This is a genomic window from Staphylococcus saccharolyticus (genome assembly GCF_900458815.1).
GTDB classification, from domain to species: Bacteria; Bacillota; Bacilli; order Staphylococcales; family Staphylococcaceae; genus Staphylococcus; species Staphylococcus saccharolyticus.
Genome location: NZ_UHDZ01000001.1, coordinates 922,741 through 980,411 on the forward strand (window position 1 = coordinate 922,741; position 57,671 = coordinate 980,411).

Annotated in this window: 44 protein-coding genes, 28 tRNA genes, 3 rRNA genes and 9 pseudogenes (2 of these 84 only partly in view); 73 read left to right on the top strand and 11 right to left on the bottom strand. The window is 33.3% G+C overall.

All coding sequences use genetic code 11. The annotated features are described in order from the left end of the window. Nucleotides 1-494: the end of a DNA polymerase IV gene (gene dinB, locus DYE57_RS04425; protein WP_115313022.1), read on the top strand. It extends 577 nt beyond the left edge of the window; 494 of the gene's 1,071 nt are visible here — the last part of the coding sequence; its start codon lies off the left edge, out of view; the stop codon is at nucleotides 492-494. Nucleotides 495-523: 29 nt separating this feature from the next. On the opposite strand, the gene DYE57_RS04430 is transcribed toward dinB, so the two are convergent. Beyond that, entirely contained in the window at nucleotides 524-1,078 is a 555-nt protein-coding gene (locus DYE57_RS04430; RefSeq protein ID WP_115313023.1) for a 3'-5' exonuclease, read from the bottom strand. A 189-nt stretch (nucleotides 1,079-1,267) separates the two neighbouring features. Beyond that, nucleotides 1,268-1,769, bottom strand: a pseudogene (gene ftnA, locus DYE57_RS04435) (H-type ferritin FtnA). 230 nt (nucleotides 1,770-1,999) lie between these two features. Here ftnA and murT point away from each other — a divergent pair. The 3 genes from murT to isaB all read left to right on the top strand — a co-directional run bounded on the left by murT (nucleotide 2,000) and on the right by isaB (nucleotide 4,818). Beyond that, nucleotides 2,000-3,307 carry a lipid II isoglutaminyl synthase subunit MurT gene (murT, locus tag DYE57_RS04440; protein ID WP_115313024.1) on the top strand — a complete coding sequence of 436 codons (1,308 nt, stop codon included), beginning with the start codon at nucleotides 2,000-2,002 and terminating at the stop codon, nucleotides 3,305-3,307. 8 nt (nucleotides 3,308-3,315) lie between these two features. Continuing rightward, nucleotides 3,316-4,041 carry a lipid II isoglutaminyl synthase subunit GatD gene (gene gatD, locus DYE57_RS04445; RefSeq protein WP_115313025.1) on the top strand — a complete coding sequence of 242 codons (726 nt, stop codon included), beginning with the start codon at nucleotides 3,316-3,318 and terminating at the stop codon, nucleotides 4,039-4,041. A 225-nt stretch (nucleotides 4,042-4,266) separates the two neighbouring features. Continuing rightward, complete coding sequence (isaB, locus tag DYE57_RS04450) at nucleotides 4,267-4,818, top strand: immunodominant staphylococcal antigen IsaB family protein (RefSeq protein WP_115313026.1); 552 nt, start codon at nucleotides 4,267-4,269, stop codon at nucleotides 4,816-4,818. 76 nt (nucleotides 4,819-4,894) lie between these two features. On the opposite strand, the gene DYE57_RS04455 is transcribed toward isaB, so the two are convergent. Beyond that, complete coding sequence (locus DYE57_RS04455; protein WP_115313027.1) at nucleotides 4,895-5,884, bottom strand: FUSC family protein; 990 nt, start codon at nucleotides 5,882-5,884, stop codon at nucleotides 4,895-4,897. 176 nt (nucleotides 5,885-6,060) lie between these two features. On the opposite strand from DYE57_RS04455, the gene map reads away from it, so the two are divergent. The 5 genes from map to vraR all read left to right on the top strand — a co-directional run bounded on the left by map (nucleotide 6,061) and on the right by vraR (nucleotide 9,705). Beyond that, nucleotides 6,061-6,816, top strand: a complete 756-nt coding sequence (gene map / locus DYE57_RS04460; protein ID WP_115313028.1) for a type I methionyl aminopeptidase — start codon at nucleotides 6,061-6,063, stop codon at nucleotides 6,814-6,816. Between the two features lie 130 nt (nucleotides 6,817-6,946). Further along, nucleotides 6,947-7,327, top strand: a complete 381-nt coding sequence (locus DYE57_RS04465; protein ID WP_115313029.1) for a hypothetical protein — start codon at nucleotides 6,947-6,949, stop codon at nucleotides 7,325-7,327. 14 nt (nucleotides 7,328-7,341) lie between these two features. Further along, a complete protein-coding gene (gene vraT, locus DYE57_RS04470) occupies nucleotides 7,342-8,043 on the top strand; it encodes a cell wall-active antibiotics response protein VraT (RefSeq protein WP_115313030.1) in 702 nt (233 codons plus the stop codon). Beyond that, a complete protein-coding gene (gene vraS / locus DYE57_RS04475) occupies nucleotides 8,040-9,074 on the top strand; it encodes a sensor histidine kinase VraS (protein WP_115313031.1) in 1,035 nt (344 codons plus the stop codon). The genes vraT and vraS overlap by 4 nt, the downstream gene beginning before the upstream one ends. A gap of 1 nt (nucleotide 9,075) precedes the next feature. Further along, the gene (gene vraR / locus DYE57_RS04480) at nucleotides 9,076-9,705 is read left to right on the top strand and encodes a response regulator transcription factor VraR (protein WP_115313032.1); all 630 of its coding nucleotides are present in this window, start codon (nucleotides 9,076-9,078) and stop codon (nucleotides 9,703-9,705) included. Between the two features lie 57 nt (nucleotides 9,706-9,762). Here vraR and DYE57_RS04485 read toward each other — a convergent pair whose 3' ends face one another. The 3 genes from DYE57_RS04485 to DYE57_RS04495 all read right to left on the bottom strand — a co-directional run bounded on the left by DYE57_RS04485 (nucleotide 9,763) and on the right by DYE57_RS04495 (nucleotide 12,131). Then, nucleotides 9,763-11,019, bottom strand: a complete 1,257-nt coding sequence (locus tag DYE57_RS04485; protein ID WP_115313033.1) for a YihY/virulence factor BrkB family protein — start codon at nucleotides 11,017-11,019, stop codon at nucleotides 9,763-9,765. A 356-nt stretch (nucleotides 11,020-11,375) separates the two neighbouring features. Beyond that, nucleotides 11,376-11,660, bottom strand: coding sequence for a YtxH domain-containing protein (locus DYE57_RS04490; RefSeq protein WP_115313034.1), 285 nt, complete (start codon nucleotides 11,658-11,660; stop codon nucleotides 11,376-11,378). Nucleotides 11,661-11,666: 6 nt separating this feature from the next. Then, complete coding sequence (locus DYE57_RS04495) at nucleotides 11,667-12,131, bottom strand: low molecular weight protein-tyrosine-phosphatase (protein ID WP_115313035.1); 465 nt, start codon at nucleotides 12,129-12,131, stop codon at nucleotides 11,667-11,669. A gap of 140 nt (nucleotides 12,132-12,271) precedes the next feature. Between DYE57_RS04495 and DYE57_RS04500 the strand changes: the two genes are divergently transcribed. The 3 genes from DYE57_RS04500 to DYE57_RS04510 all read left to right on the top strand — a co-directional run bounded on the left by DYE57_RS04500 (nucleotide 12,272) and on the right by DYE57_RS04510 (nucleotide 14,347). Next, nucleotides 12,272-12,478 carry a DUF1128 domain-containing protein gene (locus DYE57_RS04500; protein ID WP_115313036.1) on the top strand — a complete coding sequence of 69 codons (207 nt, stop codon included), beginning with the start codon at nucleotides 12,272-12,274 and terminating at the stop codon, nucleotides 12,476-12,478. 11 nt (nucleotides 12,479-12,489) lie between these two features. Further along, on the top strand, nucleotides 12,490-13,731 hold the full coding sequence (locus DYE57_RS04505; protein WP_115313037.1) for an aminopeptidase: 1,242 nt from the start codon (nucleotides 12,490-12,492) through the stop codon (nucleotides 13,729-13,731). Nucleotides 13,732-13,816: 85 nt separating this feature from the next. After that, nucleotides 13,817-14,347: an acyl-CoA thioesterase gene (locus DYE57_RS04510; RefSeq protein ID WP_115314122.1), complete on the top strand. Its 531-nt coding sequence runs from the start codon at nucleotides 13,817-13,819 to the stop codon at nucleotides 14,345-14,347. Between the two features lie 299 nt (nucleotides 14,348-14,646). Here the strand turns inward: DYE57_RS04510 and yfkAB are convergent, their stop codons facing one another. Continuing rightward, nucleotides 14,647-15,798, bottom strand: a complete 1,152-nt coding sequence (gene yfkAB, locus DYE57_RS04515) for a radical SAM/CxCxxxxC motif protein YfkAB (RefSeq protein WP_115313038.1) — start codon at nucleotides 15,796-15,798, stop codon at nucleotides 14,647-14,649. Between the two features lie 153 nt (nucleotides 15,799-15,951). On the opposite strand from yfkAB, the gene DYE57_RS04520 reads away from it, so the two are divergent. The 7 genes and pseudogenes from DYE57_RS04520 (at nucleotide 15,952) to DYE57_RS04550 (ending at nucleotide 21,505) form a co-directional block, all read left to right on the top strand. After that, a complete protein-coding gene (locus DYE57_RS04520) occupies nucleotides 15,952-16,113 on the top strand; it encodes an SE1561 family protein (RefSeq protein ID WP_115313039.1) in 162 nt (53 codons plus the stop codon). Between the two features lie 165 nt (nucleotides 16,114-16,278). Continuing rightward, nucleotides 16,279-16,797 (top strand): type 1 glutamine amidotransferase domain-containing protein, encoded by a 519-nt coding sequence (locus DYE57_RS04525; RefSeq protein ID WP_115313040.1) that lies wholly within the window; start codon nucleotides 16,279-16,281, stop codon nucleotides 16,795-16,797. Between the two features lie 175 nt (nucleotides 16,798-16,972). Further along, entirely contained in the window at nucleotides 16,973-17,782 is an 810-nt protein-coding gene (gene sgtB / locus DYE57_RS04530; protein ID WP_115313041.1) for a monofunctional peptidoglycan glycosyltransferase SgtB, read from the top strand. Between the two features lie 165 nt (nucleotides 17,783-17,947). Next, complete coding sequence (gene recX / locus DYE57_RS04535; protein WP_115313042.1) at nucleotides 17,948-18,766, top strand: recombination regulator RecX; 819 nt, start codon at nucleotides 17,948-17,950, stop codon at nucleotides 18,764-18,766. Further along, nucleotides 18,744-19,058, top strand: a pseudogene (locus tag DYE57_RS04540) (YfhH family protein). Before recX ends, DYE57_RS04540 begins: the two are co-directional and overlap by 23 nt. 15 nt (nucleotides 19,059-19,073) lie before the next feature. Next, nucleotides 19,074-20,591 carry an ATP-binding cassette domain-containing protein gene (locus DYE57_RS04545; RefSeq protein WP_115313043.1) on the top strand — a complete coding sequence of 506 codons (1,518 nt, stop codon included), beginning with the start codon at nucleotides 19,074-19,076 and terminating at the stop codon, nucleotides 20,589-20,591. A gap of 8 nt (nucleotides 20,592-20,599) precedes the next feature. After that, nucleotides 20,600-21,505, top strand: coding sequence for a hypothetical protein (locus DYE57_RS04550; RefSeq protein WP_232619673.1), 906 nt, complete (start codon nucleotides 20,600-20,602; stop codon nucleotides 21,503-21,505). A 93-nt stretch (nucleotides 21,506-21,598) separates the two neighbouring features. On the opposite strand, the gene DYE57_RS04555 is transcribed toward DYE57_RS04550, so the two are convergent. Beyond that, on the bottom strand, nucleotides 21,599-22,576 hold the full coding sequence (locus DYE57_RS04555) for a metal-dependent hydrolase (RefSeq protein WP_115313044.1): 978 nt from the start codon (nucleotides 22,574-22,576) through the stop codon (nucleotides 21,599-21,601). A gap of 152 nt (nucleotides 22,577-22,728) precedes the next feature. Between DYE57_RS04555 and mutY the strand changes: the two genes are divergently transcribed. From mutY to DYE57_RS04570, 3 genes and pseudogenes are all read left to right on the top strand, one after another. After that, a complete protein-coding gene (mutY, locus tag DYE57_RS04560) occupies nucleotides 22,729-23,772 on the top strand; it encodes an A/G-specific adenine glycosylase (RefSeq protein WP_115313045.1) in 1,044 nt (347 codons plus the stop codon). A 102-nt stretch (nucleotides 23,773-23,874) separates the two neighbouring features. Next, entirely contained in the window at nucleotides 23,875-24,417 is a 543-nt protein-coding gene (ntdP, locus tag DYE57_RS04565) for a nucleoside tri-diphosphate phosphatase (protein WP_115313046.1), read from the top strand. Between the two features lie 265 nt (nucleotides 24,418-24,682). Further along, nucleotides 24,683-26,303: pseudogene (locus DYE57_RS04570) on the top strand (ABC transporter ATP-binding protein). Nucleotides 26,304-26,369: 66 nt separating this feature from the next. On the opposite strand, the gene DYE57_RS04575 reads toward DYE57_RS04570, so the two are convergent. Both DYE57_RS04575 and DYE57_RS04580 read right to left on the bottom strand, forming a co-directional pair. Continuing rightward, a complete protein-coding gene (locus DYE57_RS04575; RefSeq protein ID WP_115313047.1) occupies nucleotides 26,370-27,464 on the bottom strand; it encodes an FUSC family protein in 1,095 nt (364 codons plus the stop codon). A 346-nt stretch (nucleotides 27,465-27,810) separates the two neighbouring features. Next, nucleotides 27,811-29,100: a glutamate-1-semialdehyde 2,1-aminomutase gene (locus DYE57_RS04580; protein ID WP_115313048.1), complete on the bottom strand. Its 1,290-nt coding sequence runs from the start codon at nucleotides 29,098-29,100 to the stop codon at nucleotides 27,811-27,813. An 80-nt stretch (nucleotides 29,101-29,180) separates the two neighbouring features. Here DYE57_RS04580 and DYE57_RS04585 point away from each other — a divergent pair, with 80 nt between their 5' ends. The 44 genes and pseudogenes from DYE57_RS04585 (at nucleotide 29,181) to fumC (ending at nucleotide 48,875) form a co-directional block, all read left to right on the top strand. Beyond that, the gene (locus DYE57_RS04585) at nucleotides 29,181-29,639 is read left to right on the top strand and encodes a peroxiredoxin (RefSeq protein ID WP_115313049.1); all 459 of its coding nucleotides are present in this window, start codon (nucleotides 29,181-29,183) and stop codon (nucleotides 29,637-29,639) included. Nucleotides 29,640-29,641: 2 nt separating this feature from the next. Beyond that, nucleotides 29,642-30,592, top strand: a complete 951-nt coding sequence (locus tag DYE57_RS04590; RefSeq protein WP_115313050.1) for a phosphoglycerate dehydrogenase — start codon at nucleotides 29,642-29,644, stop codon at nucleotides 30,590-30,592. Between the two features lie 95 nt (nucleotides 30,593-30,687). Further along, on the top strand, nucleotides 30,688-31,143 hold the full coding sequence (gene perR / locus DYE57_RS04595; RefSeq protein ID WP_115313051.1) for a peroxide-responsive transcriptional repressor PerR: 456 nt from the start codon (nucleotides 30,688-30,690) through the stop codon (nucleotides 31,141-31,143). Nucleotides 31,144-31,777: 634 nt separating this feature from the next. Then, a 16S ribosomal RNA gene (locus DYE57_RS04600) occupies nucleotides 31,778-33,328 on the top strand. Nucleotides 33,329-33,422: 94 nt separating this feature from the next. Further along, a tRNA-Ile gene (locus tag DYE57_RS04605) sits at nucleotides 33,423-33,499 on the top strand. Nucleotides 33,500-33,518: 19 nt separating this feature from the next. Then, nucleotides 33,519-33,594 (top strand) — tRNA-Ala (locus tag DYE57_RS04610). Nucleotides 33,595-33,826: 232 nt separating this feature from the next. After that, a 23S ribosomal RNA gene (locus DYE57_RS04615) occupies nucleotides 33,827-36,748 on the top strand. Nucleotides 36,749-36,814: 66 nt separating this feature from the next. Next, nucleotides 36,815-36,929 (top strand): 5S ribosomal RNA (gene rrf, locus DYE57_RS04620). Together the 16S, 23S and 5S rRNA genes with 28 tRNA genes alongside form the textbook arrangement of a ribosomal RNA operon. An 11-nt stretch (nucleotides 36,930-36,940) precedes the next feature. Continuing rightward, a tRNA-Val gene (locus DYE57_RS04625) sits at nucleotides 36,941-37,016 on the top strand. A gap of 6 nt (nucleotides 37,017-37,022) precedes the next feature. Next, nucleotides 37,023-37,098: transfer RNA gene (locus DYE57_RS04630), tRNA-Thr, on the top strand. A 6-nt stretch (nucleotides 37,099-37,104) separates the two neighbouring features. Continuing rightward, a tRNA-Lys gene (locus DYE57_RS04635) sits at nucleotides 37,105-37,180 on the top strand. 8 nt (nucleotides 37,181-37,188) lie between these two features. Further along, nucleotides 37,189-37,271 (top strand) — tRNA-Leu (locus DYE57_RS04640). A gap of 3 nt (nucleotides 37,272-37,274) precedes the next feature. Then, nucleotides 37,275-37,349: transfer RNA gene (locus tag DYE57_RS04645), tRNA-Gly, on the top strand. Between the two features lie 7 nt (nucleotides 37,350-37,356). Then, a tRNA-Leu gene (locus DYE57_RS04650) sits at nucleotides 37,357-37,445 on the top strand. A gap of 15 nt (nucleotides 37,446-37,460) precedes the next feature. Beyond that, nucleotides 37,461-37,534, top strand: a tRNA-Arg gene (locus tag DYE57_RS04655). A 9-nt stretch (nucleotides 37,535-37,543) separates the two neighbouring features. After that, a tRNA-Pro gene (locus DYE57_RS04660) sits at nucleotides 37,544-37,617 on the top strand. Between the two features lie 15 nt (nucleotides 37,618-37,632). Next, nucleotides 37,633-37,708: transfer RNA gene (locus DYE57_RS04665), tRNA-Ala, on the top strand. 26 nt (nucleotides 37,709-37,734) lie between these two features. After that, nucleotides 37,735-37,808 (top strand) — tRNA-Met (locus tag DYE57_RS04670). A gap of 27 nt (nucleotides 37,809-37,835) precedes the next feature. Next, a tRNA-Ile gene (locus DYE57_RS04675) sits at nucleotides 37,836-37,909 on the top strand. Nucleotides 37,910-37,918: 9 nt separating this feature from the next. Then, nucleotides 37,919-38,008 (top strand) — tRNA-Ser (locus tag DYE57_RS04680). Nucleotides 38,009-38,017: 9 nt separating this feature from the next. Then, nucleotides 38,018-38,093 (top strand) — tRNA-Asp (locus tag DYE57_RS04685). Nucleotides 38,094-38,129: 36 nt separating this feature from the next. Further along, nucleotides 38,130-38,222 (top strand) — tRNA-Ser (locus DYE57_RS04690). 10 nt (nucleotides 38,223-38,232) lie between these two features. Next, a tRNA-Met gene (locus DYE57_RS04695) sits at nucleotides 38,233-38,306 on the top strand. Between the two features lie 14 nt (nucleotides 38,307-38,320). Beyond that, nucleotides 38,321-38,396, top strand: a tRNA-Asp gene (locus DYE57_RS04700). Nucleotides 38,397-38,413: 17 nt separating this feature from the next. Beyond that, a tRNA-Phe gene (locus DYE57_RS04705) sits at nucleotides 38,414-38,486 on the top strand. A gap of 8 nt (nucleotides 38,487-38,494) precedes the next feature. After that, nucleotides 38,495-38,570 (top strand) — tRNA-Thr (locus DYE57_RS04710). 1 nt (nucleotide 38,571) lies between these two features. Next, nucleotides 38,572-38,655, top strand: a tRNA-Tyr gene (locus DYE57_RS04715). A 9-nt stretch (nucleotides 38,656-38,664) separates the two neighbouring features. Further along, a tRNA-Trp gene (locus DYE57_RS04720) sits at nucleotides 38,665-38,738 on the top strand. Between the two features lie 2 nt (nucleotides 38,739-38,740). Continuing rightward, nucleotides 38,741-38,813, top strand: a tRNA-His gene (locus DYE57_RS04725). 11 nt (nucleotides 38,814-38,824) lie between these two features. Beyond that, nucleotides 38,825-38,896, top strand: a tRNA-Gln gene (locus DYE57_RS04730). A gap of 5 nt (nucleotides 38,897-38,901) precedes the next feature. Further along, nucleotides 38,902-38,975 (top strand) — tRNA-Cys (locus DYE57_RS04735). 10 nt (nucleotides 38,976-38,985) lie between these two features. After that, nucleotides 38,986-39,060 (top strand) — tRNA-Gly (locus DYE57_RS04740). Between the two features lie 10 nt (nucleotides 39,061-39,070). Further along, nucleotides 39,071-39,145 (top strand) — tRNA-Gly (locus DYE57_RS11830). A 42-nt stretch (nucleotides 39,146-39,187) separates the two neighbouring features. Beyond that, nucleotides 39,188-39,270, top strand: a tRNA-Leu gene (locus DYE57_RS04745). Nucleotides 39,271-39,749: 479 nt separating this feature from the next. Continuing rightward, nucleotides 39,750-40,500, top strand: a pseudogene (locus DYE57_RS04750) (trypsin-like serine peptidase). Nucleotides 40,501-40,913: 413 nt separating this feature from the next. Beyond that, the gene (locus DYE57_RS04755) at nucleotides 40,914-41,972 is read left to right on the top strand and encodes a PTS sugar transporter subunit IIC (protein ID WP_115313052.1); all 1,059 of its coding nucleotides are present in this window, start codon (nucleotides 40,914-40,916) and stop codon (nucleotides 41,970-41,972) included. 126 nt (nucleotides 41,973-42,098) lie between these two features. Then, nucleotides 42,099-43,162: pseudogene (locus tag DYE57_RS04760) on the top strand (ABC transporter substrate-binding protein/permease). Continuing rightward, nucleotides 43,155-43,883: pseudogene (locus tag DYE57_RS04765) on the top strand (amino acid ABC transporter ATP-binding protein). The pseudogenes DYE57_RS04760 and DYE57_RS04765 overlap by 8 nt, the downstream one beginning before the upstream one ends. A 125-nt stretch (nucleotides 43,884-44,008) precedes the next feature. After that, nucleotides 44,009-45,138: pseudogene (queG, locus tag DYE57_RS04770) on the top strand (tRNA epoxyqueuosine(34) reductase QueG). Further along, complete coding sequence (gene trmL / locus DYE57_RS04775; protein ID WP_115313053.1) at nucleotides 45,135-45,605, top strand: tRNA (uridine(34)/cytosine(34)/5-carboxymethylaminomethyluridine(34)-2'-O)-methyltransferase TrmL; 471 nt, start codon at nucleotides 45,135-45,137, stop codon at nucleotides 45,603-45,605. The pseudogene queG and the gene trmL overlap by 4 nt, the downstream one beginning before the upstream one ends. Nucleotides 45,606-45,779: 174 nt before the next feature. Then, nucleotides 45,780-46,379: a 6-phosphogluconolactonase gene (locus DYE57_RS04780; protein ID WP_115313054.1), complete on the top strand. Its 600-nt coding sequence runs from the start codon at nucleotides 45,780-45,782 to the stop codon at nucleotides 46,377-46,379. A 24-nt stretch (nucleotides 46,380-46,403) separates the two neighbouring features. Further along, a complete protein-coding gene (locus tag DYE57_RS04785) occupies nucleotides 46,404-46,577 on the top strand; it encodes an SAS053 family DNA gyrase inhibitor (RefSeq protein ID WP_115313055.1) in 174 nt (57 codons plus the stop codon). A 137-nt stretch (nucleotides 46,578-46,714) separates the two neighbouring features. Beyond that, nucleotides 46,715-47,119 (top strand): hypothetical protein, encoded by a 405-nt coding sequence (locus tag DYE57_RS04790; protein ID WP_115313056.1) that lies wholly within the window; start codon nucleotides 46,715-46,717, stop codon nucleotides 47,117-47,119. Between the two features lie 370 nt (nucleotides 47,120-47,489). Then, complete coding sequence (gene fumC / locus DYE57_RS04795) at nucleotides 47,490-48,875, top strand: class II fumarate hydratase (RefSeq protein ID WP_115313057.1); 1,386 nt, start codon at nucleotides 47,490-47,492, stop codon at nucleotides 48,873-48,875. A gap of 94 nt (nucleotides 48,876-48,969) precedes the next feature. Here the strand turns inward: fumC and DYE57_RS04800 are convergent, their stop codons facing one another. After that, nucleotides 48,970-49,794: an RluA family pseudouridine synthase gene (locus DYE57_RS04800; RefSeq protein ID WP_115313058.1), complete on the bottom strand. Its 825-nt coding sequence runs from the start codon at nucleotides 49,792-49,794 to the stop codon at nucleotides 48,970-48,972. Between the two features lie 158 nt (nucleotides 49,795-49,952). Between DYE57_RS04800 and DYE57_RS04805 the strand changes: the two are divergent. The 7 genes and pseudogenes from DYE57_RS04805 to DYE57_RS04835 form a co-directional block, all read left to right on the top strand. After that, nucleotides 49,953-51,062 (top strand): annotated as a pseudogene (locus DYE57_RS04805) (GAF domain-containing sensor histidine kinase). A 21-nt stretch (nucleotides 51,063-51,083) separates the two neighbouring features. After that, nucleotides 51,084-51,707 (top strand): response regulator, encoded by a 624-nt coding sequence (locus tag DYE57_RS04810; RefSeq protein ID WP_115313059.1) that lies wholly within the window; start codon nucleotides 51,084-51,086, stop codon nucleotides 51,705-51,707. 257 nt (nucleotides 51,708-51,964) lie between these two features. Further along, nucleotides 51,965-52,429 (top strand): XRE family transcriptional regulator XdrA, encoded by a 465-nt coding sequence (gene xdrA / locus DYE57_RS04815; RefSeq protein ID WP_115313060.1) that lies wholly within the window; start codon nucleotides 51,965-51,967, stop codon nucleotides 52,427-52,429. 222 nt (nucleotides 52,430-52,651) lie between these two features. Next, a pseudogene (locus DYE57_RS04820) lies at nucleotides 52,652-53,650 on the top strand (DUF445 domain-containing protein). 70 nt (nucleotides 53,651-53,720) lie between these two features. Beyond that, on the top strand, nucleotides 53,721-54,065 hold the full coding sequence (locus DYE57_RS04825; protein WP_115313061.1) for a YlbF/YmcA family competence regulator: 345 nt from the start codon (nucleotides 53,721-53,723) through the stop codon (nucleotides 54,063-54,065). A 367-nt stretch (nucleotides 54,066-54,432) separates the two neighbouring features. Continuing rightward, nucleotides 54,433-55,629, top strand: a complete 1,197-nt coding sequence (locus DYE57_RS04830; RefSeq protein WP_115313062.1) for a metallophosphoesterase family protein — start codon at nucleotides 54,433-54,435, stop codon at nucleotides 55,627-55,629. Then, a protein-coding gene (locus DYE57_RS04835; RefSeq protein ID WP_115313063.1) for an ATP-binding protein crosses the window boundary here: on the top strand, nucleotides 55,619-57,671 show its 5' portion. It continues 887 nt past the right edge of the window; only the first 2,053 of its 2,940 coding nucleotides appear in the window; the start codon lies at nucleotides 55,619-55,621; its stop codon lies off the right edge, out of view. Before DYE57_RS04830 ends, DYE57_RS04835 begins: the two co-directional genes overlap by 11 nt.

Below are 57,671 nucleotides of genomic sequence, written 5' to 3' on the forward strand. Positions count from 1 at the left end.
TTATGCATTATCATAAAATTTTTGCAGGTCAAGATTTATATAACAAAGATGAATTTGAATTGATTCGCTTATTTGGAAAAAGAGGAAGAGGATTATATAACAAAGCGAGAGGCATTGATCATAATGAAGTCAAACCAACACGTATACGCAAGTCAGTTGGGACAGAACGTACTTTTTCAACTGATGTAAATGATGATGACGTAATCCTTAGAAAAATAAGAGATTTATCAGGTAAAACAGCAGAACGACTCAATAAATTACAAAAATCAGGTAAAACTGTTACGGTTAAAATTAAAACATATCAATACGAAACGTTATCTAAACAAATAAGTTTAAGGGAATCTGTGCAATCAGAAACTGATATTTATAATATTGCGTATTCACTATATACTGATTTGAAAGATCCTTATATTCCCATTCGTTTAATTGGTGTAACAGTAGGGAGTTTAGAACAATTCAGCTTTAAAAATATGACTATTTATGATTTTATTTAAAAAGGCTGATGTGCACAATTTTTGTACCATCAGCCTTTATCTTTTAGATTTTTTCCATATATATTTAGCATACTTTGAAGATCGTTGTAATGTTTCAATAATCTATAGGTAATCATTGCACAAGCTTTAGCATCATTTAAGGCGTCATGATGTCCATGAAAATCTAATTTGTAATGATTCATCAAATGCTTAAGACCATAACGATATGCGTCAATTGTGCGTTTAGCTAATTGATAAGAACAAAAATAAGTCATAGAAGGTGTTTCAATGTTTAAGCTTTTTAAACTTTGATGTAAAACATTCATATCAAAAGCAGCATTATGAGCAACTACTGGTAGTTGATTTATGAACTGTAGCATATATGGATATACATATTCAAATCCAGGAGCATCTTCAACATCTTCAGGTCTAATACCATGAACAATAATATTTGTTTCAGTAAAATAATCAAAAGGATTTACAAGAGTATAAAACGATTCAGTAATTTGATTATCAACAACTTTAACCATACCAACCGAACAAATGCTTGTACGTTTACCATTTGCTGTTTCAAAATCTAATGCTACAAACGTATTTTGTGTCATTACGCCATTCCTTTCATTAACATTAAAATTTCACTTGATTAAATATATTAGCTTTAATTATTTTATAATAACTAACAATTAATGAATAGTAAAAGCGATTGCCACAAAAACTGAAAAATAAAAAAGCACCCTTAAATGATTAAAGAAACATTCATTTAAGGGTAACTCATACTAAATTGTTTAAAATGATTACTCTTCATTAAAAGAACGTGAAGCTAATTCTTTTTCATATAAATAAAGTGTGTTGCAGTCATCACCTATACGAGTAAGATAATCGATGTGCGTTTCAAAAGTAGATTCTTCTTCAACTTGTTCGTCTAAGAACCAGTTTAAGAAAGAAATTGTAGCATAATCTTTATCTTTATGCGCTAACTCAGATAAATTATAAAAGCGTTTAGTAACATCTTGTTCTTGAGCTAAACTATCTTTGAATGTTTCCAAAATAGAAGAAAATTCTACTTTTGGAGCTTCAATTGTATCAAAAACGGCATGTTCTCCACGATCATTAATATAATCATAGATTTTTTTTACCATGGAAACGTTCTTCTTTAGCTTGTTCAATATAGAAGTTAGCAAAGCCATCATAAGATTCTTTATCGCAATAAGCTGCCATTGCCATATAAGCATGAGCTGCGAAATATTCTTGATTCATTTGTTCATTTAAAATTGCTAATAAGTCTTTACTTAACATCTTCAATCACCTCGTATAAATAATTAATAAATTAAGATTAATTAAGAGTATAACAAATCCTTTCTCTATAGTAAATAATAATAATTCTAATCTATAGAGAACTATTCTCAATTATAAATGACAATAATTATAATTGAGAATATAATTTCAACTGACTCAGAATGAGAATCTTTTTTGTTATACTCTATACATGTTATAATTATGCGAGTGGAATGATGAGGAGGAAACGCATGAGACAATGGACTGCAATCCACATGGCTAAATTAGCACGTAAGGCAAGTATCGCTGTTGGTAAAAAGGGCACAGATTTGCCAGGTCAAATTGCGAGACGTGTGGATGAAAATATACTAAGAAAGTTATCGGAACAAGTAGATGATATTGTATTTATCAGTGGTACCAATGGTAAAACAACGACGTCTAATTTGATTGGACATACATTAAAAGAAAATCAAATAAACATAATCCATAATAACGAAGGGGCAAATATGGCAGCTGGAATTACATCTGCTTTCATTATGCAAAGCTCCAAGGAGACTCACATTGCCGTGATTGAAATAGATGAAGGATCAATTCTTCGTGTTTTAAAGGAAGTTACTCCGTCTATGATGGTATTTACTAACTTCTTTAGAGACCAAATGGATCGTTTTGGAGAAATCGATATTATGGTAAATAATATAGCTAAATCTATTAGTAACAAAGGAATTAAACTACTTTTAAATGCAGACGATCCGTTCGTAAGTCGTTTGAAAATCGCAAGTGATTCACGAGTTTATTATGGTATGAAAAAATATGCGCACGAGTTTGAACAAAGTACAATGAATGAAAGTAAATATTGTCCTAACTGCGGACGTCTATTGCAATACGAATACATACACTATAATCAAATTGGTCATTATCATTGTCAATGCGGTTTTAAACGTGAAGAACCTAAATACGAAGTTTCAACTTTTGAAGTATCGCCATTCCTAAAAATAACGATTAATAACAGTACTTTTAATATGAAAATTGCCGGAGATTTTAACTCATATAATGTGATTGCTGCTTATACAGTACTCAGGGAATTAGGTCTTAATGATGAGTCAATTCAAAAAGGATTTGAATCATATACATCTGATAATGGACGAATGCAGTATTTTTCAAAAAGTAATAAAGAAGCTATGATTAATTTAGCAAAAAATCCTGCTGGTATGAATGCAAGTTTGTCTGTAGGTGAGCACCTTAAAGGTAAAAAGGTATATGTTATTAGTCTTAATGATAATGCAGCTGACGGTCGAGACACATCTTGGATTTATGATGCTGATTTTGAAAAGTTGACCAATCAGGATATTGAAACAATCATTGTTACAGGTACCCGTGCGGAAGAGTTGCAATTGCGCTTAAAACTTGCTGAAGTAAATGTGCCTATTATTGTCGAAAAGGGTATTTATAAGGCTACAGCTCTAACTATGAATTATTCTTCATTTACGGTAGCTATCCCTAATTATACGTCTTTAGCACCAATGCTAGAACAATTAAATCGCTCGTTTGAAGGAGGGTAATCATAGAAATGAACGAATTAACTGTATATCACTTTATGTCAGATAAGTTAAATTTATATAGTGACATTGGAAATATTATTGCATTAAAACAGCGTGCCAAGAAGCGTAATATTAAGCTTAATGTTAAAGAGATTAATGAAACAGAGGGTATTACATTTGATGATTGCGATATTTTTTTCATTGGTGGTGGTAGTGATAGAGAACAAGCTCTTGCTACAAAAGAATTAACTAAGATTAAGACGTCCTTAAAAAATGCTATAGAAGACGGTATGCCAGGTTTAACTATTTGTGGTGGTTATCAATTTTTAGGAACAAAATATATTACACCAGATGGTACAGAACTTGAAGGTCTAGGTGTTCTGGATTTTTATACTGAATCAAGAACTGATCGTCTAACTGGAGATATTGTTATAGAAAGTGAGACTTTTGGAACGATTGTAGGTTTTGAAAATCACGGTGGTAGAACATATCATGACTATGATACATTAGGTCATGTGATACATGGTTATGGAAATAATGATATAGATCGTGAAGAAGGTATACATTATAAAAACTTGCTAGGTTCATATTTGCATGGTCCTATTTTACCTAAGAATCATGAAATGACTGACTATTTACTTGAAAAAGCATGTGAAAGAAAAGGTATTTCATTTGAACCAAAAACTTTAGACAACACTGAAGAAGAAATGGCTAAAAAAGTATTGATTAATCGGGCAAGAAGTAACAAAAAATAAAAAAGCTTAATCTTGAAAAAGAGTTAGATTTTAACGTTATTTAACAATATAATCTAACTTTTTTAATTACACTTAAGAAGTCTAACTGTAATTAAAAATAACTCACACGACAGTTAAGTGTGGTATCATGAATGATAAGAAATAAAAAGTCTATATTAGAATAGTATTGTTACACTAAATGTGAAAAAGATAGTTTCATTATTTTAATAATATAGGAGTGAGAAAATGAAAGGTTTAAAGTTTATGAGTCTAACACTAGCAGCTTCTACAATAGCTTTTTCACTTTCACAAATCGCACACGCTGAACAAATCGTTGATAGACAACAGCAATCTTCTAGTTATGAAAATCACGCAAATCGTGCTCTAGATAGTTATGAACATCATGGTAATGCTGGAGAAAACGCGACATTTTTGTTTAACTCCCAATTTATTAAAGCATTAGATAGTGGACATTTGAATTTCAATGGTTACAACATAAATCAAGATAATGACGATAACATTCAATACAAAAAAGTATATGATCAAGAGGTAAGAGCTACGAGTGATCATACTGCAGCAAGTGTACGTTTTATAGTTAAAGATCAATCGGTCACTATTAATCAAATGAAAAAAGCTTATAATAATAGTAAATTAAATCATATTCCTCATACTACACATCATAAAGATTATCCTAATGATGGTGTGTATGTTTATCACGGTGAACAAATTCAACTTCAATTCAGAGTAGACGAAGGGTATGTAACAACTGTTATTATAGGCCAAGGTGAAAATGAATAACAAGTTAAATTAAACAATGGATTTAAGTTGAAAAAGTGCCAAGCTCTATTATTTAAAAATAGAACTTGACACTTTTTTATTTGGTATATCTTGTATCTAAAATCTTATAAATTAGTAACACTTCATAAATCAGAGTACTTTTCATTTGATTTTGATCAAATTCTTCTAACTGTTGTACCGACTTCTTTAATGTGGAAGTGGATATTTGTTGTCGTTTAAAGCTACCATTACTAATAATATCGTGAATACTGTTACTTATATTTATGATTGCTATTTTTTCATTTGTTGTAAAAGCGATACAAGTATTTTTAGGTAGATAAACAATATTTGATAAATGTGAGATGAATAAACGATTGCTATATGCTCGGTTGGTAATTTTATTTAATAATTTCCAATCATCTTCTTTATTTTTATGATAATGAAGTTCATCTCGTTGATAGTTCATTAAAGTTTCAACTTTTTGGATAATCGTATTTAATTTTATTAGCTCTTTATTACTGTTCTCAGAGTTAAACTTTCCAAGTAATAATTCATGACATCTATTGTAAAACAATGTATACATCTTTTTCTCAGAAAGTAATAATTGATCCTCTAACTGATGATAATATTTTGGGGGTAAAATGATGAAATTAACGAATCCAGCTGTTATAAGTCCAATTAAAGCGGTTAATAATCTTGAGAAGAAATTAAAAAAATACGCTTCATGTATACCAGGAATCATTGCTACAGAGGTTAACACAGCAACCGTGGTACCTACTTGTAAATTTAATTTCGTACATAATAATATGGTAAATGTTGCACTAAGTGCATAACTCATTGGAGATTTGTCACCAAAAATATATGTAAAGACAACTGCGAATAGCGCTCCAATGACAGTTGCAGGAAGACGGCGGTATCCTTTTTTGAGAGAAACTTTAGCAGTCGGCTCAATTGTTACAATTGCTGTTAATATGGCAAAAATTGGAGTGAGGTTTAATAACATACAAAATATTGTTGTAAAGAAGGTTGCCAAACCCGTCTTAATAGTTCTAGCTCCAATTATATGTCTGTACCATTTCTCATTCATACTTTCATTGACTCCTCTATTTAGAAAAGGGAAATCGAAAAGCTAATACTTTATACAAATTCTCTTTCTCTAAAACTAATTCTATACTAAACAGTGATATATACATTCAAGTTTAGTATATCAAAAAAAATTTGCTATAATAAGATGAAATTAATTTTAAAAAGGAACGGGATAAAATGATTGTTAAAACTGATGAAGAATTACAAGCGTTAAAAGAAATAGGTTACATTTGTGCTAAAGTCAGAAATATAATGAAAGAAGCAACTAAACCAGGTGTGACTACACGTGAGTTAGACAATATAGCTAAAGATTTATTTGAACAACACGGTGCGATTTCAGCACCTATTCATGATGAAAACTTTCCAGGGCAAACATGTATTAGTGTCAATGAAGAAGTAGCACATGGAATTCCTGGTAAACGTATTATTCGTGAAGGAGATTTAGTTAATATTGATGTTTCAGCTTTAAAAGATGGTTATTATGCTGATACCGGTATTTCATTTGTAGTGGGTGAATCTGATAGTCCACTTAAACAAAAGGTTTGTGATGTAGCTACAATGGCTTTTGAGAATGCTATGACTAAAGTGAAACCTGGTAGTAAATTAAGCAATATTGGTAAAGCAGTACATGCTACTGCCCGTCAAAATGACTTAACAGTTATTAAAAATTTAACAGGTCATGGTGTAGGTCAATCGTTACATGAAGCTCCAAATCACGTAATGAATTATTATGATCCTAAAGATAAAACATTACTTAAAGAAGGACTAGTGATAGCAGTTGAACCATTCATTTCCACAGGTGCAACTTTTGTTACTGAGGGAAAAAATGAATGGACTTTTGAAACACAAGATAAAAGTTTTGTAGCACAAATTGAGCATACAGTGATTGTTACAAAAGATGGTCCTGTACTAACTACAAAAATAGATGACTAGTTTTCAAAAATAATGTAACCGTATCCGTTTTCGTCGGACTAAAGTATGAACTCAATATGGTTCCGGAGCCTATTTCGTTAGGTTTCGGAATTGTTTTATAATAAACCTTAGTTAACGACGAGGTGATACTATGAATTTTATGGATTTATATTTACAACATTTTCTAAAATCAATAATTAAGAATAGTGTCGAAGAATATAAAATGATACTGGATAGAAAAATTAAGAATATAGAAAATTATATTAATTATCTTAGTGAAAAAAGAGGTCAATTTAAGAAGTTAATTAACACTCTTACAATGTCATTAGAAAATAAATATATTGATATTGTTAATAATCAAGGGATTCAATGTGCTGAGGAAATCCATGATCAAGAAATTGATAATATTAAAACAAAATTAGATGCTATCGAGGCTTATTATGGCAGAATAGGATTACATTCACAATCGAAAGAAAAATTAACTACAGAAAAAGAATTTAACTTAATTTATTATATGAGTACTGTAGCATAGAAAGGTGGCGAAGCATGACACACAAATATATATCAACAGAAATGTTGATTATTTTTACTGCTTTAATGATTATTGCTAATTTTTATTATATATTTTTTGAGAAAATTGGCTTTTTACTTGTCTTATTATTAGGATGTGTGCTCGTGTATGTTGGTTACGTATACTTTCATAAGGTTAGAGGTTTACTGTCCTTTTGGATAGGTGTATTGTTAATCTCTTTTACACTACTATCCAATAAGTATACAATAATTATTCTCTTTATATTTTTAGTCGTATTAATTATTCGTTACTTGGTGTACAAGTTTAAACCTTTAAATGTAATAGCTACAGATGAAGAAATTACATCTCCAATATTTATTAAACAGAAGTGGTTTGGCGAACAACGCACTCCGGTTTATGTTTATAAGTGGGAGGATGTACAAATTCAACATGGTATTGGTGATATTCACATCGATATGACAAAAGCAGCTAATATCAAAGAAACAAACACAATAGTAGTCCGTCATATATTAGGGAAAGTACAAGTAATTATTCCGTTAAATTATAACATCAATTTACATACCGCTGCTTTTTACGGTACAGTTTATGTAGATGGTAAGTCTCATAAAATAGAAAACAATCATGTTCAAATTGAAGAGAAAACAAAAGATGATAATTATACAGTTAATGTTTACGTTTCTACATTTATAGGAGACGTAGAGGTGATTTATAGATGAATCACTATCTAAGAGCTATTGGTTCTATGCTTATACTTGTTTATAGTATGCTCACTGCTTTTTTATTTATTGATAAGGTTTTTGTTAATATTATCTATTTTCAAGGTATGTTTTATACTCAAATCTTTGGAATTCCTGTATTTTTATTTTTAAATATATTAATTATTTTACTATGTATTATAGTTGGAACAGTATTAGCGTATAAAATTAATCAACAAAATACGTGGATAAAATCCCAAATTGAAAGGTCTATTGAGGGAGAGACTGTAGGTATTAATAATCAAAATTTAGAGTTATATAGTGAAACTTTAGAGATTTACCATACTTTAGTACCATTAAATCAAGAGTTACATCGTCTTAGAATGAAAACGCAAAATCTGACAAATGAAAATTATAATATTAATGATGTGAAAGTGAAAAAAATAATAGAAGATGAACGTCAACGTCTGGCGAGAGAATTGCATGACTCAGTGAGTCAGCAATTATTCGCTGCAAGCATGATGTTATCTGCTATTAAAGAATCAAAGTTAGAACCTCCACTGGATCAACAAATTCCTGTTCTAGAAAAAATGGTTCAAGATTCACAACTTGAGATGAGAGCGTTGCTTTTACATTTAAGACCAATTGGTTTAAAGGATAAGTCATTAGGTGAAGGTATTAAAGATTTAGTGATTGATCTTCAAAAGAAAGTTCCTATGAAAGTAGTACATGAAATCCAAGATTTTGAGGTGCCTAAAGGCATTGAGGACCATTTATTTAGAATTACACAAGAAGCCATTTCTAATACATTGAGACATTCAAATGGCACGAAGGTGACTGTTGAATTATTTAATAAAGAAGAGTATTTATTGTTAAGAATACAAGATAATGGCAAAGGCTTTAATGTACATGAAAAGTTTGAACAAAGTTATGGTTTAAAAAACATGAGAGAACGTGCTTTAGAAATCGGTGCAACGTTTCATATCGTATCTTTGCCTGATTCCGGTACGCGAATAGAAGTGAAAGCACCATTGAATAAGGAGGAAGAGTAAAGTGGAGATTAAAGTTTTATTTGTAGATGATCATGAAATGGTCAGAATTGGTATTTCTAGTTATCTTTCAACTCAACCAGATATTGAGGTTGTAGGAGAGGGGGCTTCAGGTAAAGAAGCAATTGAGAAAGCTCATGAGTTGAAACCAGATTTAATTTTAATGGATTTACTTATGGAAGATATGGATGGTGTAGAGGCAACTACGCAAATTAAAAAGGATTTACCGCATATTAAAGTGGTTATGCTAACAAGTTTTATTGAAGATAAAGAAGTATACCGCGCCCTTGATGCAGGTGTAGATAGCTACATTCTTAAAACAACAAGTGCAAGTGATATTGCTAATGCTGTTCGTAAAACTTCGCAAGGAGAATCAGTTTTTGAACCTGAAGTTTTAGTGAAAATGCGTAATCGTATGAAAAAACGTGCAGAATTATATGAAATGCTTACAGAACGTGAAATGGAAATATTGCTACTCATTGCAAAAGGACACTCTAATCAAGAAATAGCAAGTGCATCACACATCACAATTAAAACCGTAAAAACACACGTAAGTAATATTTTAAGTAAATTAGAGGTCCAAGATAGAACACAAGCAGTGATTTATGCTTTTCAACATAATCTTATTCAATAATCAATAAAGGCGAAAGTACATAAGGAAGCATGTCTTTCGCCTTAAATATGTGTAAAATTATGATTTTCTCTTATTATTTTTATAATGGTGTTTAAACTTATGAACGATTTTATCTTTAATTGGTTTACTATCTTCACTATGTCTTTGATTAGCTTTTTCATCAATATAATAATTTTCGTTTTGACCAGTTGGCGCATTATTGTTGTATTCATATGTTAAATCTTCATTATAATGATTCTGATTATGATCATCATGTTGAATTGCTGCTTCTTCTGGAGTGTGACCATTAATCACTTTTCTTTGATGAATAATTGCATTAATTTCAGCGCCAATAATTATAATGAAACTTGTAATATATAGCCATAAGATTAAGATAATGATACTGGCTAAACTACCATAAGTTTTATTATAATTACTAAAGTTAGAAATATACCAACTGAATAAAAATGATCCTAATAACCATATAACAGATGTGAATAATGCACCCGGTAGTACTGAACGCAACTTAGTTTTAACATATGGAGCTACTGAATATAAAACTGTATAAATAATAAAGATAATTATAAGTGGAATGACGATTCTCACTACATTAAATATCCACTCAATTTGTTGGTCCAAGCCTAATGGTCCAAATAAAAATTTATTTATTACTGGACCTAGTGTAATAAGCACTACTGCCACTACAAATACGGCACCTAAAACTAATGTATAAAGAACACTAAGTAATTTAAGTACGATTCCGTTTCTAGCATCTTCTACATCATAAGCGACATTAAATGAGTTAATAATCGCAGACATACCATTGGATGCAGACCAAATTGCCAATATTAACCCTATTGAAAGAATTCCGCCACTTGAATTTTTAGAAATACCTTCAATAATTTTAGAAATAGTATGAGCGATACTCCCATCTGTAATGTATTGGTTTACTTTCTGATTAATTTGTGCAGCGCTCACATTAATAAACTGACCTAACAAAGTTAGTAAAAAGATAAGCATAGGAAATAAAGCTAGAACAAAATGATAAGTCATTTGTGCTGCAAGTCCAGCTGCATCATCTTTACCTATTCTATATATTAAGTATGAAAAGAAATTCGAATCCTTAGTATATTTTGCTGGTTTGTTTAAACGAGACACAAAGAATACTTGATTCTTTTTTTTAGGTGCTTTGGATTGAAATTCTTGAGGTTCAATATATGTTCGATCGACATCAATTTGTTTATCTTTTTTATGATGTTTTTTTGATTTGTGTTTTTCTTGTTCCTTGACGACTGAATTAAGGTACTTTGAAGTTGTTTTCTCTTGTTTTGACATAACAATCTCCTTTGCTCAAAAAAAGCGATATAAATGTAGTATTCCCAAATTACTACAAAATTAAAACAATCATTGTAAATTTTATAATAACACTAATATTATGCACCTTAACATGTAGAGTTATTTAAGTTTTCCATAGAATATTTTGGCTCAAATAACTTTGAAACACAATAGTTATCGTATAAATTTTAAATATATTTCATTATAGAGGAAACACTAAAGACAAATTTATGTATTTTTGTAACAAAAAAAGTATGAAAATTTTATATTTAAAATATGTATCTTAAATAAATAAACCCTCTCATACTTTGTATGAGAGGGTTTAACTCAAAACATCCATACATTGTGTATTAAATTTATTTGCCTAAGCGTTGGTTTTTACGATTGACAAAAGTTTCTTTCGCATCTTTAATAGAACGCTCTAATTCAGGATTGTTTCGACGTATCTCCTCAATCGTATCTTTCCAGTACATCACTTCGTCTTTTATACTACTGATTTTTGAAGGTTTACGTGAACGATTACCTTCTTTTGCTTCTTTAAATGATTGTTTTAAAGAACGACGAGTGGATTTATCAGCAAGTGTAGCTGCACCGCCGATAATAGCACCAATTAAAATACCTGGAATTAATTTATTCTCCATAGTTGATTACCCCTCTTTCAAAATCGCATCTTTAACGATGTAGTCTATTAAATTATCACAAGATGATTGTACCATTTCAAATACACCTTCGAAATTATTAGTGTAGTAAGGATCTGGTACATCACTCTCTTCCATATTACTAAATTCAAGCAATTTGAACAATTGTCCGTGAATATATGGATTGATTTGTCTTATATTATCTACATTACTTTGATCCATTGCGATAATATAATCAAAATCATCAGTAGGTTTAAAAAGCTCACTCACCATATTATTAAAAGGAACATTATGTTCTTTCAATATTTTTTGAGTGCCTTTGTGTGGTGGTTCGCCTAATTTCCAACTACCTGTACCTCTAGAATGAACATTGATACCTGAAATGCCTCTGTCTTGCAGTCTTTGTCTCATGATCGCTTCAGCCATTGGAGATCGACATATATTACCGAGACATACAAAAGCTACGTCTACCATTTTGTATTCCTCCAAACTATGTATCTATATCCCCATTTTAAAGAGAATTTAAACAATTAGAAAGTAGTTAACCTCATTTTCTATTAAAATTTAAGAAAATATGATAACTTGATAGAATATTAGCTAAAGAGGTGAATCACGTGTCATTATCAAATGAAGCAATGATTGCAGAAATTAGAAAAAAATTAAACATTGTAAATCAGGGATTGCTTGATCCAAATAAATTTAAATCGTCAAGTCATCATGAAATAAGCGATATTCGTGAGTTTGTAATGTCTAAAGACTCATTTTCACCAAGTGAGGTTACGGCAATCGCTGATCATTTAGGACAACTAAGACAAGATTGAGGGGGATACATATGACAATTTACCATGAAAAGTTAAAACAATATGCTGAATTATTAGTTAAGGTAGGAATGAATGTACAAAAACATCAACCTGTTTTCATACGTTCATCAGTTGAAGCTTTAGAGTTAACACATTTAATAGTTGAAGAAGCATATAAAGCTGGTGCTTCTGATGTTCGTGTTAACTATACTGATCCACGTTTAAAAAGATTAAAATTTGAATATGAATCTGTCGAACATTTTGAAAGTAATGATGTGAAGCAATACGATATAGAAGAACGATTGGATTATGTTAAACGTGGAGCTGCTAATTTAGCTCTTATAGTTGAAGATCCAGATTTATTAAATGGTATTGAACCTGGTAAATTAAAAGCATATCAAGCCGAGTATTCCAAAGGGTTTAAACCATACATGGAAGCAAGTCAAAAGAATCAATTTCCATGGGTTGTTGCAGCTTTTCCTACCAATGACTGGGCACGTCGCGTATATCCAAATTTAGATGAAAAAGAAGCATATTCAAAGTTCATCGATGAAGTGTTTGATATTGTACGTGTAGACGGTAATAATTCTATCGAAAATTGGGAGAGACATGTTAAGACATTGAGTGTACATGCTCAAAGATTACAAGAGAAGAATTACCAAGCATTACATTATATTTCAGAAGGGACAGATTTGGTCGTTGGTTTACCAAAAGGTCATATTTGGGAAGATGCTACGAGTTACGTCAATGGCGATGGGCAACCATTTATTGCTAACATACCAACAGAAGAAGTATTCACAGCACCTGATAGAAATAATGTTAATGGATACGTAACAAATAAACTACCTTTAAGTTTGAATGGTAATATTATTGATGGTTTTACCTTAACATTTAAAGATGGTGTAATTACGGATGTCAAAGCTGAAAAAGGGGAAGATGTTCTTCAAGATTTAATTGCAACAGATGAAGGTTCCCATAGATTGGGTGAAGTTGCATTAGTCCCTGATGATTCGCCTATATCCAATCGACGTACCATTTTTTATAATACACTTTTTGATGAAAATGCATCTTGTCATTTAGCTATAGGTTCTGCATATGCCTTTAATATTAAAGGTGGTACAAAAATGACTACTGATGAAAAAATCGCCAATGGCTTAAATGACTCAAATGTGCATGAAGACTTTATGATTGGAAGTTCTGATTTAACAATTTATGGAATTTTACAAGACGGAACTAAAGAATTAGTTTTCGAAAATGGGAATTGGGCTAAATAATAAAAGGAAAATCATAAGCTAACAGTAATTATTCATTATTGGGAGTTTGTGTTCTAGAATATAAAAATTGGGGAGATTATCGATGATGTCAAATATAAATAGAAAAAGTAAAGCAATGTCTGAAGCCAAATGCGTAAAAACCAGACAAGTTTTTCCGCAAGATACTAATCATCATCATACAATGTTTGGTGGTACCTTAATGGCTAATATCGATGAAATTGCAGCGATTACAGCTATGAAACATGCTGGGCAACCTGTTGTGACTGCATCAACAGACTCTGTAGACTTCCTAAGACCTATAACAACTGGTGATATTTTATCATATGAAGCTATGGTTTCATATGCTGGCACAAGTTCAATGGAAATTTGTGTTCAAATTGTTATTGATGATGTTTATAACAATGAACGTCACCTTGCAGCACTTAGCTTTTTAACATTTGTGGCATTAGATAATGAAGGTAAGCCTACCACTGTGCCAGACGTTTATCCAGAAACAGATGTTGAAAAATGGTTCCATGAAAGTGCACCACAACGTGTTGCTAGACGTAAAGAAAGACGTTCAGAAAGTAAGAAAACAATTGAATATTTATCTAAAGTTAGACATATAGAAAAATAATTGTTTTGAAGGTTGTAATTTAAGCAATAGAGCTTAATTTATGACCTTTTTTAATTTTCTACATAAGTAATTTTAAAAAGCTTGGGACAATGATGTCTCAAGCTTTTTAATGTAATGGCAGCCGATGACTGAATTGAAAACGTGCTTATATCAGTCTTTTTGTCTATAGTCTGCGGCCCCAATAAAGAGAATTTCACTCTGAAATTCAACAGACAGTGCAGGTTGGGGTTACTTGCTGGGGTGGGACAACGAATTCAATACAAATTTTGTTTCCACTCCCATGTTAGAGAAAATAATAATTAATATAATTTTTGTAATAACTGTCCAGAGTGCATTTCTTTTTCTTTTAATTTAAAGTCGGTATTTGGATAATACATATTTTTAACCAAAACATTTGGTCCTAAGCAATGATATTTTGAACAATGACAATTAAGTGACTGTGCCAGTTCTGTATCTAACCACTGATTAAATACATCAGTGAGTTTATCTTTGTGTATGTTAGAAATTGTACCATTTTCATCTCCAAAGTCTGTTACAATAACATTGCCTGTAAAAACATTAACATTTAAACGACTACGACCATCCGGGTCATTTCTTAATGTTACATTTTTAGCGTTTCTAAGGCGTTGTAAGAGTTGTTGATTATACTCATCTTTTAAACAAGGATAAATAGGTAATGTACCAAACAACATCCAAATGTCTTCATGTCTGATATCCAGCAAATGATGTATGGCTTCTTTCATTTCTTTTAAAGATAGCACATTAAGCTGACTTGCGAAATCAGATGGATACATTGGATGTACCTCATGTCTACTACATTTCATATCATTTACCACTTCATTATGAATTTTATCTAAATGAGGCAATGTACTTTGATTTAACATCGTTTCTGCCGAGATGAACATTCCTTGCTCAGATAAGGTGCGAGAATTATCTAATATTTGTTCATACAATTTAAGCTTGGCCTTTAAAGGTGGTTGTTTTTTCATGGCACCAAAACCTACATTGGTAAATTCCTGCGTTGTACCCCAATTATGTGAAATATGCATCACATCAATATACTCTGCAATTTCTAAATATCTATCCTGAGGTAAAGTCAAATTAGAATTCATTTGAACATAAATACCTCGATTGTAAGCATATTTAAGAAGAGGTATAATATTGTTTTTAATAGTTTTTTTAGAAAACATGGGTTCGCCACCAGTAATTGACATCGTTCTTAAGTTTGGAATTTCATCTAGACGTCGGTAAATAAGGTCCATTGGTAGAGGTTCAGGATCTTTAGTTTGAAGGGTATAACCAACTGCACAATGGCTACAACGCATATTACACAAGTTTGTAGTTGTGAATTCTATGTTACTTAGCGTGAGTTTCTCATTGTCTAAAACATCGTTATAAGCTTCCCAAGGGTCATTGTTGATAGAAATAGGTTGTTTGTTTGTTATTAACATTGATTATTACTCCTAAAAATAAACTTTCCATCTACTTTGTTTATTATTATATGTAAAAAGTACAGTAAATATTATTATGATTATATCGCTTTTTGTCAAATTCTGTTAGGATGTTAATATCGGAAAATCTTTAAAAAGGAGTTCTAATTGTTAATGAGTGAACAACAAACGATAGACCAAATTAAGACACGATTAAATAAATTTATTGAAGATATTGACCATGTCAATCCTGATGGGGTGTGTGTTGAAGATATTGATGAATGGATTGGCTTGCTTGACCAATTAGAAGAAAAAGTTAAACAAGTATCAAAATAGAAAGTATGCAAATGATGAAAGTTTTCTGTCTAGGTTATAGGGATGGAAAACTTTTTGTATAAGTATGAGATTAATTAAAAGGTTTGTATGGTTAGTATGTTTAATTCATAGTCATATTGTCTATATTACTATTAGTATTAAAATAGAGAAAGGTGATTTTGAATTATGACAAAAAAAGTAGCAATCATTCTAGCAGATGAATTTGAAGATATAGAATTAACTAGCCCTAAAGAAGCTTTAGAAAATGCTGGTTTTGAAACTGAAATTATTGGTGATACTGCTAAACATGAAGTTGTTGGTAAACATGGTGAAAAAGCAACAGTTGATGTAAGTATTGCTGATGCTAAACCTGAAAACTATGATGCATTATTAATTCCTGGAGGTTTCTCACCTGATCATTTACGTGGAGATGCTGAAGGTCGTTACGGTACATTTGCTAAGTACTTTACTAAAAATGATGTGCCAACATTCGCCATTTGCCACGGTCCATTAGTATTAGTTGATACTGATGATTTAAATGGACGTACAATTACTGGAGTTATTAACGTACGTAAAGATTTATCAAATGCTGGTGCGCAAGTTGTTGATGAATCAGTAGTCGTTGACAAAAATATTGTGACAAGTCGTACTCCAGATGATTTAGATGATTTCAATAGAGAAATTGTTAAACAATTAGAAGCATAATTAGGTTTATTATTTATAATTGCTTTGTAACTGTCGACTAAAGTCGACAGCTTTTTATTTTTGTTACCAATATTGATACACCCTAGGACTGATTTTTAGGTTTACCTATAGCTAATCAATACAACTACTGGTACACTCATTTTAAGAGGGTGAGTTTAAGAAAAGGAGCTAATGCATGAAAAGAATCGAAAAATATGCGGATTCGTATCATAAGCAACGTTATGATATAAGAAAGCCTCATTATAATACGTATTATCAACCAGTAGGTAAACCACCAAAAAAGAAAAGAAGTAAAAGAGTTTTATTAAAAGTTACAATGGCTATTCTTATTATAATAGCGCTGTTTGTAGGCGCAATGTATTTTTTATCCTCAAGAGCAAACGTAGATGATTTGAAAACTATAGAAAATAAAAGTGATTTTGTTTCAGTAGATGATATGCCAGAATATGTTAAAGGGGCATTTGTATCAATGGAAGATGGACGTTTTTATAAGCATCATGGTTTTGATTTAAAAGGTACGACAAGAGCGTTATTTTCTACAATCAGTGATCGAGATGTTCAAGGTGGTAGTACAATTACTCAACAAGTAGTAAAGAATTGTTATTACGATAATGAACGTTCATTCACAAGAAAAATTAAAGAGTTATTTGTTGCTCATAAAGTTGAACGACAATATAATAAAAATCAAATTTTAAGCTTTTATATGAATAATATTTATTATGGTGATGACCAATATACAATTGAAGGTGCAGCAAATCATTATTTTGGTGCAACTGTGAATAAAAATAATTCTAACATGAATCAAATTAGTGTATTACAAAGTGCAATTTTAGCGAGTAAGGTAAATGCGCCAAGTGTTTATGACGTTAACGATATGTCAAATAATTTTATTAATAGAGTAAAAATAAATTTAGAAAAAATGAAACAACAAGATTATATTACCGATGCTCAATATAAAGAATCAATGTCGCAATTAGGTAATTAACAGAATGTTGAATGTCCACTTTTTTATAACAGAAGTAGGACGTTTTTTCATGTTTTTATTAATATTTTCTTTTATGAAATTAACTCATTTTTGAATTGAGTGAGATTGTGCCATAATAAAGTTACTTAATATGAAAAGTTTTATAGAAAAAGTAGGGATGATTGAATGCCAAAAGTCACAAAAATAGAAGTACAAAAAAACAATAAAGAACGCTTTAATCTGTATCTTGATGGAAAATTTGAAATGGGTATAGATATTAATACCTTAGTTCAGTTTAATTTGAAAAAAGATCAACTACTTGAAGAGGTAGATATGCAAAAAATTCAAGAGTTTGACCTCTATCGCCGTGGTGTTAATATGGCAATTCAATATTTATCTTATAAAAAGCGGACTGAGAAAGAAGTACGTCAATATCTTGAAAAATATGAAATGAATCTGAATGTTATTCAACAAGTGATTGACTTTTGCTATAAAGAGAAGCTCATAGACCATGAAGATTACGCTGAGAGTTTAAAGAATACTATGATTAACACAACAGAAAAAGGTCCAGAAATCTATAAACAAAAATTGTATCAACTAGGTATAGAACCAACAGTAATTGACAATTATACTCAGTTATATGAACAACAACAACCGCTTGATGATGTGATTAAAGTAGGAAAAAAGATATTAAAGTTAAAAAAGGGGCATGAAATAAAAGTAAAACAAAAAGTTACTCAATCGTTATTGCGTAAAGGATATACCCTTGACGCTATTCAAATAGTTATGAACGAGTTGGATTTTTTTCAAGATGAAGAGACATTAGATAATTTATTGCAACGTGATTTAGAGAAAGTCTATAATAAAAATTGTAGAAAATATGATGGCAATAAATTAATCATGAAAACGATAGAAGCACTTATGAGAAAAGGTTATAAATATGATAAAATTAAATCTAAATTAGAAGAGAGCGGTATATCTGATGGGACAGAAGAAAATGAGTGAAATGTCATAGCAAGAATTAAGATATGAAATTCAAACATTTAAAGAAAAAATGTGTAAAGCCGAAATAAATGGCATTATGAATGAGTATAATGTATATCAAAGTAAGGTCATAGTAGCTGAGAGTTATTTGATTGATCATAATAAAGTTGAAATTGGAAAAATATATAAACTTAATGATGGCAGCGAACAATTCTTTAAAGTTGAACGATTAAAAGGTGTTTTTGCTTGGGGTTTCAGAATTAATAGCGCTGAACCAGAAGAAGGTTTACCATTAGCATTATTAAAAATTTAGAAGGATGTTTAATCAATGGGAAGCTCAATTGTTTTAAAATTACTTAAGGTCACACATTACTATAGGAACAAAAAGTCGAAAAAATGGTATCAACCTTTTGGATATGATGCTGAGGATATCAACCTTAATAATATTTCTTTGCATATTTATCAAGGTGAAGCCTTAGGTATAATTGGAGAACCAGGTTCCTCTAAAACTCTAATTGGTAGAATTTTAAGTGGTGCTGTAAAACCAGATAAAGGTAAAGTTATATGTAGTGATAATCTCTATTATGGAGATATAGAAGATAAATACGTCAATCATCAAACAGTTCAAAGCTATATCAATGACGTTGTTCAATTATTTCCATATCAAGTTAGTGAGCATAAAGCTGAACAAATTATTCAATGGGCACATTTAGGAAATCAATTACAACATAAAATTTCATCGCTATCAAATAATGAATATGCACAATTGTTATTAAGTATTGTTCGTACATCACAAAGTGCTATTATCGTACTCAATCATGTATTAACATATTTAGACAACACATTTTTTAAACGTGCGATTGAACTTTCAAATGATTACATAAAAGAAAATAAAACATTAGTTCTAATAGATGATGATATTGATAAAATTAGTGAAACGAGCAATTATATTACGTGGGTATCACACGGTCAAATACGTAAAGAAGGATCGTTAAACCAAGTGTTACCTATGTTTAGAGAGCATGAAAAAGACCGTTTAAGTCTTATTTCTACATCTGAAATTGAGAATTTTGATTATGATTGGAAAAAAAATCGTTCATGTACACCTGAAATGACTTATAATTTCAAAAGAATAGAACGTTATAATCATGCGAAGCCTCCAGTTTTTTTAGTTAGATTCTGGACATTATCTGTGAGTTTTTTAATTGGTTTAGCATTAATGGGTATCTTATTCTTTAATGATTTGGGAAGAATTCGCATTGATGATAATAATACGCAAGCGTCAATTCAAAATCAAAGTAAAGATCCTTATGAAGATAAACTAGCTTACGGGTTAGCCTTGAATGGATCAGTAACTTTAAGTGGCTCTAAAAATGTAAAATTACCTAAATATAGTTTAATGACTATTACTGGAGAAAATAGCAAAAAATATCGTATTGAAATGGATCATAAAATGTACGGTATAGAAAAAAATGAGTTATTCTATTTTAATCCGGCTGGTCTATATGAATCACATAGCTTTAAAAAATTATCTCCATATATTAAAACGAATTATAGTACTTATGTAGAATACTTCAACAGTCATTTACACAAAGAACATGATAAAGTTACTAAAACACTTGTTCCATCTAAAGATAGTCGCAATGTGGTACCAATAACACAACAACCTATAAAAATGATTTTTGGTGATGAGGATAAATTAACAGGTTTTGTTATTCCTATAGAAAATAAAACAGAATTAAAGAAAAAATATCATATCAAAAAAGATATTTGGATTACAAAATCAGGTAGTGGTTACTTCATTGCAGATATGAAAGATGACAAATGGATATATATTGAATTGTAGGTGTGAAAATGATAGATAATTTAATAATGTATATTAAAAACTTTCCACATCTTATTAGCTTTTGTAAAAAAAGATTTAAACAATCTTGGAAATGGTTTGCGATAAGCTTAATCGTTAGTCTCATTATGATTTTAGCTATTGAAGGATTTTTTAATTTTAATCATACTACTGACATTATTCAAGCGCGATGGTTATTTAGAGTAGCTGCATTAATTATTTTTAGCATAATAACTCTTTCAATCTATTTGGGATATCGATACTATGTTAAAGATTACATAGTAATGAAATCCTTCCATGTTTCTTCAGTAACGCCTTCAATAGTTATCGCGATGTTAGCGTTGATCTCTATGTTCATTTTGGGGTTAATCATTGCTTTTTTAAAGCCAGTCAATTTTGAAACGTCATTACTTTCGCTTTTATACTATTTAGTAATAAGTGCAATATTTATTAGCATTTCAGCAGTGATGTTCGGGTTATTAAAATATGTTTTTAAGAATGTTGATATTGTATTTATTATAATAAGTGTCATAAGTTTCTTTATGGTTCCAATTTTATTTATTCCGAAAATGCACTTGAATTTACTGAATCATATTCTCATGATCAATCCACTCTATTATTTCGTACATGGAAGTGCACAGTCAGTTGTATTCGGTTCAGTAAGTATGAGCAACATTCCATACCATATATATATTATTCTTTTTATGGCAATGATGTGTGTTATTAATTACGTATTAGTTCGACATATTGCACTTGATAAATATCGAAGTTTATCTGATAGCGAGATGATTTCAAATCATGGAAATAATAGTTATGAAAGCTCTAAAGCTAAAGACAATAAGAAAATGAAAGGTAATGAAGGACAACTGACTGATGATTCTCATGGTTTGTCACAATCTAATGATGATAAAAAATAATTGCTCTGTAAATTTAATGAATTAATTTTTTTAAAAATCAAGGCACCCTAAAACGCGAATTGCAATAGTAGGGTGCCTAGTTTTTTGATATTTCTATTGTGAAAATAATTTACGTTGTAACTTGTCTTCACTAAAGACCCATCCGATGTATGAATGATCTATTTCATTATCATGAGTCAAGTGCGCTATAGCTACAAATGAATAGTGCCCTTTATTAAGATATCTCAAATCCATTAATCTAATTTCAGTTGTACCATCTTCTAAAGGTGTTGTCTGCCACCGATATATTGATGAGAAATTTAAGAAAGTGAATATATCTTTGTTACCTTTGACTTTCCATAATAATGAGTCTGGTGTCATAGATTGACGTTTAACTTTATCTGTGAAATCTATATTCTTCCATCTAGAAACACCCACATAGTCGTGTTTATCAGTTTGTATAGCTACACGCCATATATGAAATTTCATAGTGGGTGCTACAAACACTTTAACAGGATTATGAGAGCGTTCAATATTTTTAAGTGCTTTCTTTTTAATTGCTGATTGCATCATAAATCGAATAATATAATAGATTAACAAGACACCAATCATTGGAAAAATTGCAACATAAGGGTGAACGCCGATAATCCATAATATGACACCAATGCATAAGATGATGAAAATAATAGGATCAAAAGTGTTAATGACACTAAGTTGAATCCACTTATTTGTAATGGGACGTAAAGCTTGAGTACCATATGAATTAAAAATATCTACAAAGACGTGTAAAAAAACTGCAAGCTGTGCCCATAACCACACGTGTAAAGGATCTGTATGATTGAATATAACAAATATTAAAAAGGTTATTAAAATCGGCCATAAAATAGTGAAAGGTATTGAATGTGTAATACCTCTGTGATGAGAAATGTAGGTAGCGTTGTCCTTTAATTTTAAAACGGTGTCACCATCAGGTATTAATGATCCTGCAATTAAAGTAGTGGCTGTAGCAGCGAAAGAGCCCGCCATTCCAGGATCTGTCGTTGCTAATGCAGTGAGACTCACACTTATGACAATATGCGTGGCTGTATCCATAATTGCTCACTCTTTTCATCTTTATTTAATATATATTATAATCTAAAAGTATGAATAACAAAATTAACTTACTTCAATCAGTGTTGTTTTTAATAGTTAATCGCATTATCAAACTTTTAAAATGTAAGCATTTAATAGAAAGGAATAGTTGCATGTATCAAGAACCATCGTTTAAAAAGAATATTGTTGATTGGTTTGACAAAAATCAACGTGATATGCCTTGGAGGGAAACAACTAATCCATATTATATCTGGCTTAGTGAAGTGATGTTACAACAAACTCAAGTTAATACTGTTGTTGATTATTATCACAAATTTATCACACGTTTTCCTTCCATAAAGTCTTTAAGTGACGCCAACGAAGATGACGTATTAAAATATTGGGAAGGCTTAGGCTATTATAGTCGTGTTCGTAATTTTCATACTGCTATAAAAGAAGTCAATCATAAACACGGGGGCGAAGTACCTACAGATCCTGAGATTTTTAAAAAATTAAAGGGCGTAGGACCTTATACTCTAGCAGCAGTGATGAGTATTGCATTCAACCACCCTTTAGCCACAGTGGACGGTAATGTTTTTAGAGTGTGGTCAAGGTTAAATAACGACTTTCGGGATACTAAATTACAAACGACACGTAAGGCTTATGAAACAGAACTAAAACCTTATGTTCAAGATAATTCTGGTACCTTTAATCAAGCAATGATGGAACTTGGTGCTTTGATTTGTACACCAAAATCACCTCTTTGCTTGTTTTGCCCAGTCCAAGATCATTGTGAAGCCTTCCACAACAGGACTACGCAAGAGCTTCCAGTTAAAACTAAAAATATAAAAAAGAGGACATTGAATCAGAAAGTTTTCTTAATCAGAAATGACGAAGGAAAATATTTACTTGAGAAGCGTAAGGATAAACTTCTTAATGGTATGTGGCAGTTTCCTATGAGAGAAGCATCAGTTGCTGATAATAAAATCACGAAAGATATAGGAATTAAAATAGAAACGATTAAAACACCTATTTTTGAATTACGTCATCAATTCACACATATGACGTGGAATATCAAAGTTTATAGTGTTCCGAATTCGATAAATTTATCGAATCGTTTGCTTCCTGATAATTACACTTGGTTTGATTTAGATGATAGAGAACAGTATACGTTTCCTGTTTCTATGGATAAGATTTACCAATTCATTGTGGGATAAGAAATAAATAATAAAGCTGTGGAACTTCTCTTCATTTGTTAAGCTCTTGATATAAAATATGATATAATCTAATTGGCTAAAAACAAAAAGGTGGTGTGGAGTATGGTTGAAGAGTCCATACCTAAAGAAGGAGAAACGATTAAAATTCAGAGTTATAAACATGATGGAAATATTCATCGTGTTTGGTCTGAAACAACTATCTTAAAGGGAACTGACCATGTGATTATCGGAGGTAACGATCACACGTTAGTTACTGAAAGTGATGGACGTACATGGATTACTCGTGAACCAGCGATTGTTTATTTTCACTCAGAGTATTGGTTTAATGTAATATGTATGTTTAGGGAAGATGGTATTTATTATTATTGTAATTTATCATCACCTTTTGTGTGCGACGAAGAAGCACTCAAGTATATTGATTATGATTTGGATATTAAAGCTTATCCGAATGGGAAATATCATTTATTAGACGAAGATGAATATGAGCAACATATGGATCAAATGAATTATCCGCATGACATTGATGTTATTTTAAGAAGAAACGTTGATATTCTACAACAGTGGATTGAGCAGAAAAAAGGGCCTTTTGCACCAGATTTTATTAAAGTATGGAAACAACGTTATAAGAAAATAAGAAATTATTAAGCAAAAAAGATGTAAATTATTAACAAATGTTTTATATTGAGAAAGTATTTTTAGATGCTAATCTTTATACTTGTAACTTCTTTAAATGAGTACAATATAATTTTCAATACAATTTAAATAACATCATATAGAGTGTCGCCATGTATCAGAGGTTGAGACGTTATCATTTGTATTACTTTAAGGTTTCAGAGTGTACAAATGAAATGTGTCCAACCTCTATTCATTTTTATTTAAAATGAATTTAACGTAAGGGGGGGAAACACGAATGATAAAACGATATTTAAAGTTCGTGAAACCATATAGATATCGTATTATTGCAACAATTACGGTGGGTATCATTAAATTTGGAATTCCGATGCTCATACCTTTATTAATTAAATACGCTATAGACGGCGTGATTAATAACCATTCTTTGTCTAATAGTGAGAAATTTAGTCATCTTGGAATTGCCATTGGTATAGCTTTATTTATATTTTTAATCGTGCGTCCACCTATAGATTTTATACGTCAATATTTAGCCCAATGGACAAGTAATAAAATTTTATATGACATACGTAAGCAATTATATAATCACTTACAAGCACTAAGTGCTCGTTTCTATGCTAATAACCAAGTTGGGCAAGTGATTTCTCGTGTCATTAATGATGTGGAACAAACGAAAGACTTCATAATTAACTGGTTTAATGAACATATGGTTAGATTGTGTCACAATTATCATTGCACTATCAATTATGTTCTTCCTTGATGTTAGGCTTACGTTTGCAGCAATTTTCATCTTTCCATTTTATATTCTTACAGTTTACTTTTTCTTTGGTAGACTTAGAAAATTAACTCGCATACGTTCACAAGTATTAGCGGAAGTGCAAGATTTTTTACATGAACGTGTGCAGGGAATGTCTGTAATCAAAAGCTTTGCAATTGAAGATAATGAGGCTCAAAATTTTGACCATCGTAATCGTCATTTTCTACAGTGTGCATTTCAACATACTAGATGGAATGCTTACTCATTTGCAGCAATTAATACAGTTACAGATTTAGGTCCGATTATTGTTATTGGAGTTGGATCTTATTTAGCAATATCAGGATCAATCACAGTCGGTACACTAGCAGCATTTGTTGGGTACTTGGAGCAATTATTTGGTCCTCTTAGAAGGCTCGTTTCTTCATTTACAACATTAACTCAAAGTTTTGCATCCATGGATAGAGTCTTTCAATTGATGGATGAAGATTATGATATAAAAAATGGTATCGGTGCACAGCCTTTAGAGATTCAACGTGGGCAAATTGAATTAAAACATGTAAGTTTTAAATATAATCTAAATGAACATGAAGTTTTACATGACATCAATTTAATCATTAATAAAGGTGAAACTGTAGCTTTTGTAGGTATGAGTGGTGGAGGTAAATCTATTTTAATTAATTTGATACCACGTTTTTACAATGTTACAGAAGGAGAAATTTTAATCGATAATTATAATGATAAAGAAGTTATAGAAGCTGCTAAAATGGCTAACGCACATGATTTTATTACGAGTCTACCAGAAGGGTATGATACTGAAGTTGGAGAACGAGGAGTAAAATTATTTGGAGGTCAAAAACAAAGACTATCGATTGCTCGTATATTTTTAAATAATCCTCCAATTTTAATTCTTGATGAAGCGACGAGTGCACTGGACTTGGAAAGTGAAGCCATTATTCAAGAAGCTTTAGACGTATTAAGTAAAGATAGAACAACGCTTATCGTAGCACATCGATTATCCACAATTACTCATGCTGATAAGATAGTTGTTATGGAAAATGGACGAATCGCTGAAATTGGCACACATCGTGAACTTATTGCTAAACAAGGCGCTTATGAACATCTTTATAGTATTCAAGGTTTGTAATAAAAGTAATATCATTAAATTATAAAACCACCTATTACTTAACAGGTAATAGGTGATTTTTTCAACTTACAAATCAAAGTCTTCATCAGATATATCGATGTCAGAATCTGAACGGTGATAAGTAAAGAAACTTAAACGAATGCGGTCTAAATGCTCAAGATGATATCTATATTCTTCTATTGTAGCTATAATTTGCATAACATTTGTATAAGAATATTTAGTTTGATGGGGCTGTTGAATCAATTGTTGTTGAAAAGCATCCATTAAATTTTTCTTTTGTGGATTATCAACTTCGTAATCAAATTGTGTGACATCATATTTTGCTTTTTTAGATAGACTTTTAAAAATCTGTTCATGAACAGCTACTAAAGAATCAAGTTCTAATTTGATCTGTAATAACAGTTGATTGTTAAGTTGATGAAGATCATTTTGAAAACGAGACATTCGTTTAAGTACTTCATATGCTTGTCTAGTCGTTCCCACTACTTCTTTAAATAGTATTTTCTTTCTATTTTGTTGGAAGATTTGCTTCTTAGTGAATGGTCTTTCTTCACTATAGTAATCAAAAATTTGTTCTAGTTTAGTAATTCGTGTGTTCAGTTGATCTCCATCTTGCTTAATATTATGAAATTCTGATGTATCATTGAGTACTAACTTAAACCACACAAAGATATCTGAAGAGATATTCATTGAATTATAGTATATCTTTGTTTCGAACTTTGGTGGTAAGAAAATGAGGTTAACAACTGATGAGCTTAAAACACCAATCATGACTAGTACAAATCTAAAAAATGCTGCCACGTAAAAAGAACCTGTGTGTTGACCCATTATGATTAGCGCAGTCACACTTGCTAAAGTAGCTACATGGGCTAGTTTAAATTGAAATAAAATAGCAATTAATAGGATTACCGTTACACCCATGATGATAAAATTATCACTGAAAATTGTCACCATTGTAACTGCCAATAAGGCGCCAATAACATTACCAATCGCTTGTTCAGATACTGTTTTTATAGAGCGATAAACACTAGGTTGCATGGCAACTACTGCACTGACACCAGCAAGTGCCTTTAAACCAATATCTTCTGGTAGTAAAGAAGCGATAGACATAGCTAGTATAATTGCTATACCAGTTTTAAAGATCCGGGCTCCGAGTCTCAAATAAAATGCTCCTTTTATTTAATTTGAATTAAAAAATTATATTCTCATTCATTAATGTTATACACCGAGAGGCTAAATTAATCAAGTTTATAATTAGAGGCTTAGTTTCACAGATAATAAAAAAGTCGGGGAACAGAATTCGTATTGAATCCGTTGTTCCATCCTGGCCCTGAACCCCAACTTGCATTGTACATAGAATTTCTGAGCGAACTTCTCTATGTTGGGGCTGGACTATAATTAAAAAAAGCATGATATAAGCGTAATTTCAATTCAATCTTCGACTGCCAATAAAAAATACCTTAGACAATGATTGATGTCTCAGGCTATTAAGATAAAGAGAGATTTACTATTTCATTTGGCTAAATGCATAATCAGCAGCTCCTATAGTTTTATCAATATCTTCCTCAGTGTGCTCTGTTGTTAGGAACCACGCTTCAAATTTAGAAGGAGCTAAATTAATACCTTGATTTAACATTAATTTGAAAAATTGTGCAAAGGCTTCTCCATCAGAGTTTTCAACTTGTTCATAATGAGTGACTTTCTCATCAGTGAAATATAGAGTGAGTGAGCCATAAATTCTATTAATTGTGGCTGTAATATTATGCTTTTCAATTAAATTTAATAAACCATTTTCAAGACGCTGACCTAATTGATCTAACTTTTCATATACACCATCTTGTTCTAATACTTCTAATAATGCAATTCCTGCTCTCATAGATAGTGGATTACCTGCCATGGTACCTGCTTGATAAGCTGGTCCTAAAGGTGCAACGTGTTCCATAATATCTTGGCGACCACCATATCCGCCAATCGGTAAACCACCACCGACAATTTTACCAAAAGCAGTTAAATCAGGTTTAACTCCGAGTAAATCTTGGGCTGCACCATAATGGAAGCGGAATGCTGTAATTACTTCATCATAAATGACTAAAGTTCCATTGTCATGAGAAATTTTATTAACCTCTTCTAAAAAACCAGGTTGGGGCATAACCATGCCGAAGTTACCAACGATTGGTTCAACAAGAACTGCTGCAATCTCATCTTTCCAATATTCAATGGCTTCTCTATATGAATCAACATCATTGAACTGGACTGTAATTACTTCTTGAGCAACACTTTGAGGTACACCGGCTGAATCTGGAGAGCCTAACTGTGAAGGTCCACTACCAGCTGCTACTAAAACGAGGTCAGAATGTCCATGATATGAACCCGCAAATTTAATAATTTTATTTCTTTTGGTGTATGCACGTGCAACCCTTATCGTTGTCATTACTGCTTCAGTACCAGAATTAACAAAACGTATTTTTTCTAAAGAAGGGATAGCTTCTCTTAATTTTTTAGAAAAATCAATTTCTAGTTCTGTTGGCGTGCCATATAGCACACCTTTAGCTGCTTGTTCTTGAATGGCTTCAGTAATATGAGTATGCGCATGTCCAGTAATTATAGGACCATAAGCTTGTAAATAATCGATGAATTTGTTGCCGTCTACATCGTATAAATAAGCACCATGACCTTCTTTCATTACAACTGGAGCGCCACCACCTACTGCTTTGTAAGAACGTGAAGGTGAGTTAACTCCTCCTAGTATATATTCGCTAGATAGTTCCTGCAGACGTTCGCTTTCAGTGAAATTCATGTCTATCAACCTCTTTTTATTTAATATTTTCAGTTAATATCGTATCATAAAACCAACACTATTAAGAAGTAGGTGAACACATGATTAAAAAAGGCGAGCAATTTCCATCTTTTTCGTTAGAGAATCAAAATGGTAAAGTAATAACTAATGATACAATTAGAGGGCGCAAAGCGATTCTGTATTTCTATCCAAGAGATAACACACCAACATGTACAACAGAAGCGTGTGATTTTAGAGATTATTTATCAGATTTTAATCATTTAGGTGTAGATGTTTACGGAATTAGTGCTGATTCTAAAACTAAACATCAAAATTTTATAAAGAAACACCAATTAAATTTTGACTTACTGGTAGACGAAGATTACAAATTAGCAGATAAAGTTGGTGTTTACCAGTTAAAAAAATCATTCGGCAAGGAAAGTATGGGAATTGTACGAACTACATTTGTTATAGATGAAAATGGATATATATTAGATATCATTGAAAAAGTAAAAGTTAAAACTCAAATAAGCGAATTAAAAACTATTTTGGAGGGTTAATCGTGAAGATTGTCAGCTTGAATAGATTGAAAGAGATAGAAGATGAGTTAAGAGCTAAATTTCCTAGTGAAACGTTCAAATTTTATGATAAGGTAGAAAGTGTCTCAATAGGAGATAGAAAGACCTTAGATATTTTAATAGGTTATAATGGAAAAATTGATAAAAGCTTTATTGAAGAATGTGAAAATTTAAAATGGATAGGCTGGTTTGCGACAGGAGTAAATAATCTTCCATTAGATTATATAAATGACAAAAAAATAATTCTAACTAATGGGCGAGGTATTCAAGCTAAACAATTATCTGAATTTATTATCGCATTTATATTGGATGACTATAAGAAAATGAGAACGTCATATAAAAATCAAGTTGCTAAAAAATATGATCGTAGTCTGACTGGTAAAAGAGTTAAAGGAGAAAAATTATTATTTTTAGGCACTGGTGCTATTGCTCAAAAAACTGCATACTTAGCTCAAGCCTTTGGAATGAAAGTAATAGGAATCAGTAAATTCGGCAAAGAAAAAGAACATTTTGATGAAATCTTTTCGTTAGATAAGTTAGATAAAGTGATAGACGATGCAGATATCATTGTTAACTCACTACCTGAAACTAAAGAAACTATCCATTTACTCCAAAGAGGAGATTTTGAAAAGATGAAAGACGATGCATTGTTTATAAATATTGGAAGAGGAACGATAGTAGATGAACAAGTTATGGTAAATGTACTGAAAGATAAACTTATTCGACATGCATATTTAGATGTTTTTGAAAATGAGCCTCTCAATAGTGACAATTCGTTATATGAATTAAATAATGTAACAATTACTGCACATATTACAGGCAATGATAAAAATATTAATCGAGAAGCGACAAATATTTTTGAAAGAAATCTTGAATATTTTCTCAATAACAAAGATGTAATTGAGAATAAAGTTGATCCTAATAAAGGATATTAGTTGAAAACTACACGTACTTATTGACATTTATTTATAGCAACAGTTATATTAGTATCAAGTAATAATTATTATTAATTAGAAAGATGGTGAATTCAATGAGTGCGGAATTAGAGTCAATAGAACATGAACTTGAAGAATCAATTGCTTCTTTGAGAAAAGCTGGAATTCGTATAACTCCACAAAGACAAGCAATCATTCGCTATCTTATTTCTTCACATTCACATCCAACAGCTGATGAGATTTACCAAGCTCTTTCACCTGATTTTCCTAATATAAGTGTTGCGACAATATATAACAATCTCAGAGTTTTTAAAGACATTGGTATAGTAAAAGAATTAACATATGGCGATGCATCGAGTAGATTTGACTTTAATACTAATAATCACTACCACATTATTTGTGAAAAGTGTGGAAAAATAGTAGATTTCCATTATCCTCAATTAGATGAAGTTGAACAATTAGCTCAACACGTTACTGATTTCGATGTAACGCATCATCGTATGGAGATTTATGGCATATGTAAAGAATGTAAGGAAAGCGAAAAGTCATAAACTTGTAAAACCAAGAGGTTTCGATAAAGAAAAAAGATACTAGTCTCAATCAAACTGAGGACTAGTCTGAAGAGGTTCAAGATATATCAACAAATTGATCTTGAGACTTAAATAATTCTTGTCGATACCTCTTAATTTATGTTTCTTTTTAATAGTGTGAATAATATAAGTTTAAACTCTATTATCAAAACATTCTATTTACACTTTATAAATCTATTCTTCTTAATGAAGAAATAAATTCACTCATAAAGTAATTTTGAACATAAAAACTTTGATATATTTATTGACGATAACAAGATAACTTGGTAATATATAAAAGTCGTCAAAAACAGATTAATTAATTGAAAACTTAAAGTAAAAAGCATTAAGCAGATATTAATAAAGTGTAATTTTGACTATTGAATTTTCACGATAAACACTATAAGATATTATTTGTTGAATTAATTAAGAACAAACAAGAAATAAAATAAAAAAATTATTCTTGACTTAATGAATTCATTTTGATACAATAATGTGTTGTAAGTGTTAATGAACATTGAAAACTGAATGACAATATGTCAACGTTAATTCCAATAAACAGTAACGAAACGTTACAAACTATTAGTATTTATGAGCTAATCAAACATCATAATTTTTTATGGAGAGTTTGATCCTGGCTCAGGATGAACGCTGGCGGCGTGCCTAATACATGCAAGTCGAGCGAACAGACGAGGAGCTTGCTCCTCTGACGTTAGCGGCGGACGGGTGAGTAACACGTGGATAACCTACCTATAAGACTGGGATAACTTCGGGAAACCGGAGCTAATACCAGATAACATGTTGAACCGCATGGTTCAACAGTGAAAGACGGTCTTGCTGTCACTTATAGATGGATCCGCGCCGCATTAGCTAGTTGGTAAGGTAACGGCTTACCAAGGCAACGATGCGTAGCCGACCTGAGAGGGTGATCGGCCACACTGGAACTGAGACACGGTCCAGACTCCTACGGGAGGCAGCAGTAGGGAATCTTCCGCAATGGGCGAAAGCCTGACGGAGCAACGCCGCGTGAGTGATGAAGGTCTTCGGATCGTAAAACTCTGTTATTAGGGAAGAACAAATGTGTAAGTAACTATGCACGTCTTGACGGCACCTAATCAGAAAGCCACGGCTAACTACGTGCCAGCAGCCGCGGTAATACGTAGGTGGCAAGCGTTATCCGGAATTATTGGGCGTAAAGCGCGCGTAGGCGGTTTTTTAAGTCTGATGTGAAAGCCCACGGCTCAACCGTGGAGGGTCATTGGAAACTGGAAAACTTGAGTGCAGAAGAGGAAAGTGGAATTCCATGTGTAGCGGTGAAATGCGCAGAGATATGGAGGAACACCAGTGGCGAAGGCGACTTTCTGGTCTGTAACTGACGCTGATGTGCGAAAGCGTGGGGATCAAACAGGATTAGATACCCTGGTAGTCCACGCCGTAAACGATGAGTGCTAAGTGTTAGGGGGTTTCCGCCCCTTAGTGCTGCAGCTAACGCATTAAGCACTCCGCCTGGGGAGTACGACCGCAAGGTTGAAACTCAAAGGAATTGACGGGGACCCGCACAAGCGGTGGAGCATGTGGTTTAATTCGAAGCAACGCGAAGAACCTTACCAAATCTTGACATCCTCTGACCCCTCTAGAGATAGAGTTTTCCCCTTCGGGGGACAGAGTGACAGGTGGTGCATGGTTGTCGTCAGCTCGTGTCGTGAGATGTTGGGTTAAGTCCCGCAACGAGCGCAACCCTTAAGCTTAGTTGCCATCATTAAGTTGGGCACTCTAAGTTGACTGCCGGTGACAAACCGGAGGAAGGTGGGGATGACGTCAAATCATCATGCCCCTTATGATTTGGGCTACACACGTGCTACAATGGACAATACAAAGGGCAGCGAAACCGCGAGGTCAAGCAAACCCCATAAAGTTGTTCTCAGTTCGGATTGTAGTCTGCAACTCGACTATATGAAGCTGGAATCGCTAGTAATCGTAGATCAGCATGCTACGGTGAATACGTTCCCGGGTCTTGTACACACCGCCCGTCACACCACGAGAGTTTGTAACACCCGAAGCCGGTGGAGTAACCTTTTGGAGCTAGCCGTCGAAGGTGGGACAAATGATTGGGGTGAAGTCGTAACAAGGTAGCCGTATCGGAAGGTGCGGCTGGATCACCTCCTTTCTAAGGATATATTCGGAATATCTTCGTAGAAGATGAGGAATAACGTGACATATTGTATTCAGTTTTGAATGTTTATTATCATTCAAGTGAAAATGGGCCTATAGCTCAGCTGGTTAGAGCGCACGCCTGATAAGCGTGAGGTCGGTGGTTCGAGTCCACTTAGGCCCACCATTTATTAATTACATATTTTGGGGGCTTAGCTCAGTTGGGAGAGCGCCTGCTTTGCACGCAGGAGGTCAGCGGTTCGATCCCGCTAGTCTCCACCATTTTTATTGTACATTGAAAACTAGATAAGTAAGTAAAGATTTTACCAAGCAAAACCGAGTGAATAGAGTTTTAAATAAGCTTGAATTCATAAATAATCGCTAGTGTTCGAAAGAACACTCACAAGATTAATAACGTGTTTTTGTTTTAAACTTTAAAAGAAATCGTTTTTCAGGTAACGAATGGAAACGAAGCCATATGAAAGCGATTGACTTAAAGTTGAGCGAAAACAGAGATTAAGTTATTAAGGGCGCACGGTGGATGCCTTGGCACTAGAAGCCGATGAAGGACGTTACTAACGACGATATGCTTTGGGTAGCTGTAAGTAAGCGTTGATCCAGAGATTTCCGAATGGGGGAACCCAACATGAGTGATGTCATGTTATTGACATGTGAATTCATAGCATGTCAGAAGGCAGACCCGGAGAACTGAAACATCTTAGTACCCGGAGGAAAAGAAAGAAAAATCGATTCCCTGAGTAGCGGCGAGCGAAACGGGAAGAGCCCAAACCAACAAGCTTGCTTGTTGGGGTTGTAGGACACTCTATACGGAGTTACAAAAGAACATGTTAGACGAATCATCTGGAAAGATGAATCAAAGAAGGTAATAATCCTGTAGTCGAAAACGTATTCTCTCTTGAGTGGATCCTGAGTACGACGGAGCACGTGAAATTCCGTCGGAATCTGGGAGGACCATCTCCTAAGGCTAAATACTCTCTAGTGACCGATAGTGAACCAGTACCGTGAGGGAAAGGTGAAAAGTACCCCGAAAGGGGAGTGAAAGAGAACTTGAAACCGTGTGCTTACAAGTAGTCAGAGCCCGTTAATGGGTGATGGCGTGCCTTTTGTAGAATGAACCGGCGAGTTACGATCTGATGCAAGGTTAAGCAGCGAATGTGGAGCCGTAGCGAAAGCGAGTCTGAATAGGGCGTTGAGTATTTGGTCGTAGACCCGAAACCAGGTGATCTACCCTTGGTCAGGTTGAAGTTCAGGTAACACTGAATGGAGGACCGAACCGACTTACGTTGAAAAGTGAGCGGATGAACTGAGGGTAGCGGAGAAATTCCAATCGAACTTGGAGATAGCTGGTTCTCTCCGAAATAGCTTTAGGGCTAGCCTCAAGTGATGATTATTGGAGGTAGAGCACTGTTTGGACGAGGGGCTTCTCTCGGGTTACCGAATTCAGACAAACTCCGAATGCCAATTAATTTAACTTGGGAGTCAGAACATGGGTGATAAGGTCCGTGTTCGAAAGGGAAACAGCCCAGACCACCAGCTAAGGTCCCCAAATATATGTTAAGTGGAAAAGGATGTGGCGTTGCCCAGACAACTAGGATGTTGGCTTAGAAGCAGCCATCATTTAAAGAGTGCGTAATAGCTCACTAGTCGAGTGACACTGCGCCGAAAATGTACCGGGGCTAAACATATTACCGAAGCTGTGGATTGTCCTTCGGACAATGGTAGGAGAGCGTTCTAAGGGCGTTGAAGCATGATCGCAAGGACATGTGGAGCGTTTAGAAGTGAGAATGCCGGTGTGAGTAGCGAAAGACGGGTGAGAATCCCGTCCACCGATTGACTAAGGTTTCCAGAGGAAGGCTCGTCCGCTCTGGGTTAGTCGGGTCCTAAGCTGAGGCCGACAGGCGTAGGCGATGGATAACAGGTTGATATTCCTGTACCACTTAGTATCGTTTTAATCGATGGGGGGACGCAGTAGGATAGGCGAAGCGTGCTGTTGGAGTGCACGTCTAAGCAGTAAGGCTGAGTGTTAGGCAAATCCGGCACTCATCAGGCTAAGCTGTGATGGGGAGAGGAAATTGTTTCCTCGAGTCGTTGATTTCACACTGCCGAGAAAAGCCTCTAGATAGATAACAGGTGCCCGTACCGCAAACCGACACAGGTAGTCAAGATGAGAATTCTAAGGTGAGCGAGCGAACTCTCGTTAAGGAACTCGGCAAAATGACCCCGTAACTTCGGGAGAAGGGGTGCTCTTTAGGGTTTACGCCCAGAAGAGCCGCAGTGAATAGGCCCAAGCGACTGTTTATCAAAAACACAGGTCTCTGCTAAACCGTAAGGTGATGTATAGGGGCTGACGCCTGCCCGGTGCTGGAAGGTTAAGAGGAGTGGTTAGCTTCTGCGAAGCCACGAATCGAAGCCCCAGTAAACGGCGGCCGTAACTATAACGGTCCTAAGGTAGCGAAATTCCTTGTCGGGTAAGTTCCGACCCGCACGAAAGGCGTAACGATTTGGGCACTGTCTCAACGAGAGACTCGGTGAAATCATAGTACCTGTGAAGATGCAGGTTACCCGCGACAGGACGGAAAGACCCCGTGGAGCTTTACTGTAGCCTGATATTGAAATTCGGCACAGCTTGTACAGGATAGGTAGGAGCCATTGAAACGTGAGCGCTAGCTTATGTGGAGGCGTTGGTGGGATACTACCCTAGCTGTGTTGGCTTTCTAACCCGCACCACTTATCGTGGTGGGAGACAGTGTCAGGTGGGCAGTTTGACTGGGGCGGTCGCCTCCTAAAAGGTAACGGAGGCGCTCAAAGGTTCCCTCAGAATGGTTGGAAATCATTCACAGAGTGTAAAGGCATAAGGGAGCTTGACTGCGAGACTTACAAGTCGAGCAGGGTCGAAAGACGGACTTAGTGATCCGGTGGTTCCATATGGAAGGGCCATCGCTCAACGGATAAAAGCTACCCCGGGGATAACAGGCTTATCTCCCCCAAGAGTTCACATCGACGGGGAGGTTTGGCACCTCGATGTCGGCTCATCGCATCCTGGGGCTGTAGTCGGTCCCAAGGGTTGGGCTGTTCGCCCATTAAAGCGGTACGCGAGCTGGGTTCAGAACGTCGTGAGACAGTTCGGTCCCTATCCGTCGTGGGCGTAGGAAATTTGAGAGGAGCTGTCCTTAGTACGAGAGGACCGGGATGGACATACCTCTGGTGTACCAGTTGTCGTGCCAACGGCATAGCTGGGTAGCTATGTATGGACGGGATAAGTGCTGAAAGCATCTAAGCATGAAGCCCTCCTCAAGATGAGATTTCCCAACTTCGGTTATAAGATCCCTCGAAGATGACGAGGTTAATAGGTTCGAGGTGGAAGCGTGGTGACACGTGGAGCTGACGAATACTAATCGATCGAAGACTTAATCAAATAAAAATGTTTTGCGACACAAAACCTTACTTACTATCTAGTTTTGAATGTATAAACATTCACTTGTCTGGTGACAATGGCAAGGAGGTCACACCTGTTCCCATGCCGAACACAGAAGTTAAGCTCCTTAGCGCCGATGGTAGTCGGACTGACGTTCCGCTAGAGTAGGACGTTGCCAGGCAAATTATATTCGGAGAATTAGCTCAGCTGGGAGAGCATCTGCCTTACAAGCAGAGGGTCGGCGGTTCGAACCCGTCATTCTCCACCATTGATAGCCGGCCTAGCTCAATTGGTAGAGCAACTGACTTGTAATCAGTAGGTTGGGGGTTCAAGTCCTCTGGCCGGCACCATCTTTTGAGCCATTAGCTCAGTTGGTAGAGCATCTGACTTTTAATCAGAGGGTCAGAGGTTCGAATCCTCTATGGCTCACCATTACTTACGCGGGTGTGGCGGAATTGGCAGACGCACTAGACTTAGGATCTAGCGCCTTTACGGCGTGGGGGTTCGAATCCCTTCACCCGCATATGCGGAAGTAGTTCAGTGGTAGAACACCACCTTGCCAAGGTGGGGGTCGCGGGTTCGAATCCCGTCTTCCGCTCCATTATTTTGCCGGGGTGGCGGAACTGGCAGACGCACAGGACTTAAAATCCTGCGGTGAGAGATCACCGTACCGGTTCAATTCCGGTCCTCGGCACCATATTTATTTAATAATGCGCCCGTAGCTCAACTGGATAGAGCGTTTGACTACGGATCAAAAGGTTATGGGTTCGACTCCTATCGGGCGCGTTTATTCTACGGGAATTAGCTCAGCTTGGTAGAGCACTTGGTTTGGGACCAAGGGGGCGTAGGTTCGAATCCTGTCTTCCCGATAGTACATTTTTTTTGGGGGCTTAGCTCAGCTGGGAGAGCGCCTGCTTTGCACGCAGGAGGTCAGCGGTTCGATCCCGCTAGTCTCCACCATTATTAAAATTTACAAACTACATAACGGCGGTGTAGCTCAGCTGGCTAGAGCGTACGGTTCATACCCGTGAGGCCGGGGGTTCGATCCCCTCCACCGCCACTACTATTAGTTGTAGAATTATATTTAGGACCTTTAGCTCAGTTGGTTAGAGCTAACGGCTCATAACCGTTCGGTCGCAGGTTCGAGTCCTGCAAGGTCCATATAATTTTGGAGGAATACCCAAGTCCGGCTGAAGGGATCGGTCTTGAAAACCGACAGGGGCTTAACGGCTCGCGGGGGTTCGAATCCCTCTTCCTCCGTTTTTTGATGGTCCCGTAGTGTAGCGGTTAACACGCCTGCCTGTCACGCAGGAGATCGCGGGTTCGATTCCCGTCGGGACCGCCATTTTAGAATTATAGTAGCGATTTGCCTATAAATAGTGGAGGAATACCCAAGTCCGGCTGAAGGGATCGGTCTTGAAAACCGACAGGGCCTTAACGGGCCGCGGGGGTTCAAATCCCTCTTCCTCCGCCATTATTATTATCGCGGGATGGAGCAGTTCGGTAGCTCGTCGGGCTCATAACCCGAAGGTCGGTGGTTCAAATCCGCCTCCCGCAATATTATCTTTTATAGGTCGTGTAGTGTAGCGGTTAACACGCCTGCCTGTCACGTAGGAGATCGCGGGTTCGATTCCCGTCGAGACCGCCATTACGAATTATTATTTAGGTTCAGTAGCTCAGTTGGTAGAGCAATGGATTGAAGCTCCATGTGTCGGCAGTTCGATTCTGTCCTGAACCATATTTGTTGCCGGCCTAGCTCAATTGGTAGAGCAACTGACTTGTAATCAGTAGGTTGGGGGTTCAAGTCCTCTGGCCGGCACCATGGAGGGGTAGCGAAGTGGCTAAACGCGGCGGACTGTAAATCCGCTCCTTCGGGTTCGGCAGTTCGAATCTGCCCCCCTCCACCATATCTGAATAGGGGCATAGTTCAACGGTAGAATAGAGGTCTCCAAAACCTTTGATGTGGGTTCGATTCCTACTGCCCCTGCCATGGCGGTTGTGGCGAAGTGGTTAACGCATCGGATTGTGGTTCCGACACTCGAGGGTTCGATTCCCTTCAACCGCCCTTATGATTAATGGGCTATAGCCAAGCGGTAAGGCAACGGACTTTGACTCCGTCACGCGCTGGTTCGAATCCAGCTAGCCCAGTTATTGGCGGCATAGCCAAGTGGTAAGGCAGAGGTCTGCAAAACCTTTATCACCGGTTCAAATCCGGTTGCCGCCTCCAGGTTATATATGCGGGAGTAGTTCAACTCTTAGAACACATTCCTTCCCGGAATGAGATATAGGTGCAAATCCTATCTTCCGCTCCAATTAATATATGCGGGAGTAGTTCAATTTTCAGAACACGTTCCTTCCCGGAACGAGGTATAGGTGTAAGTCCTATCTTCCGCTCCATTATTCACTTCCATAGGGGGAAGTTTTTTATTTATGTATTGGGCCGGTGTGGCGGAATTGGCAGACGCGCGGGACTCAAAATCCTGTTCCTTTTTGGAGTGTCGGTTCGATCCCGACCACCGGTATAATTTTATATTTTTTTAGAAACTTTTAGACACATTTAGGATTTATTTTTATGCCACATCTATGTCACAAACTAAAAAATTACTAAGTTTTAATTATTTTATATGAATTATTGAAAATTTTTTGTTTTATTAATGTATTGTAACTATCATATATGAAAACTTAAAATCATAACGAAACAGTTCTTAACATAGATATACACATTTGTCTTCATAGACATATCAGGATTTGATTGCTTTTGACACCAATTGTTATACTAAGTAAATTCATATGTACTCAAAAGTATATTATTTATATATTAATATTTTTAATACCAAAATATATATTAATATAATATTTAAGAAATATTAATGTATAATTAGGCAGTTATAAACAATAGTTAACACATATAATATATATTTTGATTATAATAGATGTTATAAAAGTTATAATGAATATTTAAAATTTTAGGAGGTTTTAAAATGAAAAAAAGTTTTTATCAATGTGTTCAATTGCAATGGTGACACTAGCTACGACGACTCTCATTAATACTTCTTATGAGAGTGAAACTCATCATTCACAAAACCATACTTTACATCAACCTAGCCAGAATAATGTTCTAGATATTACTCAATCGCATAAAAATATTCAACCAAGTCAAGCTAAAAATTATCCAAGTGTTATTTTCCCGAATAATAATTGGCATCAAGTTTTTAACACGACTTACTAATGGTGCACATGGTAATCCACAAAACATAAATGTTCATCCTTCTGCTAAAAACGAGAGAGATTATCCAAATGGAAAATTTGTAGGTCAAGAAATTATACAATATCCTGGAAATAGTGATTTAGCAATTTTAAAAGTATCTCCTAACCAAAATGGTCAACATATTGGAGATGTTGTTAAACCAGCCAAAGTAAGCAATAATAATGATACTAGAATTAACGAAGATATTACAGTTACTGGTTATCCTGGAGATAAACCTCTGGCAACGATGTGGGAAAGTATTGGTAAAATCACTTATATCGGTGGAGAAGAATTAAGATATGATTTAAGTACAGTTGGAGGGAACTCAGGATTTCCTGTATTTAATAGTAAACATGAATTAATTGGTATTCATTGGGGTGGTGTCGATAACAAATACAATTCTAGCGTATATATCAATGATTTCGTTCAACAATTTTTGAGAAACAATATTCCAGTTATAGATATACAGGAAAGTAATACAGTTCTTAACGATAAATCAGCATAAGTATAAATCTGCAATTATAAAGTTAGATTGAATCTTGTACTTTATAACTGTAAGTTTTATATTTTAGCGGTTGGTGAAATACTCACTGGCCGCTATTTTTCAAAATTTTGGTAAAAAGAAAAATACCGTAGACAATATCTTTTATAAGTTTTTATCCAGTTTAAAACTTTAGAGTTAACTTTTAAATACATATACATATTTCATTTAGATTGTTAGTCAACTATAAGTTGGTTTTAAATCATAGAATTTGAGATGAAAATGGCTAAAAATAACTCAATTTTTTTCATGAAATTTGACAACTTCTTGATTTAAAGTTCATTTTTAGATAAACGCAAATAATTTTATTAATAAGTTATTGTTTATCTACTTTATCTATAATACTATTAATTTAATGTAGTATTTGGAGGTTTATAATGAGTAACTCGCAAGTAAATAGTAAGAGTTTTTTTAATAATATTTTAAATGCGGTAGGGGCTGGTGTAGTCATTGCGCTTTTGCCTAATGCTTTATTAGGTGAACTATTGAAATTTTTTAAAGAGGGTAACCATCTATTAGAAACAATCTTTCAATTGGTCACAATTATTCAATCTTTTATGGCTTTTATAATAGGTGTTTTAGCTGCACATCAATTTAAATTTAAAGGTGCGGGAGCTGCGATTATAGGTATATCTGCAATGCTTGGGTCAGGTGCTGTGCATTTTAATGGTCACTCAATTGAATTAAAAGGTATTGGCGATATTATAAATGTAAGTTTAGTAGTTATGATAGCTTGTTTTATATATATGTTCTTAGAAGGAAAATTGGGTTCTTTAGAAATGATTATAGTTCCTGTATTAGTTCCAGTAGTTAGCGGTTTAATAGGTTTATTTACATTACCTTATGTACAAGTGATTACGAAATCAATTGGTAGACTTGTTAGTAAGTTTACTGAATTCAATCCATTGATTATGTCAATATTGATATGTATAACATTTTCTTTATTAATGGTTACGCCTATCTCTTTGGTAGCTATTGCCACAGCTATTCATTTATCTGGATTAGGTAGTGGGGCAGCTAACATGGGAATAGTTGCAGCGTGCGTGACTTTCCTTTTTGGCTCTTTAAGAGTCAATTCTGTAGGAGTTAATATTGTGTTGCTTATTGGTGCAGCAAAAATGATGATACCGGTATATTTAAAGCATCTAATCATTGCTATACCATTAGTTATCAATGGTATTATTTGCGGTATAGTGGCATTTTTATTAAATATTAAAGGTACACCATTGTCTGCAGGTTTTGGTTACACTGGTTTTGTTGGACCAATAAATGCGCTCAATCGTATGTCAGGTGATCCTACAACAAATATTATCTTATTAGTAATCGGGTTTTTTATTGTACCATTTGCTGGTGGATTTATGGTTCATCAATTATGCAAAAAGTTTATCGGTTCTTATAACGATGAAATTTATAAGTTTGAAATTTCAAAAGAATAATAACATTAATGATTGAAGCACTACTCCTTGTTAAATTAGGAGTGGTGCTTTTTATATTGAATTTTCAGAAATCTTGTTGTATAAATATTATTTATCGTGTATAATTATTAATTGAGCTATATAAGTATAAAAAGATTTTTTAAAATGATATTCATCATCACTTTTTTAGTAAGCTATGCAATACTATACATAAATCCAATTGCTAGTGCGGACGAAGATGTAAATTGAAAGAATATAAAAAAAACGTGGGGAACTAAGAGTTGGTTTATCTGCGGATTATGCACCACTTGAATTCGAAAAAACGGTGAACTGTAAAACGGAATATGCAGGTGTTGATATAGAGCTGGCAAAGAAAATTGCAAAAGATAATCATTTGAAATTAAAAATTGTTAATATGCAATTTGACAGTCTTTTAGGTGCATTGAAGACAGGTAAAATCGACGTTATTATATCTGGCATGACTACAAATCCAGAGCGTAAAAAAGAAGTTGATTTTACAAAGCCTTATATGCTAACAAACAATATTATGCTAATAAAAAAAGCAGATAAGGATAATTATCATAGTATCAAAGATTTTGATGGTAAAAAAGTTGGGGCACAAAAAAGTACAAAACAAGAAAAAATTGCTCAGACAGAAATAAATGATAGTGAGGTAACGTCATTAAGCAGGCTTCCAGATGTCATATTAGCATTAAAAAGTGGTAAAGTTTCTAGTGTTGTAATTGAAAAACCTGTAGCTGAAGCCTATTCAAAACAAAATCCGGATTTAGACTTTGCTAACGTGAAATTTAATGAAGAAAAGAAACCGACGTGTATTGCAGTTCCTAAAAATTCTCCTATTATATCGCTGAAATTATTAGAGCAGGAATCAATGCTGTCGATAAAGGTCAAACTGAGGCAGCAACAAGTTTGGGATTGAATTATAGTCAAACAATGAAGGCTGTAGTGATGCCTCAAGCAGTTAAAAATATTTTACCAGCTTTAGGTAATGAATTCGTTACCTTAATAAAAGAATCATCCATTGTTTCTACTATTGGGGTTGGAGAAATAATGTTTAATGCTCAAGTTGTGCAAGGTATTTCATTTGATCCTTTTACACCGTTACTAATAGCGGCAATACTTTACTTCATACTTACGCCTTATTTCGATTAATGAGTTATGTTGAAGGGAGAATGAGAGTCAGTGATTAAAATTAAGAATTTAAATAAAAAATTTGGTGATAATGAGGTACTTAAAGATATTAATTTAGAAGTTCATAAAGGAGAGATTGTTGCGATTATTGGACCATCTGGTAGTGGGAAAAGTACATTATTAAGATGTATGAACTTACTAGAAACTCCTACGAAGGGTCAAGTTATTTTTGAAGGTAATGATTTAACTAGACTAGAAAAGATACACATCTAGATGAGTTAAGACAAAAAATGGGAATGGTGTTTCAAAATTTTAATTTATTTCCATATAAAAAAGTAATTGAGAATATTATGCTTGCACCCGTGCTTTTAAATAAAGGTGATAAAGTAAAACTTCAAGACCGAGCGCTACATTTATTAGATAAAGTTGGACTAAAGGTAAAGCAAATGCGTTTCCAAGCCAATTATTTGGTGGTCAAAAACAAAGAGTTGCAATTGCAAGAGCTTTAGCAATGGAACCAGATGTCTTATTGTTTGATGAACCAACATCTGCTTTAGATCCTGAAGTAGTAGGAGACGTTTTAAAAGTCATGAGAGATTTAGCTAATGAAGGTATGACAATGGTTATCGTTACACATGAAATGAATTTTGCAAAAGAAGTCAGTGATAAACTTGTATTTATGGCGCGGATGGTGTAGTAGTGGAATCTGGTGTTCCAAATGATATTTTTGAACATCCAATACATCAAAGAACTCAAAATTTTTTAGCGAGGGTTTTATAAATAGATTTTGTAAAAGGCGTATGAGATGTACGTCTTTTTTTTAATAAAAACAAACCTTGAAAAGCTAAGAACCTTCAATATATGTTAAAATAACATATGTAATTTTTAGTGAGGGGGCAAAGCTTGTGAATAACAAGCAATTAAAAAAAGAAATTAAAGACTTTGCTCATTCAATCGATATAAATAGTATTGGTTTTACAACAGCAGACCCATTTGATGAACTAAAGCAGAAGTTAGAGAATTATCATGCAAATGGCTATGCTTCTGGCTTTGAAGAATCAGATATTGCATTGGGTACTGAGCCCAAATTGAGCTTACCCACAGCGCGTTCAATAATAGCAATAGCAGTAGGATATCCTAATAAACTAAAAGGAGCGCCAAAAAGCGTTAGAGGTAATAGACGTGGCATGTTTGCTAGGGCATCATGGGGACAAGATTATCATTCAATAATGCGTAGAAGATTAGATCAACTAGGTGAATTTATCAGAAACAGAGTACCTGAAGTTGAAATTCAATCGATGGTGGATACTGGTGTTTTATCAGATAGAGCAGTTGCAGAACGAGCAGGATTGGGTTTTTGTTGGTAGAAATGGCTTTGTTATTTCACCAGACTTAGACACTTGGACTTATCTTGGAGAAACGTTGGTGAGCATTCCTTTTGAACCTGATGATCCTATTTTAGATAGTTGTGGTGATTGTACAATATGTGTTGATCGCTGTCCGACGGGTGCACTTGTTGGAAATGGTCAACTTAACAGTCAAAAATGTATTAGTTTTTTAACTCAAACAAAAGGTTATCTTCAAGATGAATATCGATACAAAATTGGAAATTGTTTATATGGTTGTGATACTTGTCAGCAAGTTTGTCCTAAAAATAAAGGCATTGATACGCAACATGACGATATCGTTCTTGAACCGGAAATATTAAAACCACGGTTAGTACCATTACTTCAAATGACTAACAAAGAATTTAAAAAAATTTATGGACATTTAGCTGGTGCATGGCGTGGTAAGAAACGTATACAAAGAAATGCTATTATAGCATTAGCTCATTTTAAAGAAGAAAGTGCAATTCCAGAGTTAAAAGAAGTAGCTCTTAATGATCCAAGACCAATGATTAGAGGCACAGCTTATTGGGCTATTGGGCAAATTTTAGGAGAAGGCGCTCAGTCATTTATTGATAAAAATTATGAAAAAGAAAGAAGTACAAGTCGAAATGACAAAAGGCTTGGAGATGAGGAGAGAATTAAAATGACCAATCACATCGTGTTATTTCAACCTGAAATACCTGCAAATACTGGCAATATTGCGCGTACTTGCGCCGGTACTTTAACACATTTGCATCTTATAAAGCCACTTGGTTTTAGTACTGAAGATAAAATGTTAAAACGGGCAGGATTGGATTATTGGGAACACGTAAATATTACATATCACGAAAGTATTGAAGAATTTTTTGAAAGTACGGAAGGGAAATATTACTTATTAACAAAGTTTGGTCAACAAATATACAGTGATTTTGATTTCTCAAACACTAAAGAAGATTATTATTTTATCTTTGGTAAAGAAACTACTGGTCTTCCAGACTGGGTTAAGGAAATATATGCAGATACTGCGTTAAGAATTCCAATGAGTGATAAAATTAGATCACTTAATTTGTCGAACACAGCTGCTTTATTAATTTATGAGGCACTTAAACAACAAGGATTTCCTAATCTGTTTTAGTCAGTAGGTTTATATTCGTAGTGAATGTATAACCTCATCTAGACATGTTATATTAGTTTACAAGATACCAATATTAAAATAAATGGTTTGATAAGTTGTTTAAAAGGGTATAATTGTAAATAAATATCGACCATTCTATAAAAAAAGAGCAAACTTAGAGGAGTGTAGTATAAAATGGCAATGAACTTTAAAGTATTTGATAATAATGATAGAGTAGCAGAATACGCTGCTGATATTATTCGCAAACAATTTAATAATAATCCTACGACAATTGCAGGGTTTCATTTAGATAAAGAACATGCACCTGTTCTTGATGAACTTAAAAAAAATGTCGACTGCCATGCTGTTGATTTCAGTCAAATTAACATTTTAGATTATGATAATAATCGTTCTTACTATGAAACATTAGGAGTTCCAGAAGGTCAAGTGTATTCAATTTCTTATGATCAAGATGCAATTGGATTTATTTCAGACAAGATGAAAACGAAAGAAAATAAAGGTAAACTTATTTTACAAGTATTATCAATTGATGAAAATGGAAAATTAGACGTTAATGTACGCCAAGGGTTGATGGAAGCTAGAGAAATTTTCCTTATCATTACAGGCAGTCAAAAACGTGATGTTGTTGAAAAATTATATCGCGAGAATGGCAAATCTAGTTATGAACCAGCTGATTTAAAAGCACACCGTATGGTCAATGTTATTTTAGATAAAGAATCAGCAGAAGGTTTACCTGAAGATGTTAAAGAGTACTTCACAGCGCGTTTTGCATAAACTAAGTTTGTGAGGAGTTTATATATGTCGAATAAAAAGAATTCTAAATTAAATTATCATGAAGAAGAAAATGCAATGGTAACAGATTTAGATGATTTAAAAGAATTAGGTAAAGAGATGGAACATATTTCTGAGAAGAATGATGAAGATAAAGTTAATCAATCTCATGATGAGATTTGTTCTGATAAAACTAACTAATACAAAAAATACTCTAATGAATCACTGATATGTTGATTTGTTAGAGCTTTTTTATGTAACTATAAAGATTTTATATTTTAATGCTCTATGATTATGGTATGATACTTACTGTTGATTAACACAAGGAGATTGAAATAATGTTAGGAAAATATTGGATACATTTAGTGATATTAACTATTATCGTAAGTTTGATATCAATTAAAGCTTTTCCACTTGCTTTAGGCGCCCTTTATTTGCCATTATTATTTAAAATAGTTCAGTTACAATTAAATTTATCTAAAGGGCTTATCGATGACGTTAATGCACAAACATTTATAAAAAGCAATCAAATTGGTGTAATTATTAGTGTAGTTTGTTGTTTATTGATAACCGTTGTTCTTATATATACACTTAACGGTTTTTATAGTCGCTTAACTGGATTTTTAGGGTTTTTGATTACTATTAGTCCAGTTACGATGATTATAAGCGTGATATTATTTATTTTAACTGCAATCGCAATTGTACAAGCAACGAAAAATAAGTATAGACAAACTCATAGTTAACCTTACCCTAATCATGTAGTTTAATTTATTTAAAACGTACTGCTCTAAGAGATTTCTAATAAAAAGAAATTTTCTTAGAGCTTTTTATGTCAATGATGTTTATTATTTAAAACTATTTTATAGATGTACTTTGATTATATGTAACTATTATTGAAGATTTAAATTTAAAAAGGAACTGCTGTATTTTAATTTATCTTTTCTACTTGTTTAATTATTTAAATAAATGCTATTTGATATTATAGATATTTTAAAAAATATATACAATGAATGCTAACAACTCGTATGAAACCGTTTTACTTCTTCATTGCCCATCTAAATTGAATAGTGCTATACTACAATTAAACTAATAACAATAAGGGGAGAGATACAAATGTCAGTCAGAATCGAACACGATACTTTTGGAGAAATAGAGGTGCCAGCTGATAAGTACTGGGGTGCTCAAACAGAGCGTAGTAAACGTAATTTTCCTGTCGGTAAAGAACACATGCCAATTGAAGTGGTGTATGGGTTTGCACAGTTAAAAAGAGGTGCTGCACTAGCGAATCATGAATTAGGTAAGTTAAGTGATGAAAAAAAAGATGCCATTGTCTGTACTTGTGATCGTATTTTAAAAGGGGAATTAGATGAGCATTTTCCTTTAGTAGTGTGGCAAACAGGAAGTGGTACTCAAAGTAACATGAACGTAAATGAAGTAGTGAGTTATGTTGCTAATGAATACCTAAAAGAACATCACAGTGAAGTAACTATTCATCCTAACGATGATGTAAATAAATCTCAAAGTTCTAATGATACATTTCCAACTGCAATGCATGTAGCATTATTTCATGAAGTAGAAACTAAGTTAGAACCAGCTTTAAAGAATTTGCGCGATACGTTAAAAGAAAAAGAAGACAAATTTCAATCAATTATCAAGATTGGACGTACGCATTTACAAGACGCAACTCCTATTAAACTAGGCCAAGAAATTAGTGGATGGCGTTATATGTTAGATAAATGTGAAGAACTACTATCTGAATCTAAAAAGCATATTTTAAGCTTAGCTATAGGTGGTACGGCTGTTGGCACTGGTATCAATGCTCATCCAGAATTTGGCAATAAAGTAGCTAAATACATCTCTGAAAATACAGGTTATACGTTTGAGTCTTCTAAAAATAAATTCCATGCTTTAACATCTCATGATGAAGTTGTTCAATTACATGGAACGCTGAAAGCTTTGGCTGCTGGTTTAATGAAGATAGCTAATGATGTCAGATGGTTAGCTTCAGGACCAAGAGCAGGGTTAGCTGAAATTTCTATTCCTGAAAATGAACCAGGATCATCTATAATGCCAGGTAAAGTTAATCCAACACAATGTGAAATGTTAACTATGGTTGCAGTACAAGTCATGGGAAATGATACTGCAGTCGGATTTGCTAGTTCACAAGGTAACTTTGAATTAAATGTGTTTAAACCAGTCATTTTGCATAATACCTTACAATCAATTTACTTATTAGCAGATGGTATGAAAACATTCAACAACAATTGTGCAGTAGGTATTGAACCAATTGAAGAAAATATAAATAATTATTTAAATCAATCATTAATGTTGGTAACAGCATTAAATCCATATATTGGGTATGAAAAAGCAGCACAGATTGCTAAAAAAGCACATAAAGACGGCTTAACACTTAAAGAATCAGCTATACAAAGTGGCTATTTAACTGAAGAACAGTTTGAAGAATGGATCAAACCAGAAGACATGGTAGATCCTCATTAATAAGATTAGATAGCAAAATAAAAAGCGATAGAAACAGAACATAATGTTTCTATCGCTTTTTTAGTCATTGATGTGCATTTATCCTAATTTATAACTAGTTATCATCTAAACTTATAGAAATAGTTTCTTTAGTTAGAGGATGAATAAATTCAATTTTATAACTATTCAACTCTAACTGACGCAAAGTAGAATCACCATATAAAAGATCACCAATTACTGGATGTCCAATTTCAGCGAGGTGTACACGTATTTGATGTGTTCGACCTGTATCTAGTTTTATATCTAGCTGACATACGCCTTCTTTGATCATTTGTGAATTTAATATATGTGTAATCGCACGTTGACCGGTATTAGAAATTCTACGTTTATTTGGATGAAATTTATCTTTACAGATAGGCATGTCAATCGTTTGAGGTTTAATAGGTAGTAAAGCTTTGACATTTGCCTTATATATACGGGTGATTTCATTACCTTCTAACATACGATCTAAAATCTTTTTCATGATAGGGTTTTTAGCGACAATAAGTAAACCTATCGTTTCTTGGTCTAAGCGATGTATGGGCTCTACGTAATCACTATTAACTGTATAAATGACGTGATTCATCAATGTGTTGCTTTCTTTTAAATCATTAGGATGTGTTTTAACTCCTTTGGGTTTCATAACAATTGCCAAGTCGTCATCTTCATAATGCATTTGTGCATAACGATAACTAGATAGATAATTACTTTTTTCTATTGGCGTAGGTAATTCAACGTTATCTCCAGTTGTAACTTTGTCGGTTAATTTGGCTTGTTGATTATTAATTAAAATGTCTTTTGACATATTGAGATTATGTAAATCTTTTTTTGGTAATTTAAGTTCTTGAAAAATTTCGCTTAATGTATATTGATGATATTGTTCAGGTATCGTAAATTTCATAATTTCCTCCTATAGATTCAGTATTATCATATCATAAATTTTTTTAACACTATATTTTTTGAACATAGAAAGTGAGGTATCCATAAATGAATGCAATTTTAAAAATAAACTTATGCGATGTATAATGAATTTATTATGTATAATTTTGAGGCGATAAAATGGAGAAACCGACAAGACTTGTATTACTTAAAGAGATAGCAGAATTTTTGAATGAAGAAACTGAATTGTATAGCATGATGCAAGGCTGACTTCGTTCTCTCATAAATGGAAGTGACTTTACAACTGGTTGGATATTTTATATTAATGAAAAAGGGCAGCATGAACTTGTATCAGCAGTTGATTTACCAGGTGCACTTACAAAAAATGATTGTCATTTTATGAGAGAAAGAACATGTTGGTGTGTGCAAGCTTATCAGAATCATAAATTAACTAAAGCTTAAAACATCATAAATTGTTCCAGAATTAACTTGGCTAATCAAGCATATCACCGAGAGACTGAAAGTATCACACATCATGCAACTGTGCCACTTCAATCTGGTAATGAACGATTTGGACTACTCAATGTAGCGTCTCCAAACAAAGATCATTACAGTGAAGAAGACCTTGAATTATTAGAATCTGTGGCTTTTCAAATTGGATCTGCTATCAAACGTATTTTACTTACGGATAAAGAAAAAGAAACGGCTAAATTGAATGAACGCAATCGTTTATCACGTGATTTACACGATTCTGTTAATCAAATGTTATTTTCCTTAAAATTAACTGCACATGCTGCACAACACATGACAAATGATGCTATTGCTATCAATGTATTAAAGACAATTGAAGACACAAGCCAAAATGCTGTCAATGAGATGAGAGCTTTAATTTGGCAACTTAAACCCGTAGGACTAGAACATGGAATCGTTCATGCTATTCGTCACTATAGTAATGTCCTTGGATTGAATTTAGATATATATGTAGATGGTCTTATTGATTTGTCAAATGAAATAGAAGAAAATGTATATCGAATAATTCAGGAAGCGTTGAATAATGTTCAGAAACATGCACATACACCTGATGTTTATTTAAAATTATCACAAGATGAAGAAGCATTGGTGATATTAATAAGCGATGAAGGTCAAGGTTTTGATATGCAAACGATAGATACGACCGTATCTAATGGCTTGCGAAATTTAAAGCAACGCACACACTTATTAAATGGTGATATGGATATACATTCAAACATCAATCATGGTACCAAGATTTGTATTACAATACCTCTGTAGTAAACAAAAAGGAGCGTCAATATGTATAAAGTAGCGTTACTAGATGATCATCATATTGTACGACAAGGTTTAGAATTTTTATTATCCACTGTAGATGATTTGGAGGTTATTCAAAGTTTTGCTAACGGACAGTCATTTCTTACATATTTAATGGAAAATGAACAACCAGACATTGTATTACTTGATTTGGTAATGCCTACAATGAATGGTATTGAAATTACTGAAATACTAAAGCAACAATATCCAAATATTAAAGTATTAGTTTTAACAAGTTATATAGATGATGAACATGTTATTTCAGCTCTAGATAAAGGAGCAGACGGTTATGAAATGAAAGATGTTGAACCCCAAAAGCTTATTGATACTATTCATAAAGTACTTCAAGGGGAACGGATGATTCATCCACAGGCAAAAAGTGTTATGGAAAAGGTATATAAAAAGCCGCACTATACAAATAAGTTATCTAAGCGAGAAGGAGAAGTACTTAAAGAGATGGTTAAAGGTAAAACAAATAAAGAAATAGCTAAAACTTTATTTGTTTCTGAAAAAACTGTTAAAACACATGTGAGTCATATTTTTAATAAATTAGAAGTTACTGATCGAACGCAAGCAGCTATTTATGCCATGAAGAATAAGTTGATTTAATAGGCTTTAAAAGCTTGAAACACTATTTATTCCACTACTAAAACAGTGCATTTTTTTCTTAAAACTGTCGATAATTTGTAACTATTTAATTATTTTGATAATTTTGCCTTTAATAAAAATAGTTACAAAAACGCATTTGACTCTTTTATTTTTATTAAAAATATATTAAGATGTAATTTGTGTTTCAAGAAATGTGTATTATTGCAATTTCTTGTGTCTGGATAAAATATTTCCAATTAGAAAGGTAGATAAACATAATGGATAGACAGAGTTTCACAGATTTAATTCAAACAAAATTCAAAATGGTACGTATAGAAGCGGGTTATACTCAAGACACTATGGCTCAAACAATAGGGCTTTCAAAGAAAACGTTAGTACAAATTGAAAAAGAAAGAGTATTACCAAACTGGACGACTTGTGTGTCAATTTGCGCTTTATTTAGAGATTCAGATGTATTAAATAGTACTTTCGGTTGCGATCCTCTTGAAATTGTTCAAACAATTTCAAGAAATCATTGTGCATACCCCAATCATTCTACTACAAGTGATATATATTGGAATACAATTGATACACGAAATGGTTTTATTTTACAAAGTAATAAAGTAAGTAATATTTACCGTGTACTAAACCCAGAAAAACAACCTATCTTCGGTACTTCGAAAATGAGAGAAGCCGAAACTTACTTTAATAGAAATTCAAAAGAAGAATTAATGCACGTATAAATAATGATTTGACAAGAGTGATAGTAGAATCTAACCAGGATTGAATCACTTTACAGTATTTGATTTATAGATATATAAAACAATGTATTTTAACGATGAAATTCAACATCATGTTTGGTTTCATCGTTTTTTATTCAAATAGTGAAGCATCTAGTAAAAAAAGACAACGAGTTGATGATATAATCTAATCACACTTTGAAATTAAAAAAGGGAGTTTACAATATGCATGTTTTGCTTATCATCACTTTTATGGTCATTATAGGAGCGCTTATAGGCGGGATAACTAATGTTATCGCAATTCGAATGTTGTTCCACCCATTTAAACCATATTATATATTTAAATTTCGCATTCCTTTTACACCGGGTTTAATACCTAAACGACGTGACGAAATTGCTCAAAAAATTGGACAAGTGATTGAAGACCATTTAATCACTGAAGATATGATTCGATATAAATTAAATCAATCGCAGTCAAAAGAAACTATTTTAGATAAATTTTATTTAAGTTATAAAAGAAAACCTGTGACACATGTATTACCACAGCAACTTATTCAAATTGCAGATAATAATATTGACAAAGTTACTGAATTTTTATGTGAAAGAGCACGTATATATTTGAATTCTGCAAAAGGTACACATGATATATATGAAATGTTAGACACTTTTTTTCAGGAAAAAGGCAAGATTATAGGGCTACTTCAAATGTTTATGACTAAAGAAAGTATTGCAGAACGTATACAGTATGAACTGATTAGACTTACAGAGCATCCAAAAGCACGCTCAATTATAAATAAAGTTATACACAACGAATATGAAACTTTAAAATATAAACAATTAGGAGAATTAATTGGTGATGACTAATTTGAGAAGATTTCACAATCAACATCGGAATTAGTGTTATCTTATCTTAATCTTAATGACAAGGCACGTATGCCTGTTAATGATTTAGCACCAAAAATTATACAATATTTTGAAAATGAAGCTGTAGCTATTATAACTCGCAGCATAGTGGATAATATTTCACATCATTTACCTGTTATCATGCAAAAAATTAATTTACGACAGTTAATCGAGGATCAAATTAATACATTTGAATTAGGTTATATTGAAGGATTAATTATTGAAATTGCTAATAAAGAATTAAAATTAATCATGTCTTTAGGATTTATCCTCGGCGGTATTATAGGATTTTTCCAAGGTATCATTGCAATCTTTGTCTAAAGGTGACAGATATGTTAAAGTGTTTTGTGAGTGGTTAAAACACAAATTAACTCAAAGGAGTGCAATAACAATGGCAGTAAATTTATATGATTATGCAAATCAATTAGAACAAGCTTTAAGAGATAGTGAAGAATATAAAGCAATTAAAGATGCATTTGCTAAAGTTAAAGAAAACGATGAATCAAAAAAATTATTTGATAAATTCCGTGAAACTCAAATGAGTTTCCAACAAAAACAAATGCAAGGTGAAGAAATCCCTGAGGAAGATTTACAAAAAGCTCAAGAACAAGCTCAAGCAATTGAAAAAGATGACAATATCTCTGAATTAATGAATGCTGAGCAAAAAATGAGCCAAGTATTCCAAGAGATTAATCAAATCATCGTTAAACCTTTAGATGAAATCTATGCTGACTAATATTTATAGTGTATAAAAAAGAGTAGGGCGCTCTTTATGCCCTACTCTTTTTTATACACTATCTCTGAAATTAATATATTGTATTTTAGATTTTTATATTAGTTCAAAATTTGAATATACGAAATGAGATGCTGTGTAAAATTTACTGGTATAAATATATGAAATACGTTTCGTCGTCGACTGGCCTTCCTGAGGTATGGTAAAATAAAAGAATATAAAGTAAAGTTATTTTTTCTTATTAAAAGCTTACTCACGTTACACCAATTTCTTATAAATATTTATTGTTTTTATTTTATATACTACTCATTTATATTCAGGATGCATTATATACATTAACTTTACGTATTTTCTAAGGAGAATGAAACTCATGGTTAAATTTATACACTGTGCTGATCTACACTTGGATAGTCCATTCAAATCAAAAAGTTACTTAAGTCCAAGTATATTTGAAGATGTTCAAAAAAGTGCATATGAAAGTTTCAAAAATATTGTGGATTTAGCATTGAAACAAGAAGTCGATTTTATTATCATTGCAGGGGATTTATTTGATAATGAAAATCGTACGCTTCGAGCAGAGGTGTTTTTAAAAGAACAATTTGAAAGATTGAGGAAAGAACAAATCTTTGTCTATGTCTGTCATGGTAATCATGATCCTCTAACTTCTAAAATATCTACGAATTGGCCTAATAATGTTTCTGTTTTTTCAAATCAAGTTGAAACATACCAAGCGATTACTAAAGATGGCGAAACAATTTATATTCACGGATTTAGTTATCAAAATGATGCGAGTTATGAAAATAAAATTGACGCGTATCCTTCTAGCCAAGGGCAAAAAGGAATACATATAGGAGTTTTACATGGTACTTATAGTAAGTCTAAAGCCAAGGACCGTTATACAGAATTTAGATTAGAAGATTTAAATAGCCGACTCTATCATTATTGGGCTCTTGGTCATATTCATGAGCGTGAACAATTAAGCGATATGCCTGTTATCAACTATCCAGGTAATATTCAGGGAAGACATTTTAATGAGTTAGGAGAAAAAGGGTGCCTCCTAGTTGAAGGAGATCATCTAAAATTAACAACACAATTTTACCCAACACACTATATTAAATTTGAAGAAGCGACGATAGAAACAGATCAAGCATCTAAGCAAGGATTATATAAGGCAATTCAAACTTTCAAGGATAAAGTAAGATCTGAAGGTAAAGCATTTTATAGATTAACAATGTTAATTAATAGTGAAGATGCTATGGCGCCACAAGATCTAATTCAGCTGAAGGAAATGATTACTGAATTTGAAGAGAACGAAACGCAGTTTATTTTTATTGAAGATATAAATATACAATATGTTCAAAATGATGAGGCTCCATTGGTTAATGAATTCTCTTCAGAACTCATTGAGGATGCATCATTATTTAATAGTGCAATGACTGATTTATATCTTAATCCAAGAGCTTCTAAGTATTTAGATGACTATACAGAATTTGATAGAACAGAATTAGTTAATCACGCTGAAAGTCTATTAAGGGATGAAATGAGAGGTGAACAAAATGATAATTAAGTCGTTAGAAATATATGGATATGGTCAATTTGTTCAACGAAAAATTGAATTTAATCGCAAATTCACAGAGATTTATGGAGAAAATGAAGCGGGTAAATCAACGATTCAAGCATTTATTCATTCTATTTTATTTGGCTTTCCAACTAAAAAATCAAAAGAACCTCGGTTAGAGCCTCGTTTAGGTAATCAATATGGAGGCAAACTAGAGCTGATTTTTGATGATGGAATTGAAGCAGAAGTTGAGAGGATCAAAGGTAGTGCCCAAGGTGATGTAAAGGTATATCTTGCAGATGGCACAATTAGAGATGAAGCATGGCTGAATAAGAAACTTAATTATATCTCGAAGAAAACGTATCAAGGAATTTTTTCATTCGATGTTTTAGGATTGCAGGATATCCATAGAAATTTAGATGAGAAACAATTACAAGATTATTTATTAGAAGCTGGTGCACTGGGATCAACAGAATTCACTAGCATGAGAGATACGATTGGTCAAAAAAAAAATGAATTGTATAAAAAGGCTGGAAAAAATCCAATCATTAATCAGCAAATTGAACAGCTTAAATATCTAGAAGGTCAAATACGTGAAGAAGAGAGTAAGTTAGATTCATATCACCGATTAGTAGATGATAGAGATAAATCGTCACGTAGACTTGAACACTTAAAGCAAAATTTAAATCAATTATCTAAAATGCACGAGGATAAGCAAAAGGAAGTTGCTTTACATGATCAAACTCAAGAGTGGAAAAGTTTGGAGCAAGTACTAAATATAGCATCGATTCACTTTCCTGAAAAAGGTATAGATAGATATGAAACAGCAAAATCGCATAAATTGTCTCTTGAAAGAGACATTAGTCTTAAAGAGGAACGTTTGGCTCAATTTAATAAAGATGCCGAAAACATTGAACCTGTTGATCAAAAAGATATCAATGACCTGAATGGTCTCTATCAACAAGAAAATGAAATTAAGCAAAAAGAGTTTGAATTACGCTCTATAAAAAAAGATATTATGGATAAACAGCGTGAAAAGGAACGTTTACAATCTAATATTGGTTGGAATGATGTGCACCACAACGTTGATAGTTCCGAGGCAATGAAAAATTATGTAAGTGAACAAATTTTAGCTAAACAAGAACAAAATGCCTACATTGTTCAATTAGAACGAAGTATTGAAGATAATAAAATTGAACGAAACTCCAATTCAAGTGAATTAGATCAATTAGAACAAGAACTTGTTCCTGAAGAAACTTTTGAAAAGAAAAAAGAGTATTCTCAACAGGTTTTAGAGTTACATGAAAAGGAAAATTTATATGAAAAATTAAAAGAAACTTTTAGAGAAGATCAAGAACGTAAGAAGCAACGTCAAAAGATATTAAGAATAGGATTTATAGCATTAGCAATAATTGGCGCTACATTAAGTGTATTTTCTTTTGTGACAACTAATTTAATTTTCGGTATTGTATTTGCAATTTTAACAATTATCTTTGTAGTAGGTATTTATTTATCAAAAACAAAAGAAGTTGATTATAGCGTAGCGATTAGTCAAGAGATTAATGATTTAGAAAGTCAGTTGACACAGTTAGAAACTAATTATGATTTAGAATTTGATTTAGATTACCAACATCGTATTCATGAACAGTGGCAAAATGCGATTAAAAATAGAGAAATGTTAGAAGAAAAGCATCAATATTTAGAGAGAACGCTTAGTGAGGCACAAGGTCGTCTAGACTCTCTTAAAGAGCGTATTATGCAACTTAAAGAGGAATTAAAACTTTCGCCAAAACTTTCTGATGAATTAATTGTTGAAAGTATTTCAACAATTGGTAATATTAAATCTCACGATAAGTTCATTGAAGAATTAAATCAGCAACGAATTGATTTAGTCAAAGACTTAGATACGTTTTATCAACAATCAGAAAACGTTACTCAATCTCATTTCGCACATTTTAATCAAATGTCATTCTTCCATGATGTGAGACAGTGGTTAAAACATGCTGAAGACAGTAATGAAGCGTGGAAGAAGAATCAGAATGAAACGCAGT

What these genes read in the sequence shown, in the direction of transcription:
- DYE57_RS04430 (WP_115313023.1), bottom strand. Translation starts at nt 1,078, where the DNA reads ATGACACAAAATACGTTTGTAGCATTAGATTTTGAAACAGCAAATGGT.
- murT (WP_115313024.1), top strand. Translation starts at nt 2,000, where the DNA reads ATGAGACAATGGACTGCAATCCACATGGCTAAATTAGCACGTAAGGCA.
- gatD (WP_115313025.1), top strand. Translation starts at nt 3,316, where the DNA reads ATGAACGAATTAACTGTATATCACTTTATGTCAGATAAGTTAAATTTA.
- isaB (WP_115313026.1), top strand. Translation starts at nt 4,267, where the DNA reads ATGAAAGGTTTAAAGTTTATGAGTCTAACACTAGCAGCTTCTACAATA.
- DYE57_RS04455 (WP_115313027.1), bottom strand. Translation starts at nt 5,884, where the DNA reads ATGAATGAGAAATGGTACAGACATATAATTGGAGCTAGAACTATTAAG.
- map (WP_115313028.1), top strand. Translation starts at nt 6,061, where the DNA reads ATGATTGTTAAAACTGATGAAGAATTACAAGCGTTAAAAGAAATAGGT.
- DYE57_RS04465 (WP_115313029.1), top strand. Translation starts at nt 6,947, where the DNA reads ATGAATTTTATGGATTTATATTTACAACATTTTCTAAAATCAATAATT.
- vraT (WP_115313030.1), top strand. Translation starts at nt 7,342, where the DNA reads ATGACACACAAATATATATCAACAGAAATGTTGATTATTTTTACTGCT.
- vraS (WP_115313031.1), top strand. Translation starts at nt 8,040, where the DNA reads ATGAATCACTATCTAAGAGCTATTGGTTCTATGCTTATACTTGTTTAT.
- DYE57_RS04485 (WP_115313033.1), bottom strand. Translation starts at nt 11,019, where the DNA reads ATGTCAAAACAAGAGAAAACAACTTCAAAGTACCTTAATTCAGTCGTC.
- DYE57_RS04490 (WP_115313034.1), bottom strand. Translation starts at nt 11,660, where the DNA reads ATGGAGAATAAATTAATTCCAGGTATTTTAATTGGTGCTATTATCGGC.
- DYE57_RS04495 (WP_115313035.1), bottom strand. Translation starts at nt 12,131, where the DNA reads ATGGTAGACGTAGCTTTTGTATGTCTCGGTAATATATGTCGATCTCCA.
- DYE57_RS04505 (WP_115313037.1), top strand. Translation starts at nt 12,490, where the DNA reads ATGACAATTTACCATGAAAAGTTAAAACAATATGCTGAATTATTAGTT.
- DYE57_RS04510 (WP_115314122.1), top strand. Translation starts at nt 13,817, where the DNA reads ATGTCAAATATAAATAGAAAAAGTAAAGCAATGTCTGAAGCCAAATGC.
- yfkAB (WP_115313038.1), bottom strand. Translation starts at nt 15,798, where the DNA reads ATGTTAATAACAAACAAACAACCTATTTCTATCAACAATGACCCTTGG.
- DYE57_RS04520 (WP_115313039.1), top strand. Translation starts at nt 15,952, where the DNA reads ATGAGTGAACAACAAACGATAGACCAAATTAAGACACGATTAAATAAA.
- DYE57_RS04525 (WP_115313040.1), top strand. Translation starts at nt 16,279, where the DNA reads ATGACAAAAAAAGTAGCAATCATTCTAGCAGATGAATTTGAAGATATA.
- sgtB (WP_115313041.1), top strand. Translation starts at nt 16,973, where the DNA reads ATGAAAAGAATCGAAAAATATGCGGATTCGTATCATAAGCAACGTTAT.
- recX (WP_115313042.1), top strand. Translation starts at nt 17,948, where the DNA reads ATGCCAAAAGTCACAAAAATAGAAGTACAAAAAAACAATAAAGAACGC.
- DYE57_RS04545 (WP_115313043.1), top strand. Translation starts at nt 19,074, where the DNA reads ATGGGAAGCTCAATTGTTTTAAAATTACTTAAGGTCACACATTACTAT.
- DYE57_RS04550 (WP_232619673.1), top strand. Translation starts at nt 20,600, where the DNA reads ATGATAGATAATTTAATAATGTATATTAAAAACTTTCCACATCTTATT.
- DYE57_RS04555 (WP_115313044.1), bottom strand. Translation starts at nt 22,576, where the DNA reads ATGGATACAGCCACGCATATTGTCATAAGTGTGAGTCTCACTGCATTA.
- mutY (WP_115313045.1), top strand. Translation starts at nt 22,729, where the DNA reads ATGTATCAAGAACCATCGTTTAAAAAGAATATTGTTGATTGGTTTGAC.
- ntdP (WP_115313046.1), top strand. Translation starts at nt 23,875, where the DNA reads ATGGTTGAAGAGTCCATACCTAAAGAAGGAGAAACGATTAAAATTCAG.
- DYE57_RS04580 (WP_115313048.1), bottom strand. Translation starts at nt 29,100, where the DNA reads ATGAATTTCACTGAAAGCGAACGTCTGCAGGAACTATCTAGCGAATAT.
- DYE57_RS04585 (WP_115313049.1), top strand. Translation starts at nt 29,181, where the DNA reads ATGATTAAAAAAGGCGAGCAATTTCCATCTTTTTCGTTAGAGAATCAA.
- perR (WP_115313051.1), top strand. Translation starts at nt 30,688, where the DNA reads ATGAGTGCGGAATTAGAGTCAATAGAACATGAACTTGAAGAATCAATT.
- DYE57_RS04755 (WP_115313052.1), top strand. Translation starts at nt 40,914, where the DNA reads ATGAGTAACTCGCAAGTAAATAGTAAGAGTTTTTTTAATAATATTTTA.
- trmL (WP_115313053.1), top strand. Translation starts at nt 45,135, where the DNA reads ATGACCAATCACATCGTGTTATTTCAACCTGAAATACCTGCAAATACT.
- DYE57_RS04780 (WP_115313054.1), top strand. Translation starts at nt 45,780, where the DNA reads ATGGCAATGAACTTTAAAGTATTTGATAATAATGATAGAGTAGCAGAA.
- DYE57_RS04785 (WP_115313055.1), top strand. Translation starts at nt 46,404, where the DNA reads ATGTCGAATAAAAAGAATTCTAAATTAAATTATCATGAAGAAGAAAAT.
- DYE57_RS04790 (WP_115313056.1), top strand. Translation starts at nt 46,715, where the DNA reads ATGTTAGGAAAATATTGGATACATTTAGTGATATTAACTATTATCGTA.
- fumC (WP_115313057.1), top strand. Translation starts at nt 47,490, where the DNA reads ATGTCAGTCAGAATCGAACACGATACTTTTGGAGAAATAGAGGTGCCA.
- DYE57_RS04800 (WP_115313058.1), bottom strand. Translation starts at nt 49,794, where the DNA reads ATGAAATTTACGATACCTGAACAATATCATCAATATACATTAAGCGAA.
- DYE57_RS04810 (WP_115313059.1), top strand. Translation starts at nt 51,084, where the DNA reads ATGTATAAAGTAGCGTTACTAGATGATCATCATATTGTACGACAAGGT.
- xdrA (WP_115313060.1), top strand. Translation starts at nt 51,965, where the DNA reads ATGGATAGACAGAGTTTCACAGATTTAATTCAAACAAAATTCAAAATG.
- DYE57_RS04825 (WP_115313061.1), top strand. Translation starts at nt 53,721, where the DNA reads ATGGCAGTAAATTTATATGATTATGCAAATCAATTAGAACAAGCTTTA.
- DYE57_RS04830 (WP_115313062.1), top strand. Translation starts at nt 54,433, where the DNA reads ATGGTTAAATTTATACACTGTGCTGATCTACACTTGGATAGTCCATTC.